The sequence below is a fragment of the Amycolatopsis echigonensis genome, assembly GCF_014174495.1.
Taxonomy (GTDB): domain Bacteria; phylum Actinomycetota; class Actinomycetes; order Mycobacteriales; family Pseudonocardiaceae; genus Amycolatopsis; species Amycolatopsis echigonensis.
In genome coordinates, this window is record NZ_JACJHR010000004.1 from 115,344 (window position 1) to 173,014 (window position 57,671).

The window sequence follows — 57,671 nt, forward strand, 5'->3', positions numbered from 1 at the left end:
GGTTCAGGGACTCCGCCGACCGGAGGGGATTCCGCTTTCCCTGAGTCCCGAGTTCGTCCGGAGGGTGAATCCAGCGGGATTCGATTCACGGTGCGCGAACTGCCTTCGAATCTATGTGCTGCTCAGTCGAGTTAGCTGAATTATTCCCGTAGTCAACGGGAATAATTGTATCCCTCAAAGGGGGCCGAGCGATATTCTTGCCGATTCAGCGTCGCCAGTGGAGCAACTGGGCCGGAACGGCCAAGGCCACCCCGCAACGGGTGCACCGGCCGCGCAGCGCGGCCGAGATCGCCGAGGTCGTGGCCGGGGTCGCCGAGGCGGGGCACCGCGTCCGCGCGTGGGGCAGCGGGCATTCGTTCACCGCGATCGCCGCCGCTGATTCCGACGCGCTCGACCTCGCCGCCTGGACCGGCATCGAACGCGCCGACCTCGAAACGCAGCAGGTCACGGTCCGTTCCGGCACCACTCTCCGCACTCTCAACGCGGCGCTGGACGCGCTCGGGCTCGCGATGACGAACCTCGGCGACATCGACGCACAGACGATCGCCGGCGCGATTTCCACCGGCACGCACGGCACCGGTGCGCGGTTCGGCGGAATCTCGACGCAGATCGTCGCGCTGGAACTGGTGCTCGCGGACGGTTCGGTGGCCCGCTGCTCGGCCGACGAGCGGCCGGAGTTGTTCCACGCCGCCCGCGTCGGCCTTGGCGCGCTGGGCGTCATCAGCACCGTGACCCTCCAATGTGAACAGTCCTTTGTGCTCTCCGCGCAAGAACGTCCGGAGCCGCTGGAGCAGGTTCTCGAGGGTTTCGACGACAACGCGGCGAACAACGACCACTTCGAGTTCTACTGGTTTCCCTACGGCGCCAAGGCATTGGTGAAGCGCAACAACCGGCTGCCGGTGGACGCCGAGCGGAAACCGTTGTCCCGCCTCAAGCAGTTCGTCGACTACGAGCTCACCGAGAACGTCGCGTTCGGCGGGCTCTGCCGGCTCGGCCGTGCGGTGCCGAAGCTGGTGCGGCCGCTGGGCGCGTTCGCCTCGCAGGTGTCGTCGCCTCGGGAGTACAGCGATCTTTCGCACCGCGTTTTCGTGACCCATCGCGGCGTGCGGTTCGTGGAGTCGGAGTACGCGGTGCCGCGCGAATCCGTGCTTGATGTGCTGGCCGAGCTGCGCGGTGTGGTGCCGCGGCTGAAAGATCCGGTGGCGTTCCCGGTCGAGGTGCGGGTGGCCGCGGCGGACGACATCTGGCTGTCCACCGCGAACGGCCGCGATTCCGCGTACATCGCGATCCACCAGTTCCTCGGCATGCCCTATCGCGAGTACTTCTCCGCGTTCGAGAACGTCGTGGGCCAGGTCGGCGGGCGGCCGCACTGGGGCAAGATGCACGACCTCGACGCGTCCGTGCTGCGCACCCGCTATCCGCACTTCGACGATTTCCTGCGGATCCGCAAGGAATGCGACCCGGCCGGGACGTTCGCCAACACCTATCTCGACCGGGTCCTCGGCAGCGCCTGATCAGTTCGGCTCGAACAGCGAGGGCGGGAAGACCGCGCTGCCGCGACCGCGCGAAATGACGCGCCTGAGCGGGCATTCGGTGGCCCACCTGCCTGAGAATAGCCCCCTTTTCGGGGCATTTCTGGTACCCGAACCCAACGGTTTCGAGCGTTGACGCGTCGTTGCCGGTAGGAAGGTGGCTAGGCCCTTCGGGAAACGCGAGGAGATTGCGATGGCGGCAAAGCGGACTAAGTGGACCGTGGCGCTAGGGGTGGCCGCGTGCGCGATCGGGCTCGCTCCGGCCGCATCGGCTCAGTCGGCGAGCACGACCGCGAGGCCCGTGTTTCCCGTCCCCGTCGAGCCGGGGCACCGTTTTATCGTGGTCGCGTTCTCCTGCGGGCCGGGCGGGGGGACAGTCGTCTCACCGGTCACTGGCGCGATCAAACTCGCCGAGTACCGTGGTCCGATCAAGAACGTCGCCTGCGGCGAAGGCGCGATCAGCGCCGATGCCAAGCCTGGTACCTACGCCATGAGCGCGAGCTGCGGCAAGGAGCGCACCGACCCGTTGACGGTCGAGGCGAGGGCGAGCGACGCACCCTCTTAGAACGCAGCCAGGAGCCACTTCGCCGCCTCATTTCGGCAGACGTGAATTATTCCCGTAGTCAGCAGGAATAATTACATTGCTTAAAGAGTGAATCCGAAGCATGTCCTTGACAGTTCAGAGTCTCGGGCGAAAGAATTGCTTCTGAATCTGAGGGTCGACTTCGTGCCGCGGGTGAACGTGCTTCGACAACGACGTTAGGGCTGGTTTCGGATGGGAATCAAACGGATCGTCGCGTTGTCCACGACGGCAGGGGCAGTAGGCTTCGCGGGCATATTTGGAACGGCCGGCCTGGCCAGCACTGCCGAACAAGGTCCCACCTCGTACGCTTACCTCGCCGGGCTGGACGGGCTGGTCGCCGTCCATCTCCACGCGCCTGTCGGGTCGGCGGCGTCGCCGGTGGCGCCGGCGACTGATTCCGACGCCACCGCCTCGGAGAGCGAGGTGCTGGGCGCCAGCGAGTTCAAGCTCGGCTTGGCGGACGGCAGTCTCGAAAAGCTCAAGGCGACCACGACCGCGGACCCAGCCGCGGGCAGGTCGGCAGCGCAGATCTCCGGTGCGGGCGTCAAGGTCACCCTGAAGCTGACTCTCCGCCAGGTGGTCAATCTGGTCGACGCACACGTCGTCAATTCCGACTTCCCTAAGCTGATGGATCGGCTGGATGTCATTTCCGACCTCCCAGTTGTTACGGCCACTCTGTACGTCACGGGGCTCAATGAGAGCTGTCAGGCCGGTCCGGCCGGGGCGACCGCAGGCGGGTCTTTGGCGGAGGGCAGGTTCGAGGCAGATCTGCCATTCGGCGCGAAGATCGACCAGTCGGTCGATGTGAAGCGGTTCGAGGGGAGCGGGTACGACTTCGGCAGGGGGCTGACCCTGAGCACGAAGCTGGTACAGAAACTGCCGGACGGCGGTGTCTCGTTCGACGCGGTTTCGGTCGGCACAGGGGACCAGAAGGTCAACCTCGGGCACGTCGAATGCCACCCGGGCGCGGCCGAGGCGAACGCCGGGTAGCCCCCCGCGGCAGCATGAGCGTGAGAGCGGCAGCGGACACTTCCAGCCCCGGATTCGTGATGAAATCATGCTGTTTCCCATCGCTTTTCCTCGATGGTCGTGAATCAGTGACTCGATGCGGCGCGAATGCCTGACATGTTGTGAACTCAAGCTGGCAAAGCATGCGCCGTCGTCGTTTGAGGAGCATTCCGTGTCCATCCCTTCCCCTCGATCGGAGCCATCGGACGGTTCGCCAGGCCACGCTGACCGCAGGCCTGCGCCGCACGATCGGCGGAATCCGCGAAGCAGTACGCCTCGGCATGCCGCGCATGATCAGCGGCACGACCTACCCGAGCCGCAGGTACCCGCGCTCGTGCCGGAACGATCTGCGCCGAGGAGCCTGCGATGGGTGTCGTGGCTGCTCGGGCTGGGCGCGGCCTTGGTCGTCGGCATCGTGGTCGGTTCCGCGAATGTCGTTGGCCCCGGAGCATGCGGTCCCGGCACGGACCAGGCGATCAGCAAGGTTTCCGGCTCGCCGCCCGCGAGCAGAGGAGCGGCCGCCGGATCGCCGGACGACGCATTACGGCGTGGTTCACCCTGAAACCGCCTTGGCCGCTGTCCGCTCGATGACAACGCCGAGACCCGCGTTCTGTGAGGGCGGCGGATATGCCGATGTCGTTTCGAAGCCGTAATTGAACAATTCATTCCCATGATGTGACCGGTTGCAGTAGCGCGGCGGCCGTCCCCAAATTAGCTTGGTCAATTCATGCGGTCATGCGATTGTGCTGCCTTGATGCGGCACCGCGCGCTCAGCTTCCGCGGGAGGGTTCATGGGGCCGTTGTGGTCTACCGGTCAGCAGTGGTCGCTGCTGGCCCCGGTTCTGGTCGCGCTCGTGCTGAGCACTTTGATCGGACTGGAACGGGAATTGAGCATGAAGTCCGCGGGGCTGCGGACGCACGCGCTGGTCGGAGTCGGGTCAGCGGTGTTCATGCTGGTGTCCAAGTACGGCTTCGACGACTTCCTGGCCAACCCGCACGTCTCGCTTGACCCGTCGCGAGTCGCCGCGCAGGTCGTTTCGGGCGTGGGATTCCTCGGCGGCGGCTTGATCTTCATTCGCAGCAACGCGGTGCAGGGACTGACGACGGCGGCGACGGTCTGGGTCACCGCGGCGATCGGAATGGCGTGCGGAGCGGGGCTCCCTGTGCTCGCCGCCGCAGGGACCGCCGGGTTCTTCCTGGCGACCCGGGGGCTGTCGCGTCTCGCGATATTCGCCGCGAGACATCGGCGCGAACCGCCGATCCTGCAGCTGGGCTACGACGACGGCCAAGGGGTCCTGCGGGCCGCTCTCGCAGCCTGCACCAGCCGGGGCTGGACAGTGCGGGAGATCGTGGTCGACCCGGAGACAGTGCACGACGATGGACGGAAGGCCACTGCAGTCGCGCTGCGTCTCGACGGACGGGGCGACCTGTTCGAGTTGACCGCGGAGTTGTCGGAAATCCCCGGAGTCCGCAGCGCGGTGGCCGGACGGGCCCGCCGGATCGAGGGGTGAGGTCTCTCCTGGCCCGCCGTGCGGTGGTCGGGCCGGACTCCGACTTCGGCGAGGCAGCGCACCCCGGTGGTCCTGGACCCGTTGGCGCGCTACCGCAACCGGCTGGCGCTGGTCGCCTCTCGGGCCGCGGCCACGTCGAACGGTTCCTGGCCGCATGTCCACGAGGCCGCCGACGAACACCCGGCCTTGCCGCCAAATACGGCGTGCGAACCTATCCGACTACCGTGGTCGTCAGCAAGGGCGTCGAGATCAGCGGGTTCGACGGGCGTGGAGGAATTCCGCGAACGAGTTCCTGGCCAGCGTGAACGAGGTCGTCGGCCGTGCGCGTGCGGCAAACCGCGAACGGCAGCAGCGGAAAAAACCACCCAGCGCGCCGACAAATCGGCAGGTGCGGTCCAACAGGACACAAGCGGTTCGGCTGGCAACATCGTGCAGCCAGCGAGCAACGGCAGCTGGCGCGACGGTTCCGGCAGCGATAGACCGTGATCGCGCTGACACCAGCGTGCGCGGCGGGAGCCTCGGGTACTGGGCGAGCCAACCGAAGCGGTCCGATCAGGCGAACGCCCGAAACACGGTCTTCGCGGAGACGCACGGTGGTCCGTGGCGGGCCGAGTTTCTGTTGGTCGAGTCCGGAGTGGACTGGACTTGACCGTGCGGAACACCGTTTTGAGCAAACCGCGAGCCGCACGCGCAGTACCCGCGGTGCCGATCTTCCCGCGCGGACGGCGCTCGGTTCCCGCCCGCGCCGGATTCTCGCTTCGCAGCCGACTTGTCCTGGCGACGGCCGCTAGTAGGTCCACATCCAGCCGAGGGAGCTGCTGGTGGATCTGGTGCCTGCCAGCAGCAACAGCGGCCTGCTCTTGTCGACCGCCGCGTTCTCGACCTGTCCGGTGTACTTGCTGCTGGCCGCGTGGGCGATCGGCAAGGCCGTGATCTCCGCGCAGCTGCTGGCATCCACGGTGTGGGCGACGTCGCAGTACCGCTGGTCTGGAACGATCCCCAGTTCAGCAACGCGCTGATGCCGCTGAGGTCGCCTGGATTCTGCGGACTGTGCGTCCAGTCCGTCAGGTCCAGGACTACGACGTGCCTGCTGGCCGTTCGCCGGCCGGTCGGACCGCATTTCGGATGGACCTTGATCTTGGTGATCGAGAAGTCGAACAGTGCGCTGCCTTCCGGGTTGGCACTCCATTGTTGAGGATCAATGGTGCTCAGTCTGCAAACATATAATCCGACATGAATTATTCACTCGTTCCCGGCAGTGTATTTCAACGGGCGTCGTCGCCTACAATGCGGCACGTCAAAAATCGGCTTCTGGGCTGAAGAGAATTCGCTCTATGGCGCGCACGGCGGCATTTCCGGTTAAGCTGTCGGCGCTTCGCTGGCGATGCTTCCTTTAGGCATGATCCCCATGCGAGGTTTACTCCCCTCCGATCGGCGGTTAAGGTACTACGCCGCCGGAGGGGGAGGTAGTCCGGGACTTGGCGGATTCGTCGAAAGGCGGAGATAATTGCCGATTGCAGCCGGTGTCCGACTGAAGGCGGACAGGGAAGCCAAGCCTGCGGCGGAAAGTTCGCCAATGGAAAGAATGGGAATCAGCGCGGCTTGCCGTCAATCCTGCGGGCTCTGGAGGGGCGGATCACGGTTGAGATCACGGGTCGAAACGCACTTGTCACGTTCCATCGCGGCGGAGAGACTATGTATTCACCTGGACGATCACGTACGTGCGAGACGGGGTAACTCTAACGGCTCAGCACACAGTGATCCAGAACGCCTCCTATTCGATGGCTCAGCACCGCGGCGGCTGACAGCACGCACTGGGCAACGGGTTCCGGAGAGGTCACCGGTTCGGCGATCACGGCGCCGGTGATCTGGCGGGCCTGGGATCAACGGGCTCGTGCTCGATGCGGGCACCGTCTTGACGGCAGGTGGGGCCGCCAAACAGACGATCGCCACTGCGGCGGGCTCCTGCCCGGGCGCGCCAACGCGGTCGGCTCGAGACCCATGCGGCTGTTCATCCGGCCGCGCGTTCGCCGGTGAGTGCGGAGAGCAAATCGTCGGCGGTGATGACCTCGGCCAGGAGGTTGAGCGACTCCAGCGACGCCTGGTGCGCGGCTTCGGATCCGGCGGAGCAGGCATCGGAAAGCACGATGGTGCGGTAGCCCAGTTCCGAGGCGATTCGTGCGGTGCCTTCGACCGAGATGTTGGTGGCCACGCCGACGAACGCGACGGTGTCGATTCCGCCGGCACGCAGGACCACATCCAGTGCGCTGGCGTGGAAACCAGTGATCGGCGTGTGGGTCACGATCGTGTCGGTGTCTGCTGGGGCGGCCGATTCGACGAGTGCCGCGCCGGGCGTTCCGTCGAGGAGGCAGTTGTTCGCGGCGACCATGCCCAGGAGGGGTGAGTTCGCGACGAGGTCAGGATGTCCGGGCTTGAATGCGACGCGGGTGTAGATGATCTTCGCGCCAGCTTGGCGTGCTCCGGCCAAGACCCGAGCGGATGTGTCGAGCACGCCGGTGCGCTCGACTTCGGCGCGGAAGAACGGTGCGAAGGCACCGTCGGCGCCGACGATGTCGTGCTGCAGGTGGATCGCGATCAATGCGGTGCGCGTCGGGTCGATAGTGGGCATGGGGGAGGGTCCCTTCTGGTCGGGAACAGGTCAATGTGTGCGGCGAAGCCGTGCCGAGCTAACCATTCCAGCCGCGGTGGACGCCATGAGCCGACGCGGACCACGACGAAATCCGTCCCTGCGGCGGATCCGTTCACTGGTTGTCGATGCGGAAGACGTAGGCGTGCTGGCTGGTGGTGGCGCAGGCTGGGTCGGTGCCCGGGGTGGTGATGACGAGGCGGGGGCCGTCGCGGTGCCAGGCCAGCGGCCGTCCGTCGGAGCCGAGCAGCGTGATCCGCGTCCGCTCGCTGGTCGGGACGTCGAAGTCGGCGACGAGTTCGCGGCCAGGCCAGGACAGCGCGGTCAGGTAGAGCACACCGGTGGTCTTGCTTGCCGTGCATCGAAGCTTTCCCGTCGTAGGCTGGGTCCACGGTCTCGTGCCGTAGATTGCCTCGCCGTTGAGTTTCAGCCACGCGCCGATGCCGCGCAGCCGCTCGCGCATCGGCTCGGGGATGGTGCCGTCTGCGCGTGGGCCGATGTTGAGCAACAGGTTCGCGTTGGCCGCGACGGAATTGACGAGCAGGTGCACCAGTTCGCTGGTGCCGCGCAGGGAGTCCGCGGTTTCGCGGCTGTCGTAGCCCCAGGATTCCGCCATCGTGCGGCACACTTCGGAGCGTTCGCCGGTGGGCTGCTGGTTCATGCCGGCGCCCTGCTCGACGGTGGTGTAGTCGCGGTGGGTGCGGCCGTCGCCGAATCGGTCGTTGACCAGGACGCCGTCCGGATTCGCGGCGGCTGCCCGGTTGTAGTAATACGCGATGGTTTCGTTGCTGCGGAAGTACTTCTCGTCGCCGCCGATGTCGCACCAGATCATCGACGGGCGGTACCGGTCGACGAGTTCGCGCAGCTGGGGACGGACGATGCTCTCGGCGTAGTCGTAGACCATTCCTTGGCCGGTGTACGGGACGCGACGGCGGGTGTAGGCATTGCGCGGCGGCCGTTGGGGGAACATCAGCCGGTTGACCAGCGCGCTCTCGCCCCAGCTCGACCTGCCGCCTCGGTAGGGCGCGGGGTTGAACCATTCCGGCACGGAGTAGTACAGCCCCGGTTTGACGCCGCCGTGGTTGCGGGCCGCGTCGACCAGTTCGCCGACCAGGTCGCGTCGCGGCCCCAACTCGGCCGTATTGCGGCCCGTGGTGGCGGTCGGCCACAGGGCGAGCCCGTCGTGGTGTTTGGCGGTCAGCACGAAATAGCGTGCGCCGGCGTCGTCGAACAGGCTCACCCAGTCGTCGGGGTCGAATCGTTCCGCGCCGAATTGCTCGATGAAATGGTCGTAGGGCGCGGCCGGGCCGTAGCGGCGCAGGTGGTGCAGCCAGGCCGAAGTGCCCGGGATTTGCTGCAGGCGCGCGTACCACTCGCCCGCGCAGTACTCCCCGAGCGTCTTCGGCAGCCGGGAGCGAATTCGGTCCGTGCCCGGTAGCAACGTGGAACCGAACGCGGGCACCGAATACGCGCCCCAATGCACGAAAATGCCGAACTTGCCGTCGTCCCACCACTCGGGCAGCGGATGGCGGGCCAGCGACTCCCGCGTCGGTTCGTACGCTGGCCGCTCCCCAGTGTGCGAGCTGTCTCTGCCGAGTGGCAGCTCCACTGGGTCACCTGTCATCGTGATCCCCGGCCTTTCGTTCGCATCCCGGACGCGTCGGAACTTTCGCGGGGAAGCTGGAACTTCCGCGAGAGTTCCGAAACAGTATCATGAATATTTCCGATTCCCGGGATACGGACTTCGTGAGAATCGCCCGATTCCTGCGACTCGCATGCGAGTCTTGAGTAGTCGGTGCTGGTCCCCCCCAGCACCTCCGCGGTCGAGCGAACCAGCGCCCCCGCTGGGCTTTCTGGTGCAATGCGTGCCCGAGCGGGACCCTTAGGCGGCGCAATCCGGCCCAGACCGCTTGCCATCGGGGAACTTGAACTCCGCTGTGGGCCGTGGGGGAGGGGGTGAGAGTCCGCAGCGGAGTATGACCAGTGTAACCGCACGATGCCTGAACATCGATTTCGTGTCCAGTGCTAGTGGCGATTGGTGAAGAATTTATGTTCACTGCCCGGTTGTCGAACCGGCGCGCGGTGCGTGGTTGTGCAATCGCAGCGATTCGCCAGATCCTCTCGTCAAGGGCAAGGACGGAGGTGGAGGTCAAGAACCTCCCGACAGAAACGCGCTGGAACTAGCGAGCCTCTGACGGGCTGCGAGCCACGCCAGGCAGTCAACCGCGGACGGGTGCGCGTCGATCGCCATGCGGAATTCTGCCCTAATCACGAGTGGCAACCGCACCGGTTGTCAGTAGCGGATTTCCCGAGTTCGGCATGAACGATCCACTACTGCGATATGAAGAAATTCATTACCTGGATGAACGACCCTGGGGAATGCTTGCCGATTCCGCCTCCGTCTTGCGAACATGACGTGAGACTGCTGCGGAGCATCTACGCGCGCCGTGGGGTTATGAAGTGCTGACTAGGTGACGTTAGGGGTGATTTGGATGCGTGGGAAGTGGATCGTCCTGTTGTCCGCGTTGGGGCTGTTCTGAAGTTCGGTTGCGGGACTCAGCCCGAGACCGGCTCGGCCGGAGGGTGGGGCACGTGACGCACCAATGGGTATCTCGCGGGGCCGGCGGGAAGCGTTGTCGTCACGGGCGCGTGACTTCTGCGTCGCGAGTTCCCAGCGTATGCCGATCGAATCGAGGCTTTTTCTCATCGGCCGGGGAGGTCGCCGCGAGAGTGCTGTGCGCGGGCTATGGGGAGGAATCGGTCGAGTCGGATCCCATGGACGGACAGACCCGCGGGGACATCGAGGTGTTCCCGCGGGTCTGTGAAGGCCGTCGCTGCGGCGAACTTGCGTTCCTGCACGTCGCGGCGGGTGTCGGCGACAAACTCCACGGCGTTGGCTCGGCGGACCGCTCGATGGCGCGCCGAACGCGTTCTGGAGAGCATCGGGCGTTCGCTGCGCAAGGGGATCTGCAGACCCCCGAACTCCCGACGCCCTCGCCCGGACTCTGGCAGAGATCCACTACCTGAAATACCTGCCCAATCGAACCTTTCCTGCGGAGCCAGCAGCGCCCGAGACACAGGAAGCGTGTACCTCGTGAGTGAGAACCTTGCGAATTCGGCGGTGCTGATTGACACGGACAATGCTCAGCCGGTGAGCGTTGACGGGCTGAGGTTCGCGAGCGGATGTATCGGCGGGCGGTGCGATGTGCGGGACTCGTCCTTGACGTAGCCGTACCAGTCCGCGCACTGGCGCATCAATATCGTCGGCAATGGTCACGAGCTGAATCGGTGTCGAGCGTCCGTCGGTTACGAACCTGCCGGATTCGCTATGCGGACCTGAGCGGGGAACGGCCCGGAGCAAGCGGGGAGTGGATCAGTGTTCGCGGTGCCAGTCGTCGAGGACGTCGCGTGATCGCCGGTCGTGGCGCTGCGTTTGGTGTATCTGATCTTCCTCCGGCTGGTGGGTCTGCTGGTGTTGCTCGGTCGTTCGTCAGCGTCCGAGAACATCGAGTTGTTGGTGCTTCGCCACGAGGTGGCCGTGCTGCGCGGCGGCAACCCGAAGCAGCGCCTGGATTGGGCCGACCGGGCGGTGATTGCTGCCTTGGTTCGCGTGCTGCCCACAGGGTTGCGGCTGCGCCGGTTGGTCACTCCGGCCACGATCTTGCGCTGGCACCGGCGTCTGGTCGCCGGGAAGTCGGACGTATCGACACCGAGTCGGCCGTCCGCCTGTCGACGTGGCGCTCGCCGAGTTGATCGAACGGATGGCCGCTGAGAACCAGCACTGGGGATACAAGAGGATTCAAGGTGAGCTGCTCAAGCTTGGACACCGGGTCGGTTCTTCGACGGTCCGGCGGGTCCTGAAGCGGGCTCGGATACCTCCTGCGCCGGGCCGGCAGAACGACACGACGTGGCGGCAGTTCCTGCGCACGCAGGCCTCGACGATGCTGGCCTGCGACTTCTTCCATGTCGACTGCGCGCTCGCCCTGAAGCGGATCTGCGTGTTGTTCGTGGTGGAGGTCGGCAGCCGTTACGTCCACGTTCTCGGCACGACCGCCCGCCCGGACGGCGGGTGGGCCACGCAGCAGATCCGCGACCTCGTGATCGATCTCGGTGATCGAGTGAACGAGTTCAGAGTGCTCGTCCGTGACCGGGCTGGCCAGTTCACGGCGTCGTTCGACGCCGTCCTGGCCGACGCGGGCATCGAGGCGGTAAAGATCTCTCCGCGCTGTCCACGGGCTAACAGCTACGCGGAACGTTTTGTGCTCACGGTCAGGACTGAACTCACTGATCGTATGTTGCTCGTGGGCGAGCGGCATCTGCAGGCCGTGCTCGCCGAGTACGTCCGGCACTACGACGGTCGGCGGCCGCACCGGTCCCGCGAGCTTCGTCCGCCACGGCCGACCCACCCCGTGACTAACCTCGGCTCCCGACGGATCAAGCGACAGCGGCTTCTCGGAGGCCTGATCAACGAGTACGAACGGGCCGCGTAAAGCTACTGGTCAGCGCCGGTGACTGACTTTTGGAACCCCACAGGCTGCACCGCTGTCTCCGCGACCCGCCTGTCGACGATCCGCCAGACGGAGGTCAAACGGAAACAACCAACCCGTTCTGAACGCGGCGCACTGTCTTCGGCCCGATCTGAGGGAACAGGTTTGGCGGCTGGCGCGCGGCTGGTACTGAACTCCCGGAACGGGCGACTTCTCACTGAGTTCTCATTTTCGTGCGGGAGAGTGGGGCCAGGCGGAAGGAGGCTGCGGTGCATCTGGTCGTGGTCGACGACGAGGAAGCGGTCCGGGATTCGCTGTCGCGGACGCTGCGCTTCGAGGGTTATACCGTTTCGCTCGCGCGGGACGGGGCGGAAGGTCTCGACGTGATCCGGGCGGAGAAGCCGGACGGCGTCGTGCTCGACGTGATGATGCCGGTGCTCGACGGTCTGGACAGCTGTCGAGTGCTGCGTGCCGAGGGCAACTTCGTGCCGATCCTGATGCTGACCGCGCGCACGGGCGTCACGGACCGGGTCGCGGGTCTCGACGCGGGTGCCGACGACTACCTGGTGAAACCATTCGCGCTGCTGGAACTGCTGGCCCGGGTGCGGGCGCTGCTGCGCCGGGTCGAGTACGACGCCCCGGCGCGTCCGGCCGGGGCCGCGCTCTCCTTCGCCGACCTGGTCCTGGACCCGGAGACCAGGGAGGTTCGCCGGGGCGACCGGCCGATCCGGCTGACCCGCACCGAGTTCGCGATGCTGGAGGCGTTCCTGCGGCATCCGCGGATCGTGCTGACCCGGGCGGCGATGTTCGACCAGGTGTGGGGCTACGACTTCGGCAGTTCGTCCAACGGCCTGGACGTCTACGTCAGCTATCTGCGCCGGAAACTCGAAGAGGGCGGCGAATCCCGGCTGCTGCACACCGTGCGCGGGGTCGGCTACGTGCTGCGGGACGACCCGCTGTGAAACGGCTGCGGTGGCGGGAGCGCTCGCTGCGCACCCGGCTCACCGCGATGGTCGCGCTCGCCATGGCCGTCGCGGTGGTCGCGACGTTCTCGGCCGCGTGGTTCCTGACCCGGGCCAATCTGTATCAGCAGTTCGACGCCCAGTTGCAGACTTACGCGCAGGTCGCCGCGAAGGCCGCGGATCCGGCGGAGGCGCTGGCCACGCTGCGTGCGGTGCAGCAGGACAAGTCGGGTCCAGGCTCCGGGCGGGCCGAGGGGATGGCGGTGGAGTTCGTCGACGCGGACGGGGCGAGCGTCGGCGTGGCGGGCGCGCCGCCGTTTCCGACTGGCCCGCAGGCCCGGTTCGTCGCGGCGGGGGACGCGGCGCTCGGCTTCGATGTCGAACGCATCGGCGGGGACCGCTACCGGGTGCGCAGCGTGCCGCGGCCCGGTGGGGGAGCGGTGCTGGTCGCGCGCAATTCCGAAGGCCTGGAAGGAACTCTCGCCGAACTCGGCGGGTGGCTGACCCTGGCTGGGCTGGTCGGCGTTGCCGGTGCGGCGCTGGCCGGGCGCGCGATCGCCAAGACCGCGCTGCGTCCGGTCGCCGCGCTGACGGTCGCCGCCGAGGACGTCGCCAGGACTCAGGAACTCGCCGCCGGCATCACTGTCGCGGGCAAGGACGAACTGGCGCGGCTGGCCGACGCGTTCAACGAAATGCTCGGCGCGCTCCGCCTTTCGCGCGACGAGCAGCGGCGGCTCGTGCAGGACGCCGGGCACGAGCTGAGGACTCCGTTGACCAGCCTGCGCAACAACATCGAGCTGCTGATCCACGCCGAGGGCCAGGACCGGGCGTTGCCGCCGGAGGACCGGACCCGGCTGCTCGCGGACCTCGATGTCCAGTCGGTCGAACTCACCACTTTGGTCGGGGAGCTGGTGGACCTGTCCACCGGCGAGCGGGAGCCGGAACCGGTGGACCGGGTCGATCTCGCGGACGTGCTCGCCGCCGCCGCGGACCGGGTCCGGGCCCGGTCGCCGCAGGTGGAGTTCGCCGTGACGCTGGCGAGCGCCGAGGTGAAGGGCCGGGCCGGGGCGCTGGAGCGGGCGGTGCTGAACGTGCTCGACAACGCCGCGAAGTGGAGCCCGCCGGGCGGGACGGTCCGGGCGGCGGTGCTGCCGGAGATCCCGGCGATCGTCGTCTCGGACCAGGGGCCGGGCATCGCCGAGGTCGACCTGCCGCACGTGTTCGAGCGGTTCTACCGGGCCGAGGCGGCGCGGTCGAAGCCGGGTTCCGGGCTGGGGTTGGCGATCGTGGAGCAGGTGGTCGGCCAGCACGGCGGGACGGTCCGCGCCGGAGCCGCCGACGGCGGGGGAGCGCGGTTCGAGCTGGCGTTCCCGGCCGCGGGCGCGTGATCGGGTCAGTCGGGAGGATCCGGTCGCAGGGCGACGGTTGAGCGGAATGCGGCATCCCGCCCGAACCGGCCGGATCCGCTCGTGCCGCTGAAGGACTCGCCGCGCCGGGCGAATCCGCCGCGAATTCTCCCGTCCGATACCGATATCGGCGGGTTCCGCCCCCGAGTCCGAACCCCGCCGAGCGCTTCTTAACCGAACCCCGGGGAATTCTCATCAGCTTCTCATCCGGCCCGCCGACTGTGGGGCAGGTGACCGGAAGCCTTGTCAGCGCCACTCCCGCGAAGCGGCTCGCCTGGTGGGCGATCGGCCTCACCACGGCCGCGCTTTCGCTGATCGGCACGTTGTCGTTCGCCTTCGACTCGACCGTCGACCCGTTCCGCGACCCGGTCAGCGACTACGCCCTGCACCGGGTCGCCCGGATCTGGTTCGCCCTGGCCGTGCTCCTGGTGCTGACCGCCGGAGTCCTGCTCGTCGCGGCCGCCCGGGCCACGGCGTTGCCCGCCGGGCGCACCACCATCGTCCTTTTCGGACTGTGGGGCGTCGCGCTGGTGATCGAGCTGGTGTTCCAGGGAAACGCGACGGTGGGCGAATCGACCTTTCACGGCACTGTCCACCGGATCGGCGGCGCTGTCCTTTTCGGAGCGTTGCCGCTGGCCTGCGCGTCGCTGGGGCGACGGCTGAGCGCCCAGCCGCATTGGGCGAGGACCGCGCGCCGCCTCACCGGTTGCGCGATCGCGGGCCTGGTCACCGCCGCTGGTTTCGGCGCCGCCCAGTTCGTCACGGCATTGCCGGCCGGATTGCTCGAACGCGTCGCGCTCACCGCGGAACTGGTCATCCTGATCACCGGTGCCCGCGCGATCGGAAGGGCGGGCCGATGACCCTCGTCGCGATCGCGCTGGCGGTGCTCGCCGCGTGTTTCTTCGCCGCCGCCGTCCGCTTTCAGCACCGATCGGTCGAATCCGCCGACGGGACCGGTCTGCGCGCCGTCAGCGCAGTCCTGCGCAACCCGATCTGGCTCGGCGGCACCAGCCTCGCCGTTCTGGGCAGCGCGCTGCACCTGATCGCGCTTTCGCTGGCGCCGCTGGCGGTTGTCCAGCCGATCGGCGTGCTCAGCCTGGTTTTGACCGTCGGCTTCCGAAACCCGGACCGTTCCAGCCGGGCAGTCGGCGCGACTGTCGCGGTATGTGCGGGAGTCGGCGGATTCGTCCTGCTCTCCGCCACGTCCGTCGGAGTCGCTGCCGTCCCCAGCCTCGCCAGCGTCCAACCGGCGCTGCTGGCCGGAGCGTGCGCGGCCGCCGGAGCATGGTTTGTCCGCGGCCGTGCGAGATGCCTGACCCAAGCCGCCGCCGCGGCAGTCCTTTTCGGACTCGGCTCCGCCACGATGCGCGTCGCTGCCCTGCATCTTGTCCACGGGACTCCCGGCACGGGCGCGGTAGTGGCCGCCGAAGCCGGACTGCTCCTGCTGACCGGCGGCTGGCTGATGCACCGGGCCTACGCCAGCGGTCCCGCCGCGGTCGCTGTCGCGGCGACAACTGTCGTGGACCCGTTCACCGCAATCCTCGCCAGCGCCTTGCTGTTCGGCGAGCGACCAGTCGCGTCGCCCGTCGCCGCCACTGTCCAAATAGGACTGGCCGCCGTCGCCATCGCCGGCGTCGTCGTGCTGGCCTACGCGAAACCGTCACCTCGAACTGTTCAGGAGCGTCCCATGCCGCATTCCCGGTTGCGTATCGTCATCGGCGCCGACACCTTCCCTCCCGATGTGAACGGCGCCGCCCACTTCGCCGAACGCCTGGCCCGCGGATTGAGCGCCCGCGGCCACGAGGTCCACATCCTCACCCCGCAGCGCGCCGAGGTCCCCGGTCCGGACGCGGGCTACGCGCTCCATTACGTGCCGTCCCACCGCACGCCCTTCCACCCGACGTTCCGCTTCAGCACCCCGCGCCGCGCCCGTCGCACCGCCGCCGAACTGCTGGACAACCTCCGCCCCGACGTCGTCCACGTCCAGTCGCACTTCTCGGTCGGCCGCGGTCTGCTGGCCGCCGCCGGAGAACGCGGCGTCCCCGCCGTCGCGACAAACCACTTCATGCCGGAAAACCTGCTCGGCTTCGTATCGCTGCCCGAACCGGTGACGTCGGCGCTGACCCGCTGGGCCTGGCGCGACTTCGTCCGGGTCTTCCGCCGCGCCGGCGTCGTCACCACGCCGACCCCGCGCGCCGCGCAACTGCTGGAGGAAAAAGGTTTCCCCGGCCCGGTCGCAGTGGTCTCGTGCGGAATCGACCTGGGCCACTACGCCCCGGCCGTACCCGCGCCCGCCGATCCCGTCCGCGTCCTGTTCGTCGGCCGCCTGGACGCGGAGAAGAACGTGCACGACCTTCTCCGGGCCCTGCCGAAAGTCCCGACCCTGCACGCCACCCTCATCGGCGACGGTTCGTGCCGGACCGAACTGGAACACCTCGCCGCCCGCCTGGACGTCGCGGACCGGGTGACGTTCCGCGGTTTCGTGCCCGACGCCGAACTGGTGCGCGCGTACCGGACCAGCCACCTCTTCTGCATGCCGGGCACCGCCGAACTGCAAAGCCTGGCAACGATGGAAGCGATGGCCGCCGGCCTCCCGGTGCTCGCCGCCGACGCGATGGCCCTGCCCCACCTGGTGACCCCGGGCCGGACCGGGTGGCTCTACCCGCCCGGCGAGACGGAGGTGCTGGGGGAACGTTTGCTGGAACTGACCGCCGATCCCGCCCTGCGCGCGAGAATGGGCCGAGCCGGCCAAGAAGCCGTTGCCAGGCACGGAATAGCCCGGACCCTGGACGCCTACGAGGATCTCTACCGAGCCGCGACTGGGGCACACCCGCGCAGCCGACCCGGCGGTGTAGCGCAAACGCCGCTACCGCCGCTCTTCCAGCCCTAGCCCAGCGCCTGCCGCAGTCTCGCGGCTCAGGCGCCCGCACCCCCTTTCGTCCGGAACACATCCAGCGATTCGAGGCACACACAACGAGTTGGAGGCCGAGAAAGAAACGATTGCCGCGCGGATAGCGGCTTTGGACATGGAGGCGGAAAGCCAACTGAAGCGGCCGGGGCCCGACAAGGCGGCTCTGCTTGACCCGTTGCCCGTGCTTGCACTGAAGCTCGCCGCGGCACCGCCGGAGCTGCTGAGGAAGTTCTTCGACGTGCTCCGGCTCGAACTACGATTGCTGTATGACGATCCTGTCGAGATTGCCGTCACTCCGCCCGCCGGGGACGTTCCGGACGCGGCGGAAGGAATCGCGGATCAGATGACTGACGCACAAGGTTCACCCGCTCAGGCGAGCGCTCGCTTGTGCGCAGAGGTCGTCCGCCCCCCGGGTGGTTCGGACAACGTCCGCGTCAGAAAGAACGGCCTCTGAGCTCCGGGGTTTCTGCCCGTGGCGGGGATCGTGAGCTGCCAGCGGGGCGAGCCGGAGTGACGGCGGAGCCCGGTGAGCGCCCGGCGAGCTGGGAAGTGCCGTGCTTCGTGCTACCGCGGTCAATGGCTCAACCTGTCTCGCCTTGAGCCGATGGCAGCACGGGCAAGCCAGACCTTAAGCGACCAGATTCTGTCAGCTGGCCCCGCTCAACGGGCAGTGCCGCCGTTCCTGGTTGCCGGCGGTCCCGCTGATTGAACCGCCGGAACGCACCGGACCGTCGGAGGCCCGGTGCGATGGCCGGATTACAGCCAGTCCCGTTTTTTGAAGGATGCGTAGAGGCCGGCGGAAAGAATGACGATGACGAGGGTGGACGTCCAGAACCCGGCTGTGGTCTGGAAACCGGGGTAGGGAACGTTTTGGCCGTAGAAACCGGTGACGGCGGTCGGGATGGCGATGATGGCCGCCCAGCTGGTGACTTTTTTCATGATGGTGTTGAGGCGGTTGCCCTGGATGTTGAGTTGCGTCTCGCGGATCGTGGTTACCAGGTCTCGCAGGGATTCGGTCCATTCCGAGGCGCGCAGGACGTGGTCGTAGATGTCCTGGAAGTAGGGCTGCAGCTCGGCGTCGACGAGGTGCATGTCGCGGCGCATGACGGTGTTGACGACTTCGCGCATCGGGAGCACGACGCGCCGGATGCGCACGAGGCTCTTGCGCAGGGCGAATGAGCGCCGTTGCATGTCGGCGTAGCGTGGACGTTCGTCGAAGACGAGGTCTTCGAGTTCCTCGATCTGCTCGTCGAGAGATTGCACGACTTCGAAATGACCGTCGACGATGTGGTCGAGCAGCCCGTGCAGCAGGAATCCGACGCCGTTTTTCGCCAGGTCCGCCGCGGAGTCCCAGCGAGCGACGACCGCGTCGACGGGGAAGTTCTCGTCTTTGCGGACGGTGACCAGGGCCTGGTCGGTGATGAAGGCCGCTAGTTCCGATACGAGCAGTGTTCCGTCGGTGTCGAGCGCGGCCGAATAGGCGGTCAGGAAAGAATGAGAGTCGTACCGGTCGAGCTTCGCGCGTTGGTGTTCGTGCACGGCGTCCTCGACGGCGAGGGGGTGCAGGCCGAGTTCTTCGCTGATGGCTGCCAGGTCGGCTTCGGTCGGAGCGCAGAAGTCGAGCCACACAGTGGTTTCGGGGTCGGCGAGGTAGTCGGACACCTCCGCGACCGGGATCCCTTCGGCCGCGAGCACTCCGTCGCGATACACCCGTGTGCGTGCCATGACGGGCCCCGCTCAGAACGACGACGCCAGGTCACCGGCAACGGCACGGGAAGATATCGCGGCAACCAGCACGTCAGCAGCTCCAAACGCATCGCGGGACCGGCCTGTTCACGGCGAACGGGCCACTGGCGCACCCTCCACGAGAGTCGCTGTGAGGACACTGAGAACTGGGCTGCCCGGTTCGGCGAAGCGAGGTTTCGGAGCGGCGATGACGGGGGATACCCCGGATTCCCGGACTGTCGAGGTTCAGCGAGGAAAGGATCCGTGACGAGTGTCGGCGACAAAGCCCGGAACAAGGCAGAGGAGCTGAAAGGCCGGGCCAAGGAAGCCGTCGGCAAGGCGACCGGCAACGAGCAGTGGGAAGCAGAGGGCAAAGCCGAGCAGGGCAAAGGGAATCTGAAGCAATCCGGCGAAAAGATCAAGGACGCGGTCAAAGACGTCGTGGACGAGTGACGATCGGCCGCGGCTGCACGGTCAGCGCAGGGGCTTGGCGGGGCCGCGCCGCGGGGTGCGGCCCGCCGCGCAGCCGTTTCCGGGCGGCGGCCGGATCAACGAGGCGACTAGGAGAAGAACACGGTGGCATTGCTGGGTTTACTGCTGGCGATCTGAGCAATGTGCCTCGTGGCCCGGATCGTCGCGAAGGGATTGCTCTGACTGCTGATCTTCGGCGGGATCCTGTTCGTCGCCACCACGGCGACCGGCCTCGTGAAACGCGAAGCTCTCGGGCGCGGCGAGGGCTGACCCCGCTCGTGTCGACACAGCCCGCCGCGTCCTGGCGCGAAGTGGTGACCTGGTCGCCGTTCAAGACAGACAGCTCCCCACCCGGCGGATCACCGGTGGCAGCCCGCCGCGGCACTGGGATGCACCTTGTTCAGCGGCTCTAGCAGCTGGACGTGCGTCCGGTGCAGCGGGCGGCGCGAACAGGAGCAGCGCGATCCTCGTCGGAACCGCCAGTCCGGTCGAGGTCGCAGCGGCGGTCGGGCCGGCTTTTGGCCTTCCCGCGGATTTCCCGGGCGGCGGCGACGCATCTTGTCCAGTGCTGCCGGGCGTTCTCCTGCCGGCCAGCGGCGAATCCGCCCCCGTTGTCGGCCGGAGGATCTTCCCGCAAAGCACGGTCGAGACTGACCGGCAGCCCGCCTGGCCCCGCCGCCCAAGCGCGGGTGCGTGCACCAGCCGACCCGCCGGTTTGGCGATCGGGTGTGCTGGGAAACCGCGAAATGCGACTGCCGCGGCCCTTTTCCGCAGGCCGCTCGGCTCGGCGTCTCGGAGGCCAGCCGCGCCATGACGTGTGAGCGACAGCGGCGCAGCGTGGGTGCCGATACCCGGGCAAACCGTTTTCCCGGTCCGACTCGGGACGGTGCGCGGAGGCGGACCGGCACGAGCCAGGCGACGCTATCCGAGGGCGGAGAGCAGGTCGTTGAGCGCGGCTTTTTCGGTCGTGGGGTTGGGGCTGGTCGCGCGCAGCTGACGGAGAACGGTGTCGATCTTGCCGTCGACGGTCGTCCAGGCAGCTTGATTCTTGGGTTTGAGCCGGGCTTCGGCGTCGTCCCAGCCGGTTTCGAGGTCGTCGACGCGGCTGGTCGCGCCGGACTGGTCGCCGGAGTTCAGCTTGGCCAACGTGTCCTGGGTGATGGTTTTGAACTGGGACAGGTCGCCCAGCGGGGACTGGTGGACCGGCTGGGCGCCGCTGGTTCCGGTCTGCCCGGGCGCGGGCGAGGCTGAGGCGGTTTCGCCCTGGAGCGCGGAAGTCCGCAGCGAGTAGCCGACGATAGAGGCGAAGACCACGAGGCCGACGACGGCGACCGTCTGCCACAGCCCGCCGCGCGCGGTGTTCTGTGAGGTCGTTTCCCGGGGTGTGACGTCGATTTTGGACAGGCTCAGGTAGACGACGACCGCGATGATGCCGAGGGTGAAGATCAGGCTGGTCGTCGTGGTGCCGAGGCCGAGGCCGCCGTTGTCGGGGGATTGGGAGAGGTAGTCGCCGATCGACGCGCCGAGCGGGCGGGTGAGCACGTAGATGAACCAGAACGCCAGGACCGGGTGCAGCCCGAGCCGCCAGCCGATCGCGAGGACGGCGATGAGCCCGGCGACGATGAGTCCGGTGGGCAGGTAGCCGAGGCCGAGGACTTCGGCCATCAGGTCGCCGGTCGCGGTGCCGAGCGCGAAGGTGAAGAGGATTGCCAGCCAGTAGAAGGCTTCGCGCCGCCGGGTGACGATGGAGTGGATGGACAGCGTCTTTTCCGAGCGGTACCAGGCGAGGAACGTGACCGCGAGCAGCACCCCGAAGATGATGGTGCTGGTCTCCAGGGGCACGCTGGCCGCGTCGGTGAGGTTGTCCGTCACCAGTGTGCCGAACACGCTGACGAGCGCCACGGCGACCCAGTAGGCGACCGGGCGGTAGCGGTCCGCGCGGAACTGGACCGCGAGCGCGACGGCCAGCAGGACGCCGGTGACGACGGATACGCCGGTCAGTCCGAGGTTCAGGTTCACGTTGAGGAAGTCGGCCGCGGATTCGCCGACGGTCGTGCAGAGGACCTTGACGATCCAGAACCAGGCGGTGACTTCGGGAACCTTGTTGAGCAGGGTGCGCTGCCCGGCGAGGGTGCTGGGTGCGGTCATGGGGTGCTGGTCCGTTTCGGTCTGGGAGAGGGACAGCCCGGCTACTCCGCGTAGCACGGCGGGCGTTTGCGACGCTAGGGGAGAGCTGGTGAGGAGTTGGCGTGCGCGAGGTAAGGGTGCGGCAAATGATCTCCGTGCGACGGCCTACCGCCGGCTGAAAGCCATGCGGCCGAGACGGGTCCGGCGGCATCCGGCCGCTCGCATGCGTTCTTCGCGCATTGTGTCGACCTCGGGCAGCGGCAGGGGGCACAGCGTGGTCGCGAGCGCCGAGCTCAGCAGAAAGTCGGCCAGCGCCGGGTTCCGTGCGAGCACCGGCCCGTGGAGATAGGTCGCCACGACCTTGCCGGCGACGGCGCCGTCAGTTCCGTCTCCGTTGCCGGAGCCGGTCACTATGCTGCCGAGAGGTTGGCAGTCCGGCCCGAGCCGGGTCCTGCCGAGGTGGTTCTCGAATCCGGTCAGGAGCCCGATTCCGGAGCCTGCTCGCACCACGATCTCCCCGACCGAGCGGCATCGGCCGGGGACGGTCGTCAGGTCGAGCAGCCCGGTGCCGGCCTGCCAGGACCCCGCGCCGGCGGCGAATCCGCAGCCGAGGATTTGCAGACCGGCGCAGACCCCCAGCACCGCGGCGCCTCGGGCGACGGCGAGCCGCAGACCGGGGTCGCGGCGCAGGCGGCTCGCGGCGAGCTCTTGCGCGGCGTCCTCGCCGCCGCCGAGGAGGTAAAGGTCGAGGGACGACGGGATCGGGGTGTTGTGGCCGATCTCTGTGACGGCGGCGGGGATGCCTCGCCAGCGCAGTCGCTGGACCAGGACTGTGGCGTTGCCGGAATCGCCGTAGGTGCCCAGTATTTCGGGGAGGACGAGCCCGACGCGCGCCACCGACTCACGCATCGGCGCGGGGGACGAGGCGGGCTGGTCTGTTCATGCTTCCGATCATGCGCCGGATCGGGGCAACGCGCAGCAAACCGTGGGTTGTCCCCACACCAGGTCGCGGCTGTGCTCGCGCGCCCCTCGAGCGACGGTTCTGGACGTGCTGACGAGCACCCGCGACGGCAGACGTCTCGCTGTCTGCGACGTCAACGGCGACCGGGACAACCCGGTCACCGTGTTCTGGAAGGCGCTGGATTCCCGGCAAGGCAGGCAGACAGTTTCACCGCTGGACTCGCGATCGCTGACCCGGGCCGAAGGCCGGCCGCACCTCTCCCGGCGTGCGGCACCAGGCCGTAACGTTGAGCGGACACGCTGTTTCGCGCCGGTCATCCACTGGGGGCGGCGCGGGAGGCGTTGGCGGGCAACGATCCAGGCGGTCGCAGCGTGGTCGCGAAGAAGTCGCGTTGATCGGGCTGCAGGTACCGGTCCGCGGCACCGGGGATTCCGGGCAGAAGCTTCACCGGTCCGTGGCCGGGCAGATCAGGACGATAGCTGTCGAAGGTGACCATCGGCGAGTGGATGTCGAGTTCCATGCCCTGCTGGATGCCGGCCTGGGTCATCGCGGCGGCGAGCGTGGTCAGGGTCAGTCCGTTGCCCGCGACGTAGATCAGGTTGCCGTCCCGGTCGGTGCCGAGTCCGGAGCGCCAGGTGTACTGGTACTGGTTGGAGGCGCTGCCCCAGGCTCCGGCGGGGTTGCGGTCCAGAGCGGGGACCGGACTGCCGTGGTCGACGACCAGATCGAGATTCTGCCGGACCGCGGCGACCTGGCGGCCCGGAGAGGGGTCGTGTCCCCATTGGACGATCGCGACGCGTCCGCTGTCGTCGATTACCGCCGAAGCCTTTCCTGCTCGCAGCGGGGCAAGCGTGGCGCCGTCGAGATAGACGCCGCCGCGGCTGTCTTTCATTTTGAACCCTGAATTGAAGACGGCGACGAGGGAGTCGCGCAGCGCGGCGGGAACGGCGTTGGGCCCGGGACCTTGGGGGTCTTTGGTGCCGGCGAAGAGCTGGGTGCGCACCAGGTTCTGGTCGAGCCAGGCGACTCCCGCGACGACGCTGGCGTGCCGCGGATCCGGCTGGATGAACGTAGTGTACTCGGCTGTCTGACCGCCGGCGCGAGCCCCGGCGACCCAGACGCCTTCGCCTGCCGGTGCGCCCGGGCTCGGCCGGAGCGGAGCAGGCCGCGGCCCGGCGGCCGCGACGCGGGAACCGGCAGGTGCGGGCAGATCGGACGAACGCGGCATCGCGTTGGCGGGCGGATGCCGGGTGTACCACCAATTTTCGACCGTGTTGACCACGCCGCCGAGACCTAGGTCGCGCAGCCAATCGACGGTGCGGACCGCGAAACTGGCGTCGCCGGGGTAGGTGAGGGCGCGGACGTAGCTGCCGGCCGGGTAGGCCAGCAGCGCGACGACGAGAATCAGCGCGATGCGGAGCCTCCGGCGCGGTCGTCGGCGGGGAGATCCGGTCAGAGTGGGCACAGCCGCCATGACCCAACGCTAGATTCGCTCAGGTGTGCGGCCAGGCAGCGGAACGTTAGGAAACGGGAAAACGCATTCGGGTTCAGCTGTCGCGTATCGCGAAATCACCATAAAGTTAACGCGCGGCAAAATCGTGCGCGGCCGAATGCCGGGATCGCGTCGCGATAAACTGTTCCGCATGGCCGGGATCCTGCTCGTGGAAGACGACGAAGCGATCGGCGAAATGCTGCGCACCAGCCTGGCTCAGCACGGCCACGAGGTCGCCTGGGTCACCGAGGGGCGGGCCGCGGTGCGCGCGGGGGCGCGGCAGAACTGGGATCTCGCGTTGCTGGACCTGGGCCTGCCCGACCTCGACGGCACGGAAGTGTGCCGCGAGCTGCGCGCGCAGTGCCCGGGGTCGGTGATCGTGGTCCTGACCGCGCGGGGGCAGGAGATGGACGTCATCGTGGGGCTCGAGGCCGGCGCGGACGACTATCTGGTCAAGCCGGTTCCGCTCGGCGAACTGCACGCGCGGCTGCGGGCGCATCTGCGGCGCGTCGGCGGCCAAGCGCCGCCTGACCTTTCCCTGGGAAGATTGCGGATCGACGCCGTCGCGCGGCGGGTGACCGTGGACGGAACTGAAATAGCCTTGCGAGCCAAGGAGTTCGAGCTGCTGCTGCGGCTGGCCGCGGTCGCGGGCCAGGCGGTCAGCCGGGAAGAACTGATGGCGGACGTGTGGGACGCGCATTGGTTCGGGTCGACCAAGACGCTCGACGTGCACATCGCCGCCCTCCGCCGCAAACTCGCCGACGCGGGGGGCAGCAGCGAGATGCCGGAGATCGTGACCTTGCGGCGGCACGGCTACCGGCTCGAAGCCCCGGCGGGCTGAACGCGTGCGGCGGCGGATCGCGGTCGGCACCATGCTCGCCGCACTCGTGGCGATCTGCCTTTTCGGGGTGCCGCTCGCGGTGGCAGCGACGCGGTACTTCACCGCTACCGAACGAGCCGAGCTCGAACGTGCGGCCGAGGGGTATGCGCTGGAAGTGTCGGCGGACGTCCTGCGCAACCGTGCGCCGGACCCGTCGGCGGCAGGCGAGGATCCGACCGAACTCGCCGTCTACCGCGCCTCCGGGAGCCTGCTGGCCGGAAGCGGCCCGGCGGCGCTGGACCCCGCTGACCGCGACGTGCGGCCGGACGAGGTCCGCGCGGCGGACGATCCGGACAACCTCGTCGCGATCATCCCGATCGCCGAGGACGGGACGGTCGTGGGACTGGTGCGGGCCGCGACTCCGCGCACCGAGCTTTTCCAGCGCACGGTCGCCGTGTGGGCCGGCATGGCCGGCCTGGCGGCGGTCGCTCTGTTGTCGGCCTATCTGGTCGCCCGGCGGCAAAGCCGGCGGCTGGCCCGCCCGCTCGAGTCGCTGTCGGAGGCGGCGACCCGGCTCGGCGACGGCGATCTGACCGCGCGCGCCGGACGGTCCGGGATCGCGGAGATCGATTCGGTGGGGGAGTCCCTCGACTCGACCGCGGCCCGGCTGGATGACCTCCTCGCCCGGGAACGGGCCTTCACCGCGGACGCGTCCCACCAGCTTCGTACGCCGCTGGCCGCGATGCGGCTCCAGATCGAGGTCGCTCTGGAGGACCCGGACAGCAACGGCCGCGAAGCGGCCGAGGCGAATCTGCGCGCGCTCGACCGGCTGGACCGGACCGTCACCGATCTGCTGGCCTTGGCTCGGGACACGCCCCCGGTACGCGACGCGGCGGCGGCGCACCTCCAACTGTCCGAGATCGAACGCGAGTGGACTCCCGTGCTCCGCCGCCGAGGACGCGAGCTGACGGTGACGGTCGAACGGGGCGTCGCCGACAGCCCGGTCTCCGAGGCGGTGCTGCGCCAAGTGCTGTCGGTGCTGCTCGACAACGCCGCCCGGCACGGAAGCGGCGCTGTGACCGTCGTGGCACGGGACGCCGGCGGCGCGTTCGCGGTCGACGTCGGCGACGAAGGCCCTGGAATTCCCGCCGGAGCGGACATCTTCCGCCGACGTTCGCCAGGCGCGCGGGGCACCGGCATCGGGCTGGCTCTCGCCCGTCGTCTGGCCGAGGCCGAAGGGGGCCGCCTTCGGGTGAAGCAGCCGATTCCGGCGATCTTCACGCTGTTGCTGCCGCTGCGGCGCTGAACGGAGGGCTGTCCGATCCCCGAAGATCGCGAGCGGCCGGTAAAACTTCGGCTAACTCGGCTGCGCCCGCCGATTTTCCGGCGCATTCTTGCCGAGTGGATCGTTCCGGCGGCAGGTACCGGCTGCGCGCGTTCGCGCGGCTGCTCCGGCCGGCGGTCCGCGGCGGGCCGCTCGTGCGGTGGTCGGACCGCCTCGAGGCTTGGGTGCTGATCGTCCTCGGGGCGGTCGTCGCCGTCTCGTCGGCGGCCGGGATCTGGTTCGCCGCCGCGATTGTCCACTCCGGAACCGGCGGCTCGGGCCACGCGGTGACTGCTTTCGTGCACCCGGATCAGCGCCCGGCGGCCGAGGCAGGCGCCGCCGGTTTTCCGCTGCTGCGACGGTATCGCGTCAGCTGGCATGCGCCAGACGGCTCGCTTCGCGAGGCCGACCTCCCGCTTCGATCGGGTTCGCCCGCTGCCGCCACCACCCGGATCTGGGTGGACGGCCGCGGCGACCGCGTCGCGGCGCCTGACGATCCCGCGCACGCGCTGGTCGTCGCGATCGCGTTCGCCGCGGGCTGGGAAGCCAGCACGCTCATCCTGCTGGCCGGTCTGTACCGGTCGGTCCGGGGGCTGCTCGACGCCGGACGGCACCGAACGTGGGCACGGCAATGGGCGCGCCTCGACGACGCGAGAAACTCTTCGTGACACAAACGAGCGCTTCTCGCGCTCGCCGCCGAGTCCGGGTCGTATCGTGCGATCGGCCGTGACCCGCACGGTCGCGGATGGCGGTGAGGGGCCCCATGGACCGGACACGGCGCGGCGGGACCGACTGGGCGGGATGGCTGCGGCGGTGGGACGCGCAGCAGGAGGGCTATGTCGACCGCCGCGAAGCACGGTTCAGCGCGATGCTCGACGTGGCGGCGCGGCTGCTTCCCGCGTCGTTCGTCGCACTGGACCTTGCTTGCGGGCCGGGGTCGATGAGCCAGCGGCTGCTCGCCCGGTTCCCCGAAGCGCGGGTCCTCGCCGTGGACATCGATCCGGTGATGCTGGAGGTCGGGCGAGGGGCTCTCGGCTCCGGTGGCGGGCGGTTGCGCTGGATCGAGGCGGATCTGGCGTCCTCGGAGTGGCTGAGCCTGCTCGGCGGCGCGCGGGTGGACGCGGCGTTCAGTTCGACGGCGTTGCATTGGCTGGAGCCGGCCGCGCTGACCCGCCTTTACCGTGATCTGTCGCGGGTTTTGCCGCCCGGCGGCCTGTTCCTCAACGGCGACCATCTGCCGTTCGGCCCCGAGCTGCCCACCTTCGCCGGCCTCAGCGAACGCGCCTTGGCCGAGCAGTGGTCGGACTCCGAGTTCGCGGCGCGGGGGATCGAGACCGCGGAGCAATGGTGGGAGGCATTCGCGGCGGACCCGGCTGCCGCGCCGCTGCTGGCGAAGCGGAAGGCACGGTTCGCCGGCAAGCGGCGGCCGGAGACGCGGCTCGATCTCGACGCGCACGTCGCGGCACTTCGTGACGCTGGATTCCGCGAGGCGGGCACGATCTGGCAGGAACTGTCCAATCGTGTGCTGCTGGCGGTGCGGTAGCCGGCTTCACCCAGTGCCAGGAACTCAAGCCGCCGTGGGCCTGGGACCCGGGAGCGGAAGCCGGGACCACAAGACACGGTCACCTGGCGACAAATCGGGTATTTCGATGCCATTGGCGTCCTTTGCAGACGGTCAGCGGGCCGAGGCCTCGGGGCTTGAGTTCGCGGCATCGGGAGCCCGCAGCGTCCGGCGAGCAACCTGACCGAACCAGCTGAGCTGGGAACACGCCGGAAGCGCGTCCACTTCGCAGCCCTGGGTTCCTGGCATTTGAGCCTGAACGCAGCTCTGCCGCCCTCGTGCCTTGTGCAGGAGGAATGCGGCCTGTCCTGGTCGAGAATGCGGCAACCCCGGTTTGACCTGGGCAATCGTGACGCCCGACGATCAGCAAGCGTGTCTGGTCGTCTGGTCTATCGGCTCCTTGTCCACGTACTGTCCTGGCTTGCCCTGTTCGCTCGGTCATCGGCGTCGAAAGACGTGGAGATCCTCGCATTACGGCACGAGGTCGCTGTGCTGCGACGGAACAATCCGAGGCCTCGCCTGTCCTGGCCGGATCGCGCGGTCCTGGCCGCGCTTGCCCGGATGCTTCCCAAGACGCTCCGCGCCCACCGGATTGTCACGCCTGCAACGTTGTTACGCTGGCACCGCAGGCTGATCACCGCGCGGTGGCGGCAGCCGAAGCCGCCGGGTCGGCCACCGATCAGTGACGAGATCACCGCGCTGATCGCGCGCCTGGCGACGGAGAACCGGACCTGGGGCGTGGTCCGCATCCAAGGCGAGCTGCGTCGGCTCGGACACTGCGTCGCTGCCTCCACCATCCGCCGGATCCTACGCAACCGCCGGATCCCGCCACCGTCCCGTCGCGGCGACACGTGGCGGACGTTCCTGCGCGCCCAGGCCGACGGTCTGCTCGCGGTCGACTTCTTCCACGTCGACACCGTGGTCCTGAAGCGCCTGTACGCGGCTTTCGTGATCGAGCACCGCACCCGCCGGGTCCACCTGCTCGGCGTCACCGACCACCCGACCGGAGCCTGGGCAACCCAAATGGCCCGCAACCTAGCCACGGATCTTGACGGTGCCGGACGCCGGTTCACCCACCTGATCCGCGACCGAGACGCCAAGTTCACCGCCGCATTCGACGCGGTGTTCGCCTCGATCGGCGTCGACGTCGTGCGCACCGCGCCGCAGACGCCGCGGATGAACGCGATCGCCGAACGGTGGATCTCCGCCGTCCGCCGCGAGTGCACCGACCGGATGCTCATCACCGGCCGCCGCCACCTCCACCACGTGCTCGACACCTACGTCGAGCACTACAACACCGGCCGCAGCCACCAAGGTCAGGGCGTTGAGCTACGCGCGCCCGATGACGACCCGAAGGTGATCCCATTGCCCACCCCGCCGATCCGGATCACACGCAGGCGACGCCTCGGAGGACTGCTCAGCGAGTACCGACCCGCCGCCTAAAACACAGGTCACAGCCGGTGGCAGCGTTTTCGACCAGGACAGGCTCGCCAGGGTCATCGTCGACGGCAAGGGTGTTGCCGTGCCGTTCGACGTGGTTCGCCGGCGTTGGGCGTACCCGTTTGCTCCAGGTCAATTCGTGAGAAGGCGGCACGGGTCCTTCACCGCTGCGTCCGGGGCGGTGCCGGCGGTGGCGTTTCGTCGTCTAGCTCGAGGGGCAGGGCGAGCCGGATGCGCACGACCGGTCAGGGCGAAATCGGCGGCCGCGGAAGTTGGACCAGGCTTCTTGCAGGCGATTGGCTCTACCGATCCGCCCGAGACTACAGCCGATGGCGACAGCGTCACCGTCTCAGAGGCAATAAGCGTCGAAGCTGACGCACCGCGTGTTCGGCTGAGGATTGGTGCCACCTCAGCTCGACGACTCGTCAAGATCGTTCGTACAGAGTTCGAAGCGAACGGTACTCCCGGCAGAGAAAACCGGCAGCGCACGCGCGAGTTCCAGAACGCTGATGCAACCTTGGCCGCGTGACGTGGGCTGCAACCGTGCATCGCTGCCGGCGGCCGACCCCGCCGCGACAGCTTCACCGGCTGGGAGCGAACCAGCCCTACTTCATGTTCGACGGTTTGCTTCGGCTGCCAGGAACACCTACGGTGACGATGTGCCTCGGGGCGGCATCGCTGGGCACATCGAACACCGCGAACCCATCGGCAGACTGCCCACACCATCATCGATGGGGCACACTGCTTGACGTCTCAACGCGTTTCGGTTCCGGCCATGTCGGGCGGCTCTGGTAGTACTGCGACGCCTCCGGGGTCTCGTTGAATTCCAGGATGTTGCCGAGTTTCGCCGCTAGCGCGACGCGGATCTCCTGCGGTGTGACGAAGAAGAACTCGCGGCGTAGATTGACCCGGTTCAGCCTGCGGTCGGCGAACATCTTGTGCAGTTCACTTTCGAGCGCGACCGCATCCTTCGAAAAATGCAATAGGTGAGTATCGAAGGGGAACGGCACCGAAGCGTCGCCGAGTTCCAGAATCCGGTCGCGGGGTTCGAGGCGGCGGGTCATCCCGATCTTCACGACGTTTTCGCCGAAGGCTCCGATGTTGCTGATGACATAGACATAGCCCGCTCGGATGTTGGCGATTCGGTAGTCGTTCTGCTCTATCGCGTCCTGGATGGCGGACAGGCGTTCGCGCACCTCGTCAGCTTGTTCCTGCTGGCCCTCCGCCGCTAGTTTCGCCAGTGCGTTGGTGTAATGGCCCAGCTCCTTCTCCAGCTGTTCGCGCTCGGCCTGCAACTCCGCCTCGGCACGTTTCTCTTCACGAAGCCGTTCGCGTTCCGCCCTGGCTGCTTCGCGTTCCTCTTGGACCTTGATCTGATAGTCACCGGTCATCTCGATCTCACGGAGGCGGAGCAGGTGGTATTCGGGAGAGACGCGCATTTCCATCATCTTGCCGAGTTTCGCGATCGACTCGACTGATCTGTCGAGGCGCTGCTTCGCCGACGCCACCGTGCCCGCGCGTACAGATCGGACGCAGTTGTCTGCCTCCGAGTTGTAAGCCCGCAGCATCAGCTTCGAGAAGTCGGCAGTCATCTTCCTGCCCTGCGCAAGCGAGTTGTTGTAGGCAAACCGATCGCTCGCGAGGATCGCGGTGCCGTTCTTGACGAACGCCTTCGCCGCCAGGCGGATCTCGGCCAATGCTTCCTTGTACTGCTCGGCGGTCTCCAGCGGATGGTGGTACTCGTAGATCCCGACTTGTTGGAGCAAAATCGCGTCGTCGAGTTCTACCAGTTCACGTTTCGCCTGGTCGATCTGCTTGCGGATCGCCTGCAGCTCCCGCCGGGCCGCGGCGCTGGGCTCCGCCTGCCTGTCGGCATCTCGTGCGGTGTCATCGCCTGATGCGGGTACCGTCGCAGGCGAATCACTCTCGGCCGGCGGGTCCGCAGCGTCGGGCAGCTTCCGCCCGTCGGATTCGTCGGAGACCCAGAACTGCCAGTCCGGGGGCGCCGGAGGCCATGAAGGGTGCGGCTGCCAGCCCTCCGGAGGCACCCATCCGGGATCCGGGGGCGGCCATCCCGGAGGCGCGACGAATCGAAACTTGCTCACCGAGTTGCTCCGTTGGGGCAGGAAGTCATCCGCGAACACCGTTCTTGTCATCGATCGGGGTAAGGCGATGCGGTGTCTTCGACACGATGGCTCGAAGGTGTTTCAACGTTTCGGACGGGGTGATCCGGGACAGATCGATGTCCACGAAGCCGGCGCGATCCACGGCCAGCGCGACGAGCTGGACGAATACGTCTTTGCCCACGGCGGGATCGACGTGGTTGACTCCGCCGGCCAGCGAGATGCTGTCGATCGTCCCCGCGCGGTCTGACTCCCACACCTCATGCACGGTCCGGAGCGTCATGTTGTTGATCAGGTCGGCATATCTCGTCGCGATGTCCCTTTGCGTCAGCTTGGTTTCTGTGATCTCGTCGGAACTGCGGACGTACCGGAACGATTTGGTCGACGGAATCGCCTCCGGCGGCGGGAACACGAGCGTGATGGACAGTTCCCGCAGGTCCGAGCTGTACGAGAAGTCGACATCGCTGCTGGCGGCGATCACGTCCGGATAGATCGAGTTGCCGAACACGATGCCGATGTACTCTTCGACTGCGTCGGATTCGCCTGCTGCGAGCCGCTTGATCAGATCGTCGAGTCGTGCATTCTCCGCGTCGACGATCCGTTGGCGCTCCTCGCATTCTGCGTCGTAGCGCTGCCGATCACTGGCAAGCTGGCGCAACCGTGCGTTCTCGGCGGCCTGGTGGGCCTGCACTGCGGCCAGCTGCCGGCCCGGGATCTGGGCGACCACTGCTCGCCACTCCGTGTGCGCTTGCTCGAACTCCGCCTGCGCGACGGCGACCGCCGCGGCGTGTTTCTTCCTGGCGAAGACTGCCGAGATCCCGGTGGTAGGCGCCGGGGGCCAGAAGCGAGGCTCGGGGGGAGCCGGGATCGGCGTGGGTGCGGGCAGCGCCGCCAGATGCGCTGATTCGAACTGAGGATGCTCCGCGACACGGCGAAGCTTTTCCAAGTCAACGAAATCGTCGACAGCAAGTGTCGATTCCAGCACGCTGTCGATGGCCGCGAGCTCTTCCCGCAGGTCCGCGTTCAGTGACTCGGCCTTTGACTGCTGCGCCTCGACGTGAAGCCGCTTCGCCTCACGCACGGCTTGTGTCGCCGCCTGGGCCTTCGTACGCGCCAAGCGCTCGCGCGCCGCTGCCGCGGCGGCCTGGGTGCGAAGCATTTCCCGGTGAAGACGCATCCGTTCCCGTTCGGCGGCCGCCGCTTGTCGTGCCTGCTCCTTCTGCGCCTTGGCCGCCTGATACTGCAACTCGGCGAAGAACCCCCGGCGACGACTCATCGATGTTCCTCCGGCTTCAACAATCTCAGTGCTACTTGCTATCGCAGGGGAGAACAAAACGTTTCACGCCGAGGTCAGCCCGCCAGGGGGGCCAACTCAGCCGAAAGGCTGAGGAAGGCGCTGGGGATCGGAGCGCAACGGTCCCGCGCATTGGCGCGGATGGTGCGTGCGGAGTGGCGCGACAGAGTGGGTATGACGAGCGAAACGTCGATTTGAGAGTTCTCGGCTACCGGGTGAGTGGTTAGCCGGGCGGCATCGTTCCACGCATCCGCCGTGTTCCGAGTGAACACGTGCAGTTTCGATAGTTGGAGTCAGGGGCCACGAGCGCGGGGCCGGAGACTTGAGGCCTCGTGGTAGCTGGGTCGTCGCAGTTCGGGTAGTGTGTCGACCAGGTAAGGAGTCCGGGATCGGACCTGGACCACCGCCGACTTCTACCAGCCGGGTATGGAGCGCGGGATCGTGCCCGCGCCACCACCGGATCCTGTAACTCACGTTGTCCCAGGTCTGTGTGCCCAGTGGGCGCGCAGACCGGAAGGGTTTCTTTGCGATGACCGTCTACTCTCAGCATCCGCAGCGCGGAAAGGTACAGATCCTGGCCACCTATCGCGGGTGGGGCGGGATGGTGGCCTCGACGGTGACGAGCGTCGAATCCAGCACGGCGGCGAGGCTGATTGTCGATGCCTTCAACCGGGTCTCGGCGTGTGCGACTGTGCCGGTGAGCGTGCACGACGAACGCGATCGACAGGTCAACCACTATCCGAGTAGCCACCTCGCTGCGCTGACCGATCCCGCGGCGCGTGTCAGCCTGCTCGAAGGCACGCACAGTCTGTGGTACGAGCAGGTAATGTGGCAGCTCCACGAAGCGCTGACCGATTTGGACGCGGCGACCGCGGCAGTGCCGGCCCCGGTCCGTACGGCGGTCGAGGCGGAGCTGGAAACGGAGGTGCGCTGGCTGGCCGCGGCGCTCGCCGAGTACTCGGAGGGGGTCGAGATTCCCGAGGACGAAGCCCAGCGCGTCTGGGATTTCGAGAATCCGATCGTGGTGTTCGACGAGCGGACCGGTCTCGGCCGCCGTGACCGCATCATGCTGGACCACGTCGAGGCGGGAGCTGACGACCGGGAAGTTCATGAGGCCATCATCGATGAGCGGTTGCTGCTCGACGTTGCCGCGCAGACCGGCAACGTGGAGGCTCGTCTGCGGCTGGAGGACCTGTCGATCGCTGCGGAACCAGAGGACCCGGACGGGTTTTTCCTGAGCGTGGAGGCTCCTTTGCCCGGTGCCGATGGCGACCGAGCACAGTGGGGCGTGGCGATCGACCGTTGGGAGGCGGACGAACTGGATGAGGACGGCTACCCTGTCGAGTCGCACAGCGAGCCGGTCATTCGCTGTGTGCTTGCCACGCGACCGGCGATGGCTGACGTGCTCGCGCTGCTGGACCTCACCACGAGCCAGGAGAAATTGGCGGCATGGGCGCAAACCCCGGTCGGTGAAGCTTTGCGCAACACCGTATTCGTTGTGACTGAGCGTTGCACAGACGAAGGATAGCCCCGCCGCTGAGCCCCTGTACTACGGTGGGTGCGGCTCCAAACCTTGGACGCACACCTGTGACCGGACATAGTGTCCGGCGCTGGGTGTGCTGAGGGGCTTGAAGTCCGTAACGTTGGGCCTGCGGGGAAGCCACGAGCGTGGACGAGGCGTCGTGTCCAGTCGCCGGACCAGTTCCGCTCACGCAGGAAAACTCCTCGGTCGCGAACGCGTCGGCGCGCACGGAGGACCATCCCCGCTCGCGCACGGAGAACCAGGGCGAGTCTCCGCGCCGTCCGTCGTCAGATAGATGCGGTGCTCGCCGCCAGCGCCATTGAATTGCAGGCTAACGCCGTCACCGTTAGATCACTTGCAGATCATGAGTGTCCCGGGTGAAACATATTCGGCGCATGCGGCGACATACCTCTGTCAACTTCGGCTGCAGAGGGGAGAAACGGTGGATGCGGCGACCGCGGCGCTCCTGGGTGCCAGTATCGGCCTGGCTGGCGCGCTCGTTGCACCGGTCGTCACGGCGTATCAAGCGAAGCGGGCCAAGCGTGAAGATCTGATGCGCGAGGCCTACGCTCGTGGCTTCGCCTGCCTGGCGAGGATTCCCCGGTGCGATACATCGGCCGAGCATGCGCGGCTCCGGGACAAGATGCTGGAAGCTCTTGCTCATATCGATATCGTCGGCACTAAGGCGACCAGCGACCATTACAGCGCGCTTGTCGAAGGCTATGAGACGTGGAAGATCGGCGGCGGCACCAGCGAGATATTCGAAGCGAGCGCGAGGAAGTTCCAGGCATCGGCTCGGACTGATATTGCGTCGGCTGACGCGAGCAGGTCATCGGCAGCGGCTCTCGTCAGCCGTGTAGTGGTGATCGTGCTGGCGCTTGCTTTCTATTGGTGGGCGCGGTTCCCTGCGCTGCTCGAGTCGGCGGATCGGGTCCTCGGCGGGATCGAGTTCGCTGTCGCTGCCGTCGCGACGATGTTCGGTATTTTCGCTGCCGCCGCGACTACGATCCGGCTGGTCAGGGCTGCACGCTGGAGTTGAACGCGGCTATGACGATCATGTGGTCCCGCATACACGCGGAACTGGGGCTGAATCCGTGCCCGCTGACGTACTCGATGATGACACGCGCTGTCGATGAGCAGGTCGCCGAGAACGTCGATCTGGACTGGAAACAGGCGTTGCCGGCCGACGTGGAGAAGAAGCGCTGGGAGTTCGCCAAGGATGTGGCGATGCTGGCGAACACCCGAGGCGGACTGATCGTCTTCGGCGTGCGCGAAGAGGACGAGCGCGCCCAGGAGTTGGTTGGCGTGCCCACCGGAGAGCGTCATCGCCAGCGACTGCGGGCGCTGGCGCATGGTCGAGTGCGGCCGATGGTCGACGGGTTGTTGATCGAGGCGCTGGACGACGAGAGCGGCGAGCGAGGACTGATCGTGGTGTTCGTGCCGCCCAGTTCGGATGCACCGCATGTGGTTGGTGATAAGAACGAGATGGGCATTCCGTACCGCGACGGAACCGATACCCGGTGGATGACCGAGCACTTGCTGGCTCGTGCTTACCGTGATCGCTTCAATCGCCGAGGAGACGATCGTGCGGCGTTGCGCACGCTGGTTGCGGACTTGCCGGATACCGGGAACGGTGTCTGGGCGTTCGTGTCTGCCTCTCCGACCGCGCCGGCTCCACCGCAGTTTGGCCGACCCGATCCCGGCGGGGTGATCTCGACGATGCGAGCGTTGCCGGCGCTGGCTGCCGAGGTCGCTGGAAGCTCGTACCGCGACGGCCCGTTGCTCAATCACTTGCTGGACAGCGCGATAGGCAACCCTCGTATCGGGTTGCGGCGTTGGGTTTTCCGGTCGGACTATTACTCGACAGATCCGCACGCAACAGTCGACTGGGCTGTGGTGGAGTTGCATCACGATGGGTCCGTGGCGCTCGGGGTACGAGTGGACCGGCTCGTGCCGGCAGCGGTGAGCGGGGAACCGCCTGCATCCGAGGTCGAGGTCAGTTGGGTGCCGATCAAGCTCCTCGACCAACTGGTAGTCGAAGCCGTCGCGTTGTCGGCGTTGCATGTCCGGAGCCTGGGTGGTGTTGGTGCCACGTTGATCCGAGTCGATCTGAGTCGCGACGCGCCGAAGCCCATGGTGGCCGTGGACAATATGGTGGGCGGCGGTTATGTCTCCGCCCTCTTCGGACCGGTCCCCGGTTCGCGGGCGCTGCAGCGCGCATGGGATGTCGAAACCGGGTACATGGCGGCAGACGATGTGCCGGGATTGCGGAACGCGGCTCGCCAACTCACAGACGACCTCAACCATCAGTTCGGCATCCGTGCTTCATCTGTGCCTGAATAGGAATTCGCCGGGCTTCAGCAGCAGGTTAGGCGCGGAAACTTTCCCCGATCGCTGGGCGACCAGAAATCCGGCCACTTCGCCCACTGCTTCCCACGTCGCTTCCGGTAGGTTCGGTCCTCCGGTAGAGCGCGAAACGGGGCCTTCTCGTTCCGTGAGCGGTTTCCGCAACCCCTCGGCCGCGAATGAGGCAGCCGGATCACGTTGCCACTGCCCGACTTGTCCGGCGTCGGCAGCCACGGAAAGGAGTTCGCCGCCGAGGTTCGACGATTGGTGCTTGTGCCGCTGTGCGTCCCGGTAAAGGTCGTCATGTTGGTCACCCCTCCGGGACAGGGCAACGACCTGGACAACCTGGCTCTCACGGCGCTTCCGACGGTGCAGCGTACGTTCCCCTCCTCGGCGATCATGACCTACGAGGACATAGAACGATGACACGTCTGAAGGCATTGCAGCAGTTTGGTCCGATCCGCCGGAGCGGTAAGTCGCCCCAGGTTTCGCGGGCGGTGTGGGAGCTGGGCGGCGGGCAGCGAGAACAGTGCTTTGGTGAGGTTCTTGGCGTCGGAGTTCTCGGGGATCCACCAGCAGACGGTCTTGCCGGCGGCTTGGCGCGATCGCGTTCGGCGCTCGAAGTCGGTGGAGCGAAGCTGGACTTCAAGGCAGTAGCCGGGTTCGTGGACGTAGACGTCGGCGTGGGTGGACGGGTGTTCGGGCGTGGCGGTGTAGCCGAGTTGCCGGGCGATCCGTGTCAGCCGCGTCTGCGTCCACTCGTGTTGCGGAGAAACCGGGCCGCCTCCGCGATCGTGGTCTGGCCAGTGGCCGCAGGAGCGGTCTACGGACTTGAACCGGAAGAAGCGCGGGTTGCGTCTGTTGTGCAGGTTCTCGCACGAGAGAAGTTCGACCTCGCAACCAGGTTCGAGACATGCCAACGGCGGACGCGGGGACTGCCGGACGACGGCCCAGTCCTCCGGGTCGCCGACCCATAGAGGCGACGATCGTGGCTGGTGCCGGAGCTGAGCATGTCGCTTGCGCTGCGGATGGCGGCACGGGTCCATACCTCCGTTATCCCACAATCGACGAACCCAACTGCTTTTCGTAATCGCTTGATCTCTCTGAGTAGCTTTCAGGCCCGCGGAGATACGCTGCATTGATCGCAAGGTGTCGCGCGTCGGCGCTCGAGATGCCGAGGCGGCGAAGTGTGTCTCGATTTCGGACAGTTCCTTGACACCGTGTTCTGGTTGGCTGTCCGGGTTAAGCTTGACCAGGCCTTCGTCAATGGTGAAGGGGGCGCCGATGCACCGGAATGGGCAGGCAGCCGGGCTGCGCGGCGAGCGGGAGCGGCTGCTCGACGGGGCGCTGGACGACCATGCTGACTCGTCGTTCCGTCAGGAGATCATGTCTTCCTGGCAGCGGTGCAAGCTGGTCGGGGTGCGTCCGACCAGCGAGGAGGTGCCCTATCAGGCCGAGTTCGAGCGGCCGAACCGGTTGCTGCGCGCGGCGGGGCCGGTGATCGACCGGCTTGCCGAGCAGCTGGAGGACGGGCCGGTGTCGATTCTGCTGGCGGACTCGGAAGCGCAGATCGTCGAGCGCCGCGCCGGGAGGCGGGAGCTTGCGGACGCGCTCGACAAGGCGCTGGTCTCTCCGGGTTTTCTCTACGCTGAGGAGTTCACGGGCACGAACGGGATCGGCACCGCGCTCGAGGCGGCGACGCCGTTCATGGTCTCGGGGGCCGAGCATTTCCGGGAGAATCTGCAGGAGTTCACCTGCGTCGGATCGCCGCTGAAGCATCCCATCACCGGGAAGGTCGAGGGCGTTCTGGACGTCACCTGCCGGGTAGGGGACACGCACGGGGTGATGAAGCCGCTGGTGCTCGCCGCGGTGCGGGAGATCGAGTCGAGGATGTACGCGGACGCTTCGCGCCGTGAGCAGCTGCTGCTCGAACACTTCCTGCGGGCCAATCGCCGGGCGACCTCGGCAGTGCTGTCGCTCAACGAGGACGTGGTGGTCGCGAACACGGCCGCGTCGGCTTTGGTGGATTTGTCGGATCAGGCTGTGCTGTGGGAGTGGGCGTGCCGGGTTCTCGGAGCGCGCGACGAGTACACGGGCGAGGTCCAGTTGGCCGGTGACGTGGTCGCGCTTGCGCGGGCCACTCGGGTCGGGGAGAAGGGCGCGCCGGCGGGAGTGCTGGTGGAGATCCGTCCTCAGTCGGTGGCGGACGGCCGGGCGACGACCGCCCGGCGGTCGCCGGGCCGGAAGCGGGCTCCGGTGGATGGCCAGTTGCCGGGCCGCAGCGTCGCGATGCGGCGGCTGCGCGACGACCTTGCGGCGGCAATGGGCGAAGAACGACCGCTGCTGGTGTGCGGCGAGCCCGGCTCGGGAAAGCTGCATGTCGCTCAGCATCTGCATCAACGTCGCGCGGATCGCGACCAGCTCACCGTTCTCGACGCGGTGGTCGCGCCGGACGATCCGGGCGGCTGGCTCGCCCGGGTGCGCCAGGTGCTCGCCGACGGCGGCACGCTGGTGCTCCGGCACCTCGATCGGCTCGAGCCGGGGCTGGTCGATCGGATGGCGGCGGTCGTCGACGACGCTCCGCCGGGCAGGGTGATCGCCACGGCCCGCTGCCGGGGCGGTTCGGATCCTTCCGGACGCCTGCTGGACCACTTTCCCTTCTCGCTCACGGTCCCGCCGCTGCGGTACCGGTCGGAGGACATCGCGGATCTCGCGCCGGTGCTGCTGGCCGCGCATACGGGCCAACGGCCGGTTCCGCGGCTGCTGCCGGGCACGGTCCGTGCGCTCGAGGCGCTGGATTGGCCTGGCAACGTCCGCGAACTGGAGGCGGTGCTGGCGACGGCGGTGCGCCGCTGCCTGGGGTCGGACATCAGCCAGGAGCATCTGCCTCCGGAATATCGCTCCGGCACCCGGGCTGGCGCCGCGTCTTTGGAGCGCGCCGAACGGGCCGTGGTGCTGGAGGCGCTGGTCGAGACCCGCGGGAACAAACTCGCCGCGGCCGAGCGGCTCGGGATCGCCCGGTCGACGCTGTACCGGAAGATGCGCACGCTGGGGATCGACGAGAAGCACCTGCCGGGCGCGGCGCGGCCGCGCTGACGACCAGAACGGCCCGGACGGAATGTCCGGGCCGTTCTCGTAGCGGATCAGCTGAAGTCGTATTCGCGGTATCCGGCGTCCTTCACCTCGGTCCACTTGCCGAAGTAGGCGGGAACGCCGCCGGAGTAGTTCAGCATCTGCGCGGGCTTGCCGGGGACGTTGGCGCCCCAGTACCACGACCGGGCCTTGGGGAACAGCGATCCTTCGAACAGTTCGTCCACGTGCGCGCCCCAGTCCTTTTCGGCGTCGTAGGCCGATTCGAAGCGGGTGTGCCCGTTTTCCCGGACGTGTTCGAGGAACTCGACCACGACGTCGCCCTGGTATTCGGCGGAGGTGGGGCCGTTGCAGAAGCCGGACGGGCTCTGCGGTCCGTAGAGGAACAGCAGGTTCGGGAACCCGGCGGTGGACAGGCCCATGAAGGTGTCGACCCGGTTCGCCCACTTCTCCTGCAGCCGCTCGCCGTTCGCCCCGCGGATGTCGATCGCGAGGATGCCGCCGCGGTTGTTGTCGAAGCCGGTGGCCAGTGCGATGACGTCGCACTCGATCAGCCCGTTCTTCGTCACCACGCCCGTCGGAGTGACTTCGAGGACGGGTTCGGCGTTCTGGTCGACCAGCCGGACGTTGTCCTGGTTGAACACGTCGAAGTAGTTCTGTTCCAGGGCGGGGCGTTTGACGCCGAACGGGTGCGGCGGCTCGGCCGGGGCGAGGAGTTCGGCGGTGGCCGGGTCGTGCACGCGGCCGTGGACCTTTTCCCGCCAGAAGTCGTAGAAGGTCCGATTCGCCTCTTCGTCGGCGAGCAGGTCCTGGTACATGCCCAGCCACAGCGGGAAGCCGCCGTCGGCCCAGAACTTCTCGTAGGTGGCGCGGCGTTCGCCGGGGGAGACCTCGGAGGCGTTCGCGGGCATGAAGTCGAAGTCGAATCCGGCGAAGGCCTCGTACCGGGTCGTGAATCGTTCCGGGAGATCAGTGCGGATCTCGTCGTTGTCGGTGCGGTCGAGCTGGCGTTGCCGCATGGGCAGCGCGAGGTTCGGGGTGCGCTGGAAGACCGTGACCTCCGCGGCGTCGCGGGCGGCTTCCTGGACGACCTGGACGCCGCTGGCTCCGGTGCCGATGACCACGACCCGTTTGCCTGTCATGTCGAGACCCTCCTGCGGCCAGCGCGCAGTGTGGTGGCATTCACCGGCGAAGGTGTCCAGGCCGGGGATGTTCGGGTAGAGGGGTTTCGCGCCGAAGCCGGTGGCGATGATGACGTTGCGTGCCTTCTGCTGCTTGCCGTCGGAGGAGTGCACCGTCCATTCGCGACGGTCCTCGTCCCATTCGGCGCGGTCGGCGAAGGTGTTGAATTCGATGTCGCGGGTGAGGTTGAGCTTGCGGTTGATGTGGTCGAAGTAGTCGCGGACGCCGGCGTAGTCCGGGTACCGTTCGGTGAAGTCGTAGTCCTTCCAGAGTCCCTTGTGGGAGAACTGGTAGATGTGGCCGACGGTGTCGGTGCGGGCGCCGGGGTAGCAGTTCCACCACCAGATGCCGCCGAGGCCGCCGGCGGCGTCCCAGACCTTGACGGTGAAACCGAGGTCTCGCAGCCGGTCGAGCTGGTAGAGGCCGGAGAATCCGCCTCCCACGACCAATACGTCGAGTAGATCGGTCCGGGCGGGCGACTTCGCTGTCGTCATTGCACTCTCCTTTGTGGATCGAGACTGTTCAGTGCGGTTGGGTCCACTCGTCGTAGAACGGCGGAAGATCTGTCGAGGCGCGGGTTGTGAAGGCCGGCGGGCGTTTCTCGCGGAACGCGGCGACGCCTTCGGCTCCGTCGGCGATGCTCGTGTAGAACATCGCCAGCGAGTCGATCCGGTGGGCGTCCGCTGGGTTGGGCATGGCCGAGTTGCGGTACATCATCTGGCGCGTCAGGGCAGTGCCGACGGCTGAGCGGTCGCGGGTCCAGCGGTCGGCGAGTGCGCGCGCCGCGGGGATCAGGTCGCCGGGTTCGTGCACGGAGCGGGCGAGCCCGTGCCCGACGGTCTGGTCCGCGGTCAGGATTTCCGCCGAGTAGACGAGATCCAGCGCGGCGGGCATGCCGACGATCCGCGGGAGGAACCACGTCGAGGCCGCTTCAGGCGTGATGCCCAGCCGGCCGAACACCAGGCCGAAACGGGCGTCGGCGGACACCAGCCGGGCATCCATCGCGAGCGTCATCGTCGCTCCGATCCCCACCGCCGCACCGTTGATCGCGGCGATGACCGGTTTGCGGCACGCGTGCACGGCGAGCGTGACCCGGCCGCCGGTGTCGCGGACCCGGCGCAGCGCGGGATCGGACAGGTCGGCGAGGTCGGAGATCGTCGGGCTCCGGGTTTCGTCGAGGCCGAAGACATTGCCCGGGCTGGTGAGGTCCATCCCGGCGCAGAACGCGCGTCCGGCCCCGGTGACGATGACCGCCCGCACGTCGTCGCGGTCGTTGATTTCGGTGAAGGTGGCTTCGAGTTCGTCGGCCATCTCCACGGTGAAGGCGTTGAGCTGATCGGGCCGGTCCAGGGTGACGGTGAGGATGCCGTCGTCGACGTCGTGTCGCACAGTGTGCGGTTGCACTGGTTCTCCTTGGGTCAGGTGAGGGTCGAGGGCAACCGGTCGCGCATGATTTCCTCGGCGCGGGCGACGATGCCGGCGACGATGTCGGAGCAGCTCGCGACGGAGTCGATCAGTCCCTGGGACTGGCCTGCCCACCACATGCCGTCGTCCATCCGGCCGTCTCGCAGCACGCGGCTGCGCCCTCGGGCTCCGGAAGCGAGCTCGGCGACGTCGTCGAAGGTCGCTCCGGGCCGGCGCGACCGGGTGGCGATTTCTTCGGAGATCGCGTTGCGCGCGACCCGTGCGGTGTTGTTGAACTCGCGGAACACCAGCTGGGTCGAGCGTTCGTCGTTGGCGACGATCTGCCGTTTCACGTTGTCGTGCACCGGTGCTTCGGCGCTGGCGACGAACCGGGTGCCCATGTTGACGGCGCTGGCGCCCAGTGCCAGGGCGGCGACGAGGCCCGCGCCGTCGGCGAAGCCGCCGCTGGCGATCAACGGGACGCCGATTTTGCGTGCCGCTGCGGGGATGAGCACCAGCCCGGGGACGTCGTCGTTGCCAGGGTGTCCCGCGCATTCGAATCCGTCGATGCTGACGGCGTCCACGCCGAGTGTCTCCGCCTTGAGCGCGTGGCGCACGGTCACCGCCTTGTGGATGACCTTGACCCCGGCCGCCTTGAACGCCGCGAGGTGTTCGACGGGGTTGCTTCCGGCTGTCTCGACGATCCCGATGCCGCTGTCGATGATCGCGTCGCGGTACTCGTCGTAGGCGATCGGCGTCAGGGTGGGCAGGATGGTGAGGTTGACGCCGAACGGCCGGTCGGTCAGGTCCCGGCAACGCTGGATTTCCTTGACGAGCGCTTCCGGCGTGGGTTGCGTCAGCGCGGTCAGGAAGCCGAGCGCTCCGGCGTTCGCCACCGCGGAAATCAAGTCCGCGGTGCCGACCGCCGTCATTCCGCCGCACACGATCGGGTGCTCGATGCCGAAGGTCTCGGTGAATCGCGTCGTGATCATTCACGGCATCCCGGCGTGCGGAACGTCCACCCGGACCGCGTGGACTTGTCCTTCGCGTGCGGCGGACCGGGCCGCTTCGTCGAAGTCGGGTGCGACGCAGAGGAACAGCGTCTTTCCGTCGTCGCCGCCGAGCCCGACCGCGAACACGCCGTTGGGCGCGGTGCTGACCTCGTCGAGGATCTCGCCGCCTTCGGCGATGCGCACGGCCCGCTGGTGCGCGCAGTCGGCGACCCAGATCGCTCCCTCGGCGTCCATGGTCAGTCCGTCGGGAACGATCGTGGCTCCCTCGATCCGCTTTTCCCACTTGGGCTCTTCGCCCGGGTCGCCGTAGGCGGCGAAGTCGCGGCGCGGGCCGAGGGTGCCGTCGGCGCGGATGTCGAACGCGGACACCCGGTTGCCGAAGAGTTCGTTCACGATCAGCGTTGTGCCGTCCGGCGAAATGACCATGCCGTTCGGAAAGGACAGTCCTTCGGCGACCGTCCGCGAGGTGCCGTCGGTGTCGACGAGGATCACGGAGGCGAATTCGTGGTCGGCTCCGCCCATCAGGTCGAAGCCGAAATGCCCGACGTAGGCTTGTCCGTTCTTCGCGACCACCATGTCGTTCGCGTGGCCGGTGCAGTGCGCCGAGATGTCGGCGTGCTCGACCAATGTGCCGTCGGGCTCCTGTCGCAGGACTTTGCGGTCCTTCATGGACACGACCAGCATCCGGCCGTCGGGCAGCCAGCCCAGCCCTGAGGGCTGCTGGTCCACGACCGCGACCTGGTCGATGCTGCCGTCGGGGTTCACGGCGTTGACCGTGTACGTGTAAAAGTCGACGAAATAGAGCCTGCCTTCGTGCCAGCGCGGCCCCTCGGTGTAGGTGAAGCCCTTGGCTATCACCGTCGTATCCCGTTGTGCCATCGGCGATCGCTCCTTCGGTGCGGTCCGGAAGTGACTGCCGACACTGTCGGCTGCGATCGGGGCCGGGAACTGTCCTGTTTCGCTACATCCGCGGGAATCGGTTGCACCGTCGCGAAATGGGACAGTTCCCGCCGCCGCGAGCGACGATTCTGATGGCCCGACAACGGAAGGAGCGCGGGTGTTCGGAACGATGATGGACCGCCCTTTGCTCGTCAGCTCGCTGCTGCACCGGGCGGAACGGGTCTTCGGGGATCGCGTGAACGTCAGCTGTGAAAGCGGGGCGGTCCGCCGCGAGTTCACCTACCGCGACCTCGGGTCGTCGGCCCGCCGGCTCGCGGCCGCGCTGCGGAGCCTCGGCGTGCGGGAGGGGAGCCGGGTCGGTTCCCTCGCCTGGAACAGCGACCGGCATTTGGCCGCGTATTTCGCGGTGCCGGGCATCGGCGCCGCGTTGCACACGATCAACCAGCGGATGCCGGCCGAGCACATCGTCTACTCGGTCAACACCGCCGAAGACGAAGCCCTGCTTGTCGAGGCGGACCTGCTGCCGCTCGCGCGGGACATCCTGCCCGCGATGCCGACCGTGCGGCACGTCGTCGTGCTCGGGGAGGCCGACGCCGACCTCCCCGGGGTGCGGACCTGGTCCTTCGACACGCTGGTCGCGGAAGCCGCTGAGCTGAACGAGTTCCCGGAGTTCGACGAACGCACCGCGGCGTCGATCTGCTTCACCTCGGGCACCACCGGCAAGCCGAAGGGCGTCGTCTACACCCACCGCAGCACCGTCCTGCACGCGCTCGCGATCTCGACTGTCGGCGGCGTCGAGGTCTCCGGGGACCGGGCGTATCTGCTCGCGTGCCAGATGTCGCATGTGAACAGCTGGGGCGTGCCCCACGCCGGCCCGTTGCAGGGCGCGCGCCTCGTCCTTCCCGGTCCGCATCCGACCCCGGCCGAATTCCTCCGGCTCATCTCCAGCCAGGCACCGGATGTTCTCGTGGGCGCGCCCGCGGTCGCGGCGCTGATCCGGGACGAGTACCGCGCGCGGCCGCAGGCCTACGACCTGTCGTCGCTGAAGACGTTGTGGATGGGCGGGCAGACCCCGCCCGCAGCCCTGGCTGCCTGGTGGGCGGAACACGGCGTCGCGACCGGAAACGGGTGGGGGATGACCGAAACCTCGCCGATGGGCACCTACTGCGCCGGTCCCGGGCATCAAGGCCCGCCGTTGCCGCTGTTCGAGATCCGGGTGGTCGACGACCAGGGGCGGGAACTGCCGTGGGACGGCCGGTCCGCCGGCGAACTCGAAGCCCGTGCACCGTGGGTGACCGGCAGCTATCTCGGAGCCACCGGTCCGTCGGAATCTTTCCGCGACGGCTGGCTGCGCACCGGCGACGCCGCGGTCATCGCGCCGGACGGCGCGTTGCGGATCAAGGACCGGTTCAAGGACCTGATCAAGAGCGGCGGCGAGTGGATCTCCTCTGTCGAACTCGAGAACCACCTCATGCTGCATCCGGCTGTCCGCGAGGCTGCAGTGATCGGAATCCCGCACGAGAAATGGCAGGAGCGGCCGGTCGCGTGGATCGTGGCCTCCGCAGAAGTCGCCGACGACGTCCTGCGCGAGTACGTGACGGCGAAATTCCCTCGGTACTGGGCACCGGACGCATTTGTGCGCGTCGAGGCGATCCCGAAGACCTCGGTCGGGAAACTCGACAAGGCGGGCATGCGCGAGCGGCAGATCGCTGCACCGCGCTGATATCTCGAAAGGTTCCGATGAAACGCAGTCTCTACAACGAGGACCACGAGGCCTTCCGCGAGTCGATCCGGGGGTTCCTCGCCAAGCACGCCGCACCGCACCTCGACGCGTGGATCGCCGAGCGGGCGGTGCCGCGCGGCTTCTGGCGGGCCTGCGGAGAACAAGGCCTGCTCGGCCTGGAGATCCCCGAGGCGCACGGCGGGATGGCGGCGGGGGACTACCGGTTCAACGCGGTGCTGTTCGAAGAACTCGCCCGGATCAGCATGGCCCTCGGGTCGATGGTCGGCATCCACGCCGACGTCGTGACGCCCTACCTGGTGCGCTTGACCACCGAGGAGCAGCGACGGCGCTGGCTGCCCGGCGTCGCGAGCGGCGACCTGCTCGCGGCCATCGCCATGACCGAGCCCTCGACCGGTTCCGACCTCGCCGCGATCCGGACCCGAGCGGTCCCCGACGGCGACGACTGGGTGCTGAGCGGCGCGAAAACCTTCATCACCAACGGATACTCGGCCGATCTGGTGGTCGTCGCGGCGAGCACGGACCCGGAACGGCGGGCCAAAGGCATCACGCTGTTCGTCGTGGAGGCAGGCATGGCGGGCTTCTCGCGCGGACGGAAACTGGACAAGGCAGGGCAGCCGGAAGCCGACACCGCGGAACTGGCCTTCGACGAGGTGCGGGTTCCGGGCGCGAACGTGCTTGGCACGGTCGGCCAAGGGTTCTTCCACCTCATGGACTTCCTGCCGCAGGAGCGGCTCGGCTGCGCGGTCACGAACCTCGCGCACGCTGCGGCGGTGCTGGAGGAGGAGACGATTCCGTACTGCCGGGAGCGCATGGCGTTCGGTCGGGCGATCGGCTCGTTCCAGCACAACAAATTCCTGCTCGCGGACTTGGCGACCCGGGTGGAGGTGACCCGCGCCTACCTGGACGAATGTGTTCGCGCGCACTGCGCCGGTGAACTCACGCCGACCGAAGCGGCCAAGGCGAAATGGTGGAGTTCTCAGGTGCAGAACGACATTCTCGACCACTGCGTGCAGCTGCACGGCGGATACGGCTACATGGACGAGTACCGGGTTTCCCGCGCCTGGCGCGACGCCCGGGTCACGAAGATCTGGGCGGGCAGCAACGAAATCATGAAGGAACTCGTGGGGCGCGAACTGGGGTTCTGAGTCCGGTTGCGGCGGACGGGCCCGCCATGCCGGGCACAATCAGTCCACAGTGGGCAGAAGGTCTTCGGCTGTGCGCAAGACTGTCCGCAATGCCGGCGAGCGGTCGTCGCTGCGCCAGATCAGGTAGACGATCAGCGGCGGAGCCGGTTCGGCGAGTTCGCGGACGCGGACTCCGTCGAGGGGCAGGTGGGTGAGCGCGCCGGCCATGGTGAAGTGCAGGCCGACGCCGGCGGAGACGAGGGTGATGCTCGTCCACGTGTCGGGGGAGGTCTGCACGAACCGGACGGCGAATCCGGCGGCCTGGCAGCGTTCGACGAGGATGTCGCGGATCGCGGAGCCGAACGACTCGGGGAAGGCGATGAAGGGTTCGCCCCGGAAGTCGGCGAAGCGGATCCGTTCCGCGTCGGCGAGCGGGTGGCCCGCCGGGATCGCGACGACGCACCGGTCGCGGGAAACGGCGCGGCTCGACACGCCTGCGGGCGGGCGGGGGAATCGGGCCAGCGCGAGATCGGTCTGGTTGTGCAGCAGGTCGGAGACGGCCACTTCGCCGTAGCGGCCCGGCTGGAGCTCAAGGTCGATTCCCGGGTGCTGTTCCCGGACGGTGCGGGCGAGTTCGCCGACGGCCTGCTGTGCGGACGGACCGGCGAACACCATCCGGACGCGGCCGATCTGGCCCCGGTCCGCGGCCACGACCGATGCGCGGGCCTCCGCCTCCAGTTCCAGCATCGCGCGTGCCCGCTCCACCAGGGCGGCACCGGCCGGGGTGATCTCCACGCGGCGAGTGGATCGTTCGAACAGCCGGACCCCGAGGTCGGCCTCGAGCGCCCGGACGATCCGGGTCAGGTGCGGCTGCGCGAGGTGGAGGCTCTGCGCGGCGCGGCCGAAGTGCAGGTGCTCCGCGACCGCCGTGAACGCCCGCAGCTGCTGCAGGTCCATCGCGCCTCCCATTGATGCCGATCCGGCAACAGTAACACCGATTTGCGTATTGGACTTGCATCACTCGGAGCCGCATCATCGAAGCAGGGCACAGTTCGCCGGGACCCGGCGCGACAGCCGAGAAAGTGCATCAGACGCGACCTGGACGACTTCTCTTTCCCTTGCTCACGGCGGCGATAAGCTGCCATCAATTGCGAAGGCTCAACGATGAGCGCAAACCCCGCAAGAATTTCCTCGTCTCCCTATCGCTGGTTTATTCTGTTCGCCTGCTGGTTTTCCTTCACGCTGACTTCCGTCGACCGTTCGACGTGGGGGCCGGCCTCGGTATTCGTCGGCGAAAGCCTCGCGGTTCCGCTTGCCGGGCTCGGTGTGTTCGCGACCGCCTACTACGTCGGATACGTGGTTTCCAACGCGCTCGGCGGCATCGGCACCGACCGCTTCGGCGGCCGGGTCATGCTGACGATCGCGCTGCTGGGCGCCGGTGCGTTCATGACCGTGTTCGGCTCCACGGCCTCGGCCGGCGTGGGCATAGCGGTCCAGGCCGTCATCGGGTTGTTCGCGGGCGCCGAGTACTCCGCCGGGATCAGGCTGATCACGAGCTGGTTCCCGCCCGAGCGCCTCGGCTTGCCGATGGGCGTGTACACGACGGCAACGTCGCTCGGGACGGCGGTCGCCAACACAGTCGTGCCGGCGTTGATCGCCTGGCACGGCTGGCAGACCTCCTATCACTTCTTCGGGGCCGTGTCGATGGTCACCGCGGTCGTGCTGTTCTTCCTGCTGCGCAAGGGAAAGGAAGCTCGCGCTGCCGCCGGCCGGACGGGGCCGGGGGTCGGGCGCAGCGCGCTGAGGCTGTTCGGCAACCGCAACTTCCTGCTGGTCTGCGTGATCGGGTTCGCCGGACTCTGGGGCCTGTACGGGTTCGTCACGTGGGCGAACGCCCTCATGATCCGGGGCTACCACGTAAGCCCGGAGCTCGCGGGCGCGGTCGTCGCGATCTTCGCGATCACGGCGGTGGTGGTCAAACCCGTGATCGGGTTCGTCGCGGACAAGGTGTTCCGCGGCGCGCGCAAGGTTCCGGTGATCGTTTTGCTGGGCGCGTTCGCGGCGGCGCTGACGGTGTTCGCGAACCTGGGCAGCGCGACGGGGTTCTTGTGGTTCGCTCCGGTGCTCGGAGCGGTCGCCTACGGCTGGACACCGCTGCTCGTCGCGCTGCTTCCGGGACTCGTTCCCCGTGCGGTGATCGGGTTCGCGTCCGGCCTGGCCAACGCGGTCTGGCAACTCGGCGCGGTGCTGGTCCCGGTCGTGGTCGGGGCGGTCTTCGCCGGCACGCGCTCGTTCGAGGCCGCGCTTTTCACGCTGGCGCTCGGTCCGCTGCTCGGGTTGCTGGCAATGATCTTCATGAAACTTCCCCGGGCCGGGTCCCGGGCCTCGGAACTCGATCCGGCTGATGCCGGAAACACGAAGGAAAAGGGAGAACCATGGCAGTCCGCTACGCAGTGAACGGCGCCGTCGCCGAGATCACCATCGACCGGCCGGAATCGCTGAACGCGATCGATTCGAAGACCTACCGGGAACTCGACGACGCGTTGCTCGAAATGGAGAAGGACCGCGAGGTCCGCGTCGCCATCTTGACCGGCGAGGGCGACCGCGCGTTCTGCGCGGGCGCGGACCTGAAGGAAATGGACCGGCGGTCGGCTCCGCTGGAGGGCGAATGGCGGCCGTGGGTGCCCAACCGAGCCCAGCTCGGCCGGATGGGCACCTCCGACCTCGGGCTCGGCACCTCCAAGCCGGTCATCGCCGCGATCAACGGCTATGCCCTCGCGGGCGGTCTCGAGATCGCCTTGCACTGCGACATCAGGCTCGCCGCGGAGCACGCGGAGTTCGGATTCCCCGAGGTGAAGTGGAATCTGCTCCCCGGTTACGAGGCGTACCGCCTGCCCCGGGTCATCGGCTTGTCGCACGCCATGGAGCTTCTGCTGACCGGCCGGTTCTTCGACGCGCGGGAGGCGCTGCGGCTGGGTCTCGTGAGCCGGGTCGTCCCCGGGGAGGAACTGCTCGCCGCGGCACGGTCCGTCGCGGCGGAGATCTGCCGGAACGGGGACCTCGCGGTGCGGATGACCAAAGAGATGGTCCAGCGCGGCCTCGATTCTTCCCAGGACGACCATTTCCGATACCTGCAGCTGCACTACGACATCCTCGACAGCACCGCGGAGCAGCGGGAAGGGATCCGGGCGTTCACCGAACGGCGGACGCCGGGCTACGCGCGGGTGACCGAGTGAGGCCGGCCCGCCCGGCGCGGGACGCAGGCCCGCTCGCCGGGATCCGGGTGCTCGACCTGACCCGCGTGCTGTCCGGGCCGTACGCGACGATGGCGCTGGGAGACCTCGGTGCGGACGTCGTCAAGGTGGAAAAACCGGGCAGCGGCGACGACGCTCGCGAGATCACCCCCAAGGTGAACGGTCTGAGCCACTACTTCGCGAGCCTCAACCGGAACAAGCGCAGCGTCGAACTCGACCTGTCGTCGGCGGAAGGCCGGGAGCTGTTCTTCGCGCTCTGCGCGGAAGCCGACGTGGTGGTCCAGAATTTCCGGCACGGGCAGGCCGCGGCGTGGGGGATCGGCTACGAGGACGTCCGCGGCCGCAACCCGCGAGCGGTCTACTGCTCGATCTCCGGGTTCGGGGAAACCGGCGAACTCGCCGGAAAGCCGTCCTTCGACGTCGTCGGGCAGGCCATGAGCGGGGCGATGAGCCTGAACGGCGAGCCGGACGGACCGCCGCTGAAGTTCGGGATTCCCCTCGGCGACCTCGCCGTCGGCTCGGACGCTGTCCGCGGGATCCTGGCCGCGCTGGTTCGCCGGTCCGTCACCGGCGAGGGCGCGCACGTCGAGGTGAACCTCTTCGCTTCCCTGCTGGCCCTGACGACCTACCACGCGTCGAACTACCTCTGCACCGGGCGTGTCCCGATGCGGCTCGGCAACAGCCACCACGCGGCCCCATTCGGCGTTTTCGCCGTCGAGGACGGACATGTGGCGATCGCCGCGTGGAACGACAAGTTCTGGCGCAAGCTCTGCACGGCGTTGGACTTGCCCGGCCTAGCCGACGACGACCGGTTCAAGCGGTACTCCGATCGCCAGGTCCACCGCGCCGAATGCGACGCGGCCGTCGCCGAGGTCGCGGCCCGCCACACCCGGGCCGCGCTCATCCGGCGGCTCGAAGCGCACGACGTGCCGTGCGGGCCAGTGCTCGACGTCGCCGAGGCGGTCGAGCTGGCCCGGAGCATTTCGCCGGGGCTGATCGCCGGCGTGGACTCGCCGCACGCCGGGCATCTGGAGATGGTGGGCAGCCCCGTCGTGTTTGACGGCCGGGCCGCCGCGGTCGCGGTGCCGCCTCCTGCCCTCGGGCAGCACAACGAAGAAATCCTCGGCCGGGTCGCCGCGTCGGCGCCCCGGGCGAATGCCGAAGGGAAAATCGCATGATCGTGGCACAGCCGAAAGACGACTCCGAACGCGCGCTCATGCGGGACAGCGACTTCGCGAGCGCGTTCTGGTCGCGGCTCTGGATCGGAGTGCAGCTCACCATTCTGCGGGAGCGCGGCGAGGGAGATCTGGTCGAAGCGACCTTCCAGCGGCTCCGCCGGCACCAGCGCAGCCACTTCCTCCCCGGCCTGGACAAGCTCGGCATCGACCGGACGCTGCCGGCCGCGGTTGTCGCGGCGCGCTACCACTACCTGTCCAACATGCTGGGCGGGATGGCGATGGAGTACGTCGAGGAGAGCCCGCGAAAGGTGTGGATCCGGTACCTGCCGCCCGCCTATACCTGGCCGGGAAACGCTTTGTTCGCCGTGCCGCCCTCGGTGCAGCGGACGATGTTCAAAGCCTGGCACCCGTTCAACGGGGAATCGCTCGGGAATCCGCGCCTCGGATTCGTCGTCACGAAGCTTTATCAGGAGGGCGGCCCGTGCGACGAGGGCTACTTCCAGGAGTACGACCACGATCTGGCTCCGGAGGAACGCATCCAGTTCCGTCCGGTGCTGTCCTCGCCGGAATTCGATCCCGGCAAGGCACCGGCCCTCGATCCGTCCCGGTGGCCGCTGCCGCGGATCGCCAAGGCCAAACGCAAGTGGTCGCGCGAGATGTTCGAGGACGTCATCCGGTGCACGCTCGAGATGTACAACGTCGACCGCACGGCCGCGCTGCTCGCGCACACCTGCCGGCTGTTCGCGATCCAGTACTTCGGCGAAATTCGGGATCACGTCGGAGTAACCGGCGCAGAGGCGGCCGATTTCGCGAAGATCTTTGCCCGGCTCGGGGAACTCACAGGGGAGAAGATCTCCGTTAGCAAGGAGAGCCCCGGCCTGGTACGGGTCCAGCGGACGACGGGTCTCTTCGGCGCCGCAGTCCCGGCTGCGGTGTACGAAGCGCTTTTCGAATTCGTCAAGACATCCGCGCGGATTCATAACGCGCGGATGACGGTCGGACTCGCGTCGGTGATGTGCACTGGCGGCGAGCATCGCGAGGAATGGCTGATCGAGGACGCGCCCGGCGAGGAGCGTTAGCAGGTCGGGTGGTGAGTCCGCCGCGGGAACCTCTCGGCTCGCGCGGCGGACTGCCGACAAGTGTCCACTGTGGTGAGCGGACTTGTCGGAATCCCGGGCTGCTACTGGGAGAAGCTCGGAGTGCGCTTTTCGAGGAAGGCGTTCACGCCTTCGATTCCTTCCGCGGTAGCGACGATCTTGGTGATCGTGGCGGCTTCGTCGTCGAGCTGGGTCGCCAGATCCCGCTGCGCTGCCGCGGCGACAAGGCGTTTGGTTTCCGCGTAGGCCCGCGCGGGGCCGGCGAGCAGCCCCGCGACCACCTCGTCGGTGACGCGGTCCAGTTCGGCTGCCGGGACGGCGCGGCTGACCAGACCGTGTTGTGCGGCCTCGGCCCCGGTCAAAGCTCGGTTCGTCAGTGCGAGGTCCAGCGCACGCGCCGGTCCCAAGCGCCGCGCCAGCAGCCAGGTCGAACCGCAATCGGGGCTGAGCCCCGCCGCGGTGTAGGCGACCTGCAGCTTGGCTTCGGCGGCCATCAGCACGATGTCCGCCGCCAGCGCGACCCCGATCCCGCCGCCGGCCACGGTGGCGTGGATGGCGCTGACCACGGGAACGGGTGTGTTCGCGAGCGTGAGAATCGCCTGGTGGAGGTCCTGCGCGAGAGCGCCCACCTCCTGTCCGCGGTCAGCGGCGGCCGCGAATTCGCGGAGGTCTCCTCCTCCGGAGAAGGTGCGGCCCTTGGCGCGCAGGAGGACCACCCTGACCGTCCCGTCGTGTGCGCCGGCGGCGACCCGGTCCGCGGCTTCCCGCAGTGCGCGGCCGGTCGCCATGTCCAAGGCGTTGGCCGGTGGCCGGTTCAGGGTGATCCGGGCGAGCCCGTCCGCGAGGTCCCATTCGACGCGGTCTTCCAGCACTTCAGGCATAATTTCCGGCCCTCTCCAAGATCGAGTTGCGTACTACCGTTTGGACGGTATGCCGACCGATACTACTAAAACCCGACCGATGAGTTGATTATCAGTCTCGTAGTTCGTACTGTTGTCCCATCAGTCCAGAAGAGCCGTCGAGGCTCGTCGAGGCACACAGGAGGCGCTCATGGCGGAGCGCGGGCAGGGAGATCCCCTTGGCGGGGCGGTCGACCGGCGCGTCCGGGCGGACCGGATGCCGGGCGACCCCGCTGAATTGCGCGGGCTCGGGTGGTGGCGCGACCGCACAGTGGTCGACGACTTCCTGGAGCATTCCGCGCGGCAGCCCGGCAAGACGGCGGTCGTGTCGCGCCGCGGCGACCGGAACGCGGAGTCGTTCACCTACCGGGAGTTCGCCGGGATCGTGGACCGGTTCGCGTCGGTGTTGCTGGAACTCGGCGTGCGGCCCGGGGAAGCGGTGTCGTTCCAGCTGCCGAACTGGTGGCAGTTCGCCGCGGTGCACCTGGCGTGCGGACGGATCGGGGCGGTGAGCAATCCGGTCCTGCCCATCCTGCGCAGCCGGGAAGTCGCGTTCATCTGCGACCGGCTCCGCTCCCGGGTCCTGATCACGCCCGGGACGTTCCGCGGTCACGACTACGCCGCGATGGCGGCCGGGATAGCGGCAAGTGTCGGCACTCTCGAACACGTGCTGGTGGCGGGTGAAGCGCCGGAAGGATTGCCGGGAACCAGACGCCTCGAGGAGTTGGCTGCCGCGGTCGCTGTCGCGCCGAACCTCGATGCGTTGCGGCCGTCGCCGGACGACCCGGCCCAGGTCGGTTTCACCTCCGGAACGACCGGCGAGCCGAAAGGCGTGGTGCACACCTGGAACACGGTGTACGCCGGGATGCGTCCGTCGTACGAGGCCGCGCGCCTCACCCCGGACGACGTGCTGCTGGCCTTCTCGCCGCTGGGGCACACGGTCGGCTTCTACTACGGCGTGACGATGCCGTTCCTCTACGGGATGACGGTGGTGTACCAGGACACCTGGGATCCGGCCGCGGCACTGGAGCTGATCGCGGAGCACGGGGTCACTTGGACGATGGCCGCGCCGACGTTCCTCGCCGACCTCTGCGCCGCCGGCTCCGCCCGGCCGGTGCGGAGCCTGAGCCGGATCAGCTGCGCGGGCGCACCGATCCCGCCGGATCTCGTCGGCCGGGTGCGGGAACGGCTCGGCGCACGGCTGCTGGCGGTGTGGGGCATGACCGAGGTCGGCGCGCTGAGCACGACCCGGCTGGACGACGATCCGCTGCGCGCCGCCGAAAGCGACGGCGGCCCGATGCCGTGGAACGAGCTGAAGATCGCGGACAAGACCGGCCGGGAACTGCCGCACGGACAGGAAGGCCGTCTTCTCGCGCGCGGTGCGTCGTTGCTGGTCGGCTATCACGGGCGGCGCGACCTGCTGGACGCCGCGATCGACGCCGACGGCTGGTTCGACACCGGCGACCTGGCCCGGATGGACGACGACGGCTACATCCGGATCTGCGGGCGTACCAAGGACATCGTGGTGCGCGGCGGCGAGAACGTTCCGGTCGTCGAGGTCGAAGGGGAGCTCGTCCGGCATCCCGCCATCCGCGACGTCGCCGTGGTCGGCGCGCCGGACCCGAGGCTGGGAGAGCGCGCCGTCGCCGTCGTCGTACCGGCAGATCCGCGGCAACCGCCTGATCTGCGAGACCTGCAAGCACATCTGCGTGCCGCCGGCATGGCCACCCAGTTCTGGCCGGAGCACCTCGTGCTCGCCGACTCCTTGCCGCGCACGGCGACCGGCAAGGTGCAGAAGTTCCTCCTCCGTGCCGACGTCGCCGGGGTTTTCGCCGGCGACACCCCGAAAACCACGATCCTGGAGCCGAAGTGACGAACGCCCCCGCCACCGCACATCCGCATCTGCTCGCCCCGCTGCGCGTCGGCGGCACCACCCTCGCCAACCGGATGGTCATGGGTGCCATGCACACCCGGCTGGAAACCCTCGACCGGCCGGTGGAACGGCTCTCCGCCTTCTACGCGGCGCGCGCCCGAGGCGGCGTCGGCCTGATCCTGACCGGCGGGTACGCGCCGCATCCGGACGGGCGAATGGATCCCGAATCCGGCGTCATCGACGACGATCACGAACTCGATTCGCACCGCGCGGTCTGCGAAGCGGTACACGCGGAGGGCAGCGCGATCGTGCTGCAGCTGCTGCACGCGGGCCGGTACGCGAAGGTGCCCGGGTGCGTCGGCCCGTCTTCCGCCCGGGCGCGCATCAACGCGCATGCGCCGCGGGCACTCGACGCGGCCGAGGTCTGGGACGTCGTCGGGCAGTTCGTCCGGTCCGCGGAGCTGGCCAGCGACGCCGGATACGACGGCGTCGAGATCATGGGGTCGGAAGGCTATCTGCTCAACGAGTTCACCTCGCCGCGCACCAACGACCGCTGGGACGAGTTCGGCGGCGACCTGGACGGGCGGCTGCGGCTGCCGGTCGAGATCGTCCGCCGGACCCGCGAGCGGCTGGGGCCGGATTTCCTGCTGGTGTACCGGATTTCCGCGGTCGACCTGGTCGAGGACGGACTGACCGGCGACGAGATCGCCGAACTCGCCCGGCGCGTCGAAGCGGCCGGCGCGGACGTGCTCAACACCGGGGTCGGCTGGCACGAGTCGGCGGTGCCGACCATCGCGGCCAGCGTCCCCCGCGCGGCCTGGACGTTCGCGGTGCGGCGGGTGAAGGACGCGGTGGGCATCCCGGTCATCGCGTCGAACCGGATCAACGACCCGGACGTGGCGGAGGCGCTGCTCGCCGACGGGTCCGCGGACCTGGTGTCGATGGCGCGGCCGTTGCTCGCCGACCCGGACTTCGCGGTCAAAGTCCGCACCGGGCGCACCGACGAGATCAACACCTGCATCGCGTGCAACCAGGCGTGCCTGGACCGCATCTTCACCGACCGCACCGCGTCCTGCATGGTCAATCCCCGTGCCGGGCACGAGATCGAGTTCCTCGCCGAGAAACCCGTGGTGCGGCAGCGCATCGCCGTCGTGGGCGGCGGCCCGGCGGGGATGGCGTTCGCGCTGAACGCCGCCGAACGCGGCCACTCGGTCACGCTGTACGACGCGGCCGAGGAGCTGGGCGGGCAGTGGAACCTGGCCAAGCGCGTGCCGGGGAAGGCGGAGTTCAACCAGGCGATCCGGTACTTCCGGGTCCGGCTGGAGCGGTCCGGAGTGGACGTCCGGCTCGGCAAGCCGGTGGAGGCTGACGAACTCGTCAACGAGGACTACGACGACATCGTCCTCGCCACCGGCGTGCACCCGCGCCGACCGGACATCCCCGGCATCGGCCACGCGAAGGTGGTGTCCTATGCGGACGTCCTTTCCGGACGCGTGACGCCGGGCAAGCGGGTGGCGGTCATCGGCGCCGGCGGCATCGGCTTCGACACCGCCGAGTACCTGGTCGGCAATCCCCGCGTCGCGCTGGAGCCGGAGACGTTCCTGCGGGAATGGGGCGTTGCCGCGCCGGACGCCGGTCTTCGCGGGGATCTCGCCGCACCGGCCGCCGAACCGGAACCGGCGCACGAGGTCACGCTGTTCCAGCGCAAGCCCGAACGCCTCGGCCGCGGGCTGGGCAAGTCGACCGGCTGGATCCTGCGCAGCCGGTTGCGCAAGGCTGGTGTCGCAGAGGTCGCCGGCGCCCGTTACGACGCCATCGACGACGAGGGCCTGCACTACACCGTCGACGGCGAGTCGCGCGTGCATCCGTGCGACACCGTGGTCATCTGCGCCGGACAGGAGAGCGACCGGACTCTCCACAGCGCGCTGTCCGAACGGGGCGTGTCCGCTCGGCTGATCGGCGGCGCGGACGTGGCCGCGGAACTGGACGCTGTGCGCGCGATCGACCAGGCGACTCGCTTGGCCGTGACCATCTGATCTCCCGAAAGACTGGTGCCCCGGCGGAACTTCCGCCGGGGCACCAGTCTTTCCGTTCTTCAGCGCACGGGCAGGCCGAGGTCCTTGCTCACGATGTCCTTCATGATCTCCGTCGTGCCGCCGAAGATGCGCGTGATGCGCGCGTCCGCCCACGCCTGCGCGATCGGGTACTCGGCCATGTAGCCGTAACCGCCGTGCAACTGCACGCCCGAGTCGACCGCCCGGCCTTGCAGTTCCGTGCACCACCACTTGGCCTTGGCCGCGTCGGCCGGGCTCAGCTCGCCTTCGTTGAGGGCAAGGACGCACTGGTCCACGAACGCCTGCGCGACGTCCACTTCGGTTGCCAGCTCCGCTAGCTTGAACCGGGTGTTCTGGAACGATCCGATCGACCGGCCGAACGCATGCCGCGTCTGGACGTAGTCGAGCGTCCACGCCAGCGCGGCGCGTGCGGCAGCCACGCCGTAGACCGCGAGGGACAGGCGTTCCTGCGGCAGGTTCGCGGTCATGTAACGGAAGCCTTCTCCCTCGCTGCCCAGGAGGTTGGCTGCGGGAACCCGTGCGTCGTCGAAGAAGAGTTCGGCGGTGTCCTGGGCGTGCTGGCCGATTTTGACGAGGTTCCGGCCC

At 68.0% G+C, this 57,671-nt stretch carries 46 protein-coding genes (1 of these 46 only partly in view); 31 read left to right on the forward strand and 15 right to left on the reverse strand.

What is annotated here, in order from left to right; genetic code table 11:
* Positions 1 to 203: 203 nt before the first annotated feature.
* The 5 genes from H5411_RS04565 to H5411_RS04585 all read left to right on the forward strand — a co-directional run bounded on the left by H5411_RS04565 (position 204) and on the right by H5411_RS04585 (position 5,653).
* Positions 204 to 1,514, forward strand: coding sequence for a D-arabinono-1,4-lactone oxidase (locus H5411_RS04565; RefSeq protein WP_183123038.1), 1,311 nt, complete (start codon positions 204 to 206; stop codon positions 1,512 to 1,514).
* 211 nt (positions 1,515 to 1,725) lie between these two features.
* The gene (locus H5411_RS04570; RefSeq protein ID WP_101438558.1) at positions 1,726 to 2,097 is read left to right on the forward strand and encodes a hypothetical protein; all 372 of its coding nucleotides are present in this window, start codon (positions 1,726 to 1,728) and stop codon (positions 2,095 to 2,097) included.
* Positions 2,098 to 2,307: 210 nt separating this feature from the next.
* Complete coding sequence (locus tag H5411_RS04575) at positions 2,308 to 3,105, forward strand: hypothetical protein (RefSeq protein ID WP_183123016.1); 798 nt, start codon at positions 2,308 to 2,310, stop codon at positions 3,103 to 3,105.
* A gap of 809 nt (positions 3,106 to 3,914) precedes the next feature.
* Positions 3,915 to 4,634 (forward strand): MgtC/SapB family protein, encoded by a 720-nt coding sequence (locus H5411_RS04580; RefSeq protein WP_183123017.1) that lies wholly within the window; start codon positions 3,915 to 3,917, stop codon positions 4,632 to 4,634.
* A gap of 821 nt (positions 4,635 to 5,455) precedes the next feature.
* Positions 5,456 to 5,653 carry a hypothetical protein gene (locus H5411_RS04585; protein WP_183123018.1) on the forward strand — a complete coding sequence of 66 codons (198 nt, stop codon included), beginning with the start codon at positions 5,456 to 5,458 and terminating at the stop codon, positions 5,651 to 5,653.
* Between the two features lie 992 nt (positions 5,654 to 6,645).
* Here the strand turns inward: H5411_RS04585 and H5411_RS04590 are convergent.
* Positions 6,646 to 7,263 carry a cysteine hydrolase family protein gene (locus tag H5411_RS04590; protein ID WP_183123019.1) on the reverse strand — a complete coding sequence of 206 codons (618 nt, stop codon included), beginning with the start codon at positions 7,261 to 7,263 and terminating at the stop codon, positions 6,646 to 6,648.
* Positions 7,264 to 7,396: 133 nt separating this feature from the next.
* A complete protein-coding gene (locus H5411_RS04595; protein ID WP_158242527.1) occupies positions 7,397 to 8,890 on the reverse strand; it encodes an alpha-L-fucosidase in 1,494 nt (497 codons plus the stop codon).
* A 1,812-nt stretch (positions 8,891 to 10,702) separates the two neighbouring features.
* Here H5411_RS04595 and H5411_RS46920 point away from each other — a divergent pair.
* The 7 genes from H5411_RS46920 (at position 10,703) to H5411_RS04625 (ending at position 17,501) form a co-directional block, all read left to right on the forward strand.
* Positions 10,703 to 11,053 carry an integrase gene (locus tag H5411_RS46920; protein WP_240690809.1) on the forward strand — a complete coding sequence of 117 codons (351 nt, stop codon included), beginning with the start codon at positions 10,703 to 10,705 and terminating at the stop codon, positions 11,051 to 11,053.
* Positions 11,016 to 11,771: an integrase core domain-containing protein gene (locus H5411_RS46925; RefSeq protein WP_240690808.1), complete on the forward strand. Its 756-nt coding sequence runs from the start codon at positions 11,016 to 11,018 to the stop codon at positions 11,769 to 11,771. The genes H5411_RS46920 and H5411_RS46925 overlap by 38 nt, the downstream gene beginning before the upstream one ends.
* 266 nt (positions 11,772 to 12,037) lie before the next feature.
* Positions 12,038 to 12,730: a response regulator transcription factor gene (locus H5411_RS04605; protein ID WP_101438565.1), complete on the forward strand. Its 693-nt coding sequence runs from the start codon at positions 12,038 to 12,040 to the stop codon at positions 12,728 to 12,730.
* Positions 12,727 to 14,118 (forward strand): sensor histidine kinase, encoded by a 1,392-nt coding sequence (locus H5411_RS04610; protein WP_101438566.1) that lies wholly within the window; start codon positions 12,727 to 12,729, stop codon positions 14,116 to 14,118. The genes H5411_RS04605 and H5411_RS04610 overlap by 4 nt, the downstream gene beginning before the upstream one ends.
* A gap of 248 nt (positions 14,119 to 14,366) precedes the next feature.
* The gene (locus H5411_RS04615) at positions 14,367 to 14,996 is read left to right on the forward strand and encodes a DUF998 domain-containing protein (protein ID WP_158242528.1); all 630 of its coding nucleotides are present in this window, start codon (positions 14,367 to 14,369) and stop codon (positions 14,994 to 14,996) included.
* Positions 14,993 to 17,026 carry a glycosyltransferase gene (locus H5411_RS47375; protein WP_240690807.1) on the forward strand — a complete coding sequence of 678 codons (2,034 nt, stop codon included), beginning with the start codon at positions 14,993 to 14,995 and terminating at the stop codon, positions 17,024 to 17,026. The genes H5411_RS04615 and H5411_RS47375 overlap by 4 nt, the downstream gene beginning before the upstream one ends.
* An 88-nt stretch (positions 17,027 to 17,114) precedes the next feature.
* Positions 17,115 to 17,501 (forward strand): hypothetical protein, encoded by a 387-nt coding sequence (locus H5411_RS04625; RefSeq protein ID WP_134667126.1) that lies wholly within the window; start codon positions 17,115 to 17,117, stop codon positions 17,499 to 17,501.
* Between the two features lie 302 nt (positions 17,502 to 17,803).
* Here H5411_RS04625 and H5411_RS04630 read toward each other — a convergent pair whose 3' ends face one another.
* Positions 17,804 to 18,772, reverse strand: a complete 969-nt coding sequence (locus tag H5411_RS04630; RefSeq protein ID WP_101438569.1) for a magnesium transporter CorA family protein — start codon at positions 18,770 to 18,772, stop codon at positions 17,804 to 17,806.
* Between the two features lie 264 nt (positions 18,773 to 19,036).
* On the opposite strand from H5411_RS04630, the gene H5411_RS04635 reads away from it, so the two are divergent.
* Positions 19,037 to 19,225 (forward strand): CsbD family protein, encoded by a 189-nt coding sequence (locus H5411_RS04635; protein WP_101438570.1) that lies wholly within the window; start codon positions 19,037 to 19,039, stop codon positions 19,223 to 19,225.
* Positions 19,226 to 20,164: 939 nt separating this feature from the next.
* On the opposite strand, the gene H5411_RS04640 is transcribed toward H5411_RS04635, so the two are convergent.
* From H5411_RS04640 to H5411_RS04650, 3 genes are all read right to left on the reverse strand, one after another.
* On the reverse strand, positions 20,165 to 21,391 hold the full coding sequence (locus H5411_RS04640; RefSeq protein ID WP_101438571.1) for a COG4705 family protein: 1,227 nt from the start codon (positions 21,389 to 21,391) through the stop codon (positions 20,165 to 20,167).
* A 144-nt stretch (positions 21,392 to 21,535) separates the two neighbouring features.
* Positions 21,536 to 22,279: a type 1 glutamine amidotransferase gene (locus H5411_RS04645; protein WP_101438572.1), complete on the reverse strand. Its 744-nt coding sequence runs from the start codon at positions 22,277 to 22,279 to the stop codon at positions 21,536 to 21,538.
* 365 nt (positions 22,280 to 22,644) lie between these two features.
* Positions 22,645 to 23,805, reverse strand: coding sequence for a phosphodiester glycosidase family protein (locus tag H5411_RS04650; protein ID WP_101438573.1), 1,161 nt, complete (start codon positions 23,803 to 23,805; stop codon positions 22,645 to 22,647).
* 169 nt (positions 23,806 to 23,974) lie between these two features.
* Here H5411_RS04650 and H5411_RS04655 point away from each other — a divergent pair, with 169 nt between their 5' ends.
* From H5411_RS04655 to H5411_RS46930, 5 genes are all read left to right on the forward strand, one after another.
* A complete protein-coding gene (locus H5411_RS04655) occupies positions 23,975 to 24,664 on the forward strand; it encodes a response regulator transcription factor (protein ID WP_101438574.1) in 690 nt (229 codons plus the stop codon).
* Between the two features lie 4 nt (positions 24,665 to 24,668).
* Complete coding sequence (locus H5411_RS04660; protein WP_101438575.1) at positions 24,669 to 25,949, forward strand: sensor histidine kinase; 1,281 nt, start codon at positions 24,669 to 24,671, stop codon at positions 25,947 to 25,949.
* A gap of 95 nt (positions 25,950 to 26,044) precedes the next feature.
* On the forward strand, positions 26,045 to 26,635 hold the full coding sequence (locus H5411_RS04665) for an Rv1733c family protein (protein ID WP_101438576.1): 591 nt from the start codon (positions 26,045 to 26,047) through the stop codon (positions 26,633 to 26,635).
* A gap of 95 nt (positions 26,636 to 26,730) precedes the next feature.
* A complete protein-coding gene (locus H5411_RS04670; RefSeq protein ID WP_101438577.1) occupies positions 26,731 to 27,510 on the forward strand; it encodes a class I SAM-dependent methyltransferase in 780 nt (259 codons plus the stop codon).
* 627 nt (positions 27,511 to 28,137) lie between these two features.
* The gene (locus H5411_RS46930) at positions 28,138 to 28,971 is read left to right on the forward strand and encodes an integrase core domain-containing protein (protein WP_246368747.1); all 834 of its coding nucleotides are present in this window, start codon (positions 28,138 to 28,140) and stop codon (positions 28,969 to 28,971) included.
* A gap of 722 nt (positions 28,972 to 29,693) precedes the next feature.
* On the opposite strand, the gene H5411_RS48845 is transcribed toward H5411_RS46930, so the two are convergent.
* Together H5411_RS48845 and H5411_RS04685 are read right to left on the reverse strand one after the other, a co-directional pair.
* Entirely contained in the window at positions 29,694 to 31,073 is a 1,380-nt protein-coding gene (locus tag H5411_RS48845; protein WP_205669878.1) for an SNIPE associated domain-containing protein, read from the reverse strand.
* A 25-nt stretch (positions 31,074 to 31,098) separates the two neighbouring features.
* Complete coding sequence (locus H5411_RS04685) at positions 31,099 to 32,367, reverse strand: hypothetical protein (protein WP_134662682.1); 1,269 nt, start codon at positions 32,365 to 32,367, stop codon at positions 31,099 to 31,101.
* A gap of 547 nt (positions 32,368 to 32,914) precedes the next feature.
* On the opposite strand from H5411_RS04685, the gene H5411_RS04690 reads away from it, so the two are divergent.
* From H5411_RS04690 to H5411_RS04705, 5 genes are all read left to right on the forward strand, one after another.
* Entirely contained in the window at positions 32,915 to 33,913 is a 999-nt protein-coding gene (locus H5411_RS04690; protein ID WP_183123020.1) for a hypothetical protein, read from the forward strand.
* A gap of 436 nt (positions 33,914 to 34,349) precedes the next feature.
* Positions 34,350 to 34,946, forward strand: coding sequence for a hypothetical protein (locus H5411_RS04695; RefSeq protein ID WP_134662681.1), 597 nt, complete (start codon positions 34,350 to 34,352; stop codon positions 34,944 to 34,946).
* An 8-nt stretch (positions 34,947 to 34,954) separates the two neighbouring features.
* Positions 34,955 to 36,250: an AlbA family DNA-binding domain-containing protein gene (locus H5411_RS04700; protein WP_183123021.1), complete on the forward strand. Its 1,296-nt coding sequence runs from the start codon at positions 34,955 to 34,957 to the stop codon at positions 36,248 to 36,250.
* Between the two features lie 306 nt (positions 36,251 to 36,556).
* Positions 36,557 to 36,679, forward strand: a complete 123-nt coding sequence (locus tag H5411_RS48345; RefSeq protein ID WP_255443396.1) for a hypothetical protein — start codon at positions 36,557 to 36,559, stop codon at positions 36,677 to 36,679.
* 858 nt (positions 36,680 to 37,537) lie between these two features.
* Positions 37,538 to 39,349 carry a sigma-54-dependent Fis family transcriptional regulator gene (locus H5411_RS04705; protein ID WP_220816525.1) on the forward strand — a complete coding sequence of 604 codons (1,812 nt, stop codon included), beginning with the start codon at positions 37,538 to 37,540 and terminating at the stop codon, positions 39,347 to 39,349.
* Between the two features lie 47 nt (positions 39,350 to 39,396).
* Here the strand turns inward: H5411_RS04705 and H5411_RS04710 are convergent, their stop codons facing one another.
* From H5411_RS04710 to H5411_RS04725, 4 genes are read right to left on the reverse strand one after another with little or no spacing between them, the layout of a single operon-like run.
* Positions 39,397 to 41,019: a flavin-containing monooxygenase gene (locus tag H5411_RS04710; RefSeq protein ID WP_134662679.1), complete on the reverse strand. Its 1,623-nt coding sequence runs from the start codon at positions 41,017 to 41,019 to the stop codon at positions 39,397 to 39,399.
* 28 nt (positions 41,020 to 41,047) lie between these two features.
* The gene (locus H5411_RS04715) at positions 41,048 to 41,929 is read right to left on the reverse strand and encodes a crotonase/enoyl-CoA hydratase family protein (protein ID WP_134662678.1); all 882 of its coding nucleotides are present in this window, start codon (positions 41,927 to 41,929) and stop codon (positions 41,048 to 41,050) included.
* A 14-nt stretch (positions 41,930 to 41,943) separates the two neighbouring features.
* Positions 41,944 to 42,921, reverse strand: a complete 978-nt coding sequence (locus H5411_RS04720; RefSeq protein ID WP_134662677.1) for an NAD(P)H-dependent flavin oxidoreductase — start codon at positions 42,919 to 42,921, stop codon at positions 41,944 to 41,946.
* Positions 42,922 to 43,821 carry an SMP-30/gluconolactonase/LRE family protein gene (locus H5411_RS04725; RefSeq protein WP_134662676.1) on the reverse strand — a complete coding sequence of 300 codons (900 nt, stop codon included), beginning with the start codon at positions 43,819 to 43,821 and terminating at the stop codon, positions 42,922 to 42,924.
* 178 nt (positions 43,822 to 43,999) lie between these two features.
* On the opposite strand from H5411_RS04725, the gene H5411_RS04730 reads away from it, so the two are divergent.
* Entirely contained in the window at positions 44,000 to 45,565 is a 1,566-nt protein-coding gene (locus H5411_RS04730) for a long-chain-fatty-acid--CoA ligase (protein ID WP_240690603.1), read from the forward strand.
* 17 nt (positions 45,566 to 45,582) lie between these two features.
* Complete coding sequence (locus H5411_RS04735; RefSeq protein WP_134662675.1) at positions 45,583 to 46,731, forward strand: acyl-CoA dehydrogenase family protein; 1,149 nt, start codon at positions 45,583 to 45,585, stop codon at positions 46,729 to 46,731.
* A gap of 39 nt (positions 46,732 to 46,770) precedes the next feature.
* Here H5411_RS04735 and H5411_RS04740 read toward each other — a convergent pair whose 3' ends face one another.
* A complete protein-coding gene (locus tag H5411_RS04740) occupies positions 46,771 to 47,667 on the reverse strand; it encodes a LysR family transcriptional regulator (RefSeq protein WP_167756556.1) in 897 nt (298 codons plus the stop codon).
* A 207-nt stretch (positions 47,668 to 47,874) separates the two neighbouring features.
* On the opposite strand from H5411_RS04740, the gene H5411_RS04745 reads away from it, so the two are divergent.
* From H5411_RS04745 to H5411_RS04760, 4 genes are read left to right on the forward strand one after another with little or no spacing between them, the layout of a single operon-like run.
* On the forward strand, positions 47,875 to 49,167 hold the full coding sequence (locus tag H5411_RS04745; RefSeq protein ID WP_134662673.1) for an MFS transporter: 1,293 nt from the start codon (positions 47,875 to 47,877) through the stop codon (positions 49,165 to 49,167).
* Entirely contained in the window at positions 49,146 to 49,946 is an 801-nt protein-coding gene (locus H5411_RS04750) for an enoyl-CoA hydratase/isomerase family protein (protein WP_134662672.1), read from the forward strand. Before H5411_RS04745 ends, H5411_RS04750 begins: the two co-directional genes overlap by 22 nt.
* Positions 49,943 to 51,142 (forward strand): CaiB/BaiF CoA transferase family protein, encoded by a 1,200-nt coding sequence (locus H5411_RS04755; RefSeq protein WP_167756557.1) that lies wholly within the window; start codon positions 49,943 to 49,945, stop codon positions 51,140 to 51,142. The genes H5411_RS04750 and H5411_RS04755 overlap by 4 nt, the downstream gene beginning before the upstream one ends.
* The gene (locus tag H5411_RS04760) at positions 51,139 to 52,221 is read left to right on the forward strand and encodes a hypothetical protein (protein ID WP_134662670.1); all 1,083 of its coding nucleotides are present in this window, start codon (positions 51,139 to 51,141) and stop codon (positions 52,219 to 52,221) included. The genes H5411_RS04755 and H5411_RS04760 overlap by 4 nt, the downstream gene beginning before the upstream one ends.
* A gap of 101 nt (positions 52,222 to 52,322) precedes the next feature.
* Here the strand turns inward: H5411_RS04760 and H5411_RS04765 are convergent, their stop codons facing one another.
* Positions 52,323 to 53,120 carry an enoyl-CoA hydratase/isomerase family protein gene (locus H5411_RS04765; protein WP_134662669.1) on the reverse strand — a complete coding sequence of 266 codons (798 nt, stop codon included), beginning with the start codon at positions 53,118 to 53,120 and terminating at the stop codon, positions 52,323 to 52,325.
* Positions 53,121 to 53,289: 169 nt separating this feature from the next.
* On the opposite strand from H5411_RS04765, the gene H5411_RS04770 reads away from it, so the two are divergent.
* Both H5411_RS04770 and H5411_RS04775 read left to right on the forward strand, forming a co-directional pair.
* Positions 53,290 to 55,011, forward strand: coding sequence for an AMP-binding protein (locus tag H5411_RS04770; RefSeq protein ID WP_134662668.1), 1,722 nt, complete (start codon positions 53,290 to 53,292; stop codon positions 55,009 to 55,011).
* Entirely contained in the window at positions 55,008 to 57,047 is a 2,040-nt protein-coding gene (locus H5411_RS04775; RefSeq protein ID WP_134662667.1) for an oxidoreductase, read from the forward strand. Before H5411_RS04770 ends, H5411_RS04775 begins: the two co-directional genes overlap by 4 nt.
* 59 nt (positions 57,048 to 57,106) lie before the next feature.
* Here the strand turns inward: H5411_RS04775 and H5411_RS04780 are convergent, their stop codons facing one another.
* Positions 57,107 to 57,671 carry the 3' portion of an acyl-CoA dehydrogenase family protein gene (locus H5411_RS04780; protein WP_134662666.1) on the reverse strand. The gene runs 593 nt beyond the window's last position, so 565 of the gene's 1,158 nt are visible here — the last part of the coding sequence; its start codon lies off the right edge, out of view; the stop codon is at positions 57,107 to 57,109.

Coding starts and splice junctions, on each gene's coding strand:
- H5411_RS04580 (WP_183123017.1), top strand. CDS start 3,915: ATGGGGCCGTTGTGGTCTACCGGTCAGCAGTGGTCGCTGCTGGCCCCG.
- H5411_RS04630 (WP_101438569.1), bottom strand. CDS start 18,772: ATGGCACGCACACGGGTGTATCGCGACGGAGTGCTCGCGGCCGAAGGG.
- H5411_RS04655 (WP_101438574.1), top strand. CDS start 23,975: ATGGCCGGGATCCTGCTCGTGGAAGACGACGAAGCGATCGGCGAAATG.
- H5411_RS48345 (WP_255443396.1), top strand. CDS start 36,557: ATGTTGGTCACCCCTCCGGGACAGGGCAACGACCTGGACAACCTGGCT.
- H5411_RS04745 (WP_134662673.1), top strand. CDS start 47,875: ATGAGCGCAAACCCCGCAAGAATTTCCTCGTCTCCCTATCGCTGGTTT.
- H5411_RS04690 (WP_183123020.1), top strand. CDS start 32,915: ATGACCGTCTACTCTCAGCATCCGCAGCGCGGAAAGGTACAGATCCTG.
- H5411_RS04735 (WP_134662675.1), top strand. CDS start 45,583: ATGAAACGCAGTCTCTACAACGAGGACCACGAGGCCTTCCGCGAGTCG.
- H5411_RS04645 (WP_101438572.1), bottom strand. CDS start 22,279: ATGCGTGAGTCGGTGGCGCGCGTCGGGCTCGTCCTCCCCGAAATACTG.
- H5411_RS04750 (WP_134662672.1), top strand. CDS start 49,146: ATGGCAGTCCGCTACGCAGTGAACGGCGCCGTCGCCGAGATCACCATC.
- H5411_RS04725 (WP_134662676.1), bottom strand. CDS start 43,821: ATGGCACAACGGGATACGACGGTGATAGCCAAGGGCTTCACCTACACC.
- H5411_RS04650 (WP_101438573.1), bottom strand. CDS start 23,805: ATGGCGGCTGTGCCCACTCTGACCGGATCTCCCCGCCGACGACCGCGC.
- H5411_RS04765 (WP_134662669.1), bottom strand. CDS start 53,120: ATGCCTGAAGTGCTGGAAGACCGCGTCGAATGGGACCTCGCGGACGGG.
- H5411_RS04705 (WP_220816525.1), top strand. CDS start 37,538: ATGCACCGGAATGGGCAGGCAGCCGGGCTGCGCGGCGAGCGGGAGCGG.
- H5411_RS04640 (WP_101438571.1), bottom strand. CDS start 21,391: ATGACCGCACCCAGCACCCTCGCCGGGCAGCGCACCCTGCTCAACAAG.
- H5411_RS04720 (WP_134662677.1), bottom strand. CDS start 42,921: ATGATCACGACGCGATTCACCGAGACCTTCGGCATCGAGCACCCGATC.
- H5411_RS04700 (WP_183123021.1), top strand. CDS start 34,955: ATGACGATCATGTGGTCCCGCATACACGCGGAACTGGGGCTGAATCCG.
- H5411_RS04670 (WP_101438577.1), top strand. CDS start 26,731: ATGGACCGGACACGGCGCGGCGGGACCGACTGGGCGGGATGGCTGCGG.
- H5411_RS04740 (WP_167756556.1), bottom strand. CDS start 47,667: ATGGACCTGCAGCAGCTGCGGGCGTTCACGGCGGTCGCGGAGCACCTG.
- H5411_RS04760 (WP_134662670.1), top strand. CDS start 51,139: ATGATCGTGGCACAGCCGAAAGACGACTCCGAACGCGCGCTCATGCGG.
- H5411_RS04685 (WP_134662682.1), bottom strand. CDS start 32,367: ATGAGTCGTCGCCGGGGGTTCTTCGCCGAGTTGCAGTATCAGGCGGCC.
- H5411_RS04575 (WP_183123016.1), top strand. CDS start 2,308: ATGGGAATCAAACGGATCGTCGCGTTGTCCACGACGGCAGGGGCAGTA.
- H5411_RS04590 (WP_183123019.1), bottom strand. CDS start 7,263: ATGCCCACTATCGACCCGACGCGCACCGCATTGATCGCGATCCACCTG.
- H5411_RS04570 (WP_101438558.1), top strand. CDS start 1,726: ATGGCGGCAAAGCGGACTAAGTGGACCGTGGCGCTAGGGGTGGCCGCG.
- H5411_RS04710 (WP_134662679.1), bottom strand. CDS start 41,019: ATGACGACAGCGAAGTCGCCCGCCCGGACCGATCTACTCGACGTATTG.
- H5411_RS47375 (WP_240690807.1), top strand. CDS start 14,993: ATGACCCTCGTCGCGATCGCGCTGGCGGTGCTCGCCGCGTGTTTCTTC.
- H5411_RS04770 (WP_134662668.1), top strand. CDS start 53,290: ATGGCGGAGCGCGGGCAGGGAGATCCCCTTGGCGGGGCGGTCGACCGG.